Consider the following 56,383-nt stretch of genomic DNA (forward strand, 5'->3'; position numbering starts at 1 on the left):
AACTCGGGGTTTTTACAACCCTAAACCTTTACCTGCAACCCCCTCCCGATACCCTTCAGCAACTCATCTTCGGTAGCCCCTGGCAACTCATCTGCCACTTATCTTGGACAGCAGTGCCCCAAGGCGGGAACCCAGTTTTCCGTATGTACCCATCAGTACAAACGAAAAAAAGGGAAGCCGAAGCTCCCCTTTCTTAACGTTCTACATCACGACTTTACTGACGGCTGGTATCCACCTGGATCAGCGGCTCGTCCACCGGTACGACCACCGGTTTGCGGGCACGGCCGACGCGCTGGGTCGACGCGGCCTGGGCGGCGGCTTCCTGTGCGGCGCGCAGCTTTTCCGGATCGGTCGATGCCAGTTGCAGGCCGGCCTTGGACAGCACGTCGTCCATGTTCACCGGAGCCTGGGCGACGACAGGTGCAGGTGCGACCGGGGCTGGCGCCACGGGCGCTGGCGCGGCTGCAACCGGTGCCGGAGCAGCTTGCACAGGTGCCGGAGCAACTTCCACAGGTGCCGGCGCTGCAGCAACCGGAGCAGGAGCAGGAGCAGGAGCAGGAGCAGGAGCAACTTCGACAGCCGGAGCGGCCGCAGCTTGCGCTGCCGCCACCGACGCAGCGGTCGGGAAGGCCCATGCACCCGCTTCGCCGGCAGCAGTCGCCACCGGTGCAACAGCAGGAGCAGCAGCTGGCGCCGAAGCAGCGGCAACCGGAGCAGCAACAGGCGCCTCGGCTTGCGCCTTGGCAGCGGCAGCAGCAGCCACCGACGCCGAGGTTGGGAATGCCCACGGTGCCGGCTCGGTCGATGCCGCGGCCTGCTTGGCCCTTGGCGGACGACCCTGGGCAGCTACTTTCGCTGCTTCTTCGTCGGCAACTGGCGTAAAGGCCGGTGCGCCTTCAGCACCTTCCATGGCCTCGCTACCCTCGCTACCGTCACGGTCGCGGCGGTTGCGGTTGCGGCCACCGCGGCGGCGGCGGCGGCGTGGCTCGTCGCCGTCGGCGTCGAGTTCCTCGCCGGCAGGACCGGTCGAGGCGACTTTCACCGCGTGCTCGAGCACGTCGCCGTGCGGGGTGCTGGTGGACAGTTCGGTCTCGATCGCCGGCACCGGGGTGGCGTGCAGCTTCAGCTCTTCTGCCTTGGCTTCGACCGGCTGGGCCGCGGCGCGCTCGCCGCGCTCACGCGGCTGGCGCGGTGCGCGTTCCTTGCGCTCGCCCGGTTCCGGACGTTCGCCACGCTCGGCGCGCGGTGCGGCTGGTGCGGCCTCGGCACCTTCACGCGACTCGCGCGGTGGGCGCGGTTCGCGTGGAGGACGCGGTGGACGTGCCGGCTTGCCTTCGAGTTCCGCGGCCTTCACGGTCTCGTCGCTCTTGCCGGTTGCGTCACGCTCGCTGCGGTCACGGCCGCCCTTGGCGCCACGGCCGCTGCCGTTGCGGCCGCGCTGGCCACGTTCGCCGCGATCACCGGTTACCGTTGCGGCCGGCTTCTCGGCCACGGCAGGCGCCGGCGCCGGTGCCGGTGGAACCGGCTCGCCCATGAAGAACTTGCGGATGCGGGCGAAGAAGCCCGTTTCGGCAGGCGCCGGGGCGGCGACTGGCGCTGCAACCGGGGCGGCAGCGACCGGCTTGACCGGCTTGGCAGCTTCGCTGCGGTCCACCATCGGGGCCGGCTGGGCCGGGGTGATGGTCTTGACCACGGCTTCCTGGCGCGGCTTGGCTTCTTCTTTCTGGCGCTTGGCGTAAGCCATGTCGGTGTCGGCCGATTCCGCCATCGTGTAGCTGGCGTGGGAGTCTTCCAGGCGCGGGTCGTCGTGCTTGATGCGCTCGAGCTTGTAGTGCGGCGTGTCGAGGTGCTTGTTCGGGATCAGAATCACGGTGATGCGGTGGCGGCTCTCGATCTTGAGCACTTCGCCGCGCTTCTCGTTGAGCAGGAAGGCGGCGACATCCACCGGCACCTGCACGTGGATCGCGGCCGAGTTTTCCTTCATCGCCTCTTCCTGGATGATGCGCAGGACTTGCAGGGCGGACGATTCGGTATCGCGGATGTGGCCGGTGCCCGAGCAGCGCGGGCAGGTCACATGCGAGCCTTCCGACAGCGACGGACGCAGGCGCTGGCGCGACAGTTCCATCAGGCCGAAGCGCGAGATCTTGCCCATCTGGACGCGTGCACGGTCGTGGTGCAGGGCGTCTTTCAGGCGGGTCTCGACTTCGCGCTGGTTCTTGGCGACTTCCATGTCGATGAAGTCGATCACGATCAGGCCGCCCAGGTCGCGCAGGCGCAGCTGGCGGGCGACTTCGTCGGCCGCTTCGCAGTTGGTGTTGAAGGCGGTGTTCTCGATGTCCGAGCCGCGCGTGGCGCGGGCCGAGTTGACGTCGATGGAGACCAGTGCTTCGGTGTGGTCGATGACGATCGCGCCGCCCGATGGCAGTGGCACGGTGCGCGCGTAGGCGGTTTCGATCTGGTGTTCGATCTGGAAGCGCGAGAACAGCGGCACGTCGTCGCTGTAGCGCTTGACGCGGTGCGCCATGTCCGGCATCACGTGGCTCATGAACTGCTGGGCCTGGTCGAAGATGTCGTCGGTGTCGATCAGGACTTCGCCGATGTCAGGCTGGAAATAGTCGCGGATCGCGCGGATCACGAGCGAGGACTCCTGATAAATCAGGAAGGCGCCGCCGGCCGACTTGCCGGCGCCTTCGATCGCGCGCCAGAGTTGCATCAGGTAGTTCAGGTCCCACTGCAGTTCTTCGACGTTGCGGCCGATGCCTGCGGTGCGGGCGATCACCGACATGCCCTGCGGCAGGTCGAGCTTGTCCATCGTCTCGCGCAGTTCCTGGCGTTCTTCGCCTTCGACGCGGCGCGACACGCCGCCGCCGCGCGGGTTGTTCGGCATCAGGACCAGGTAGCGGCCCGCCAGCGAGATGAACGAGGTCAGGGCTGCGCCCTTGTTGCCGCGTTCTTCCTTCTCGACCTGGACCATGATTTCCTGGCCTTCGCGCAGCGCTTCCTTGATGGTGCAGTTGCGTACGTCGACGCCGTCACGGAAATACGTGCGAGCGACTTCTTTGAAGGGGAGGAAACCGTGGCGGTCTTCGCCGTAGCTGACGAAGCAGGCTTCGAGGGAGGGTTCGATGCGGGTGATGACACCCTTGTAGATATTGGACTTGCGCTGTTCGCGTCCTGCAGTCTCAATGTCGATGTCGATCAGTTTCTGTCCATCGACGATCGCTACGCGCAGCTCTTCTTGCTGCGTAGCGTTAAACAACATACGTTTCATTTTTATAAACTCCGCGGCCCGGGGGCCGTGTCATGCCGCGTTTGTAAGACGCGGCGAAAGTACATGGGGATGTACGCGGAGAAAGAATGTTGGAGGGGGGAATACCCGGGCATGGGACACGGCGACGCGTAGCGTCGCGGCCGCACAGGGCGCAAATGGAGCCGAACGTCATTGTCTACGCACGCCGCAACCTGCAACTGCTTCCGACTGCCACCACGTTGGGGTGGGCACGGCGGGAACAGCGAGGCGGTGTGCAACAACGAGCCAGACCGAGGCAAGCGAACAACCGGGACCTTGATGCCGAGGCGATCAACCAGCCTTTATTCTCAAGCCTTCAGGTGAAGCCACCATCGGGTCGGGCCACAACGACAAGCGTTATCGACACCATCAACCGGCGAGCCGCCAAACGGGGCGGCTTGCTGGTACTTATCCTTATAAATCCAAACAATCCAATCCTGCACTCACGCGCGCAACCCGATTACAACTGCAGGTGCAACCCTGATTCGCGCCTGAATGTGCGTACACGTTTTTTCCATCGATTTGCACTCTGGCGGGGCCGATGGAGCGCGCCCCTGTGTAAAATATCGTTTTAATTCTTACACCAGCAGAGGTTTGACCGCCGCCTGTCGATTATATATTCAAAATGAAGGACTTAGAGAGAATTTCTGGGAAGACAATGCGAATGGCGATACAAAACGATGTTGTTCCCCCTTCATCACAGCAAGCACTACAGGCGCAGTTCCTCACCATCACCGAAGAAGAAGCCGGCCAGCGCATCGACAACTACCTGTTGCGCATCTGCAAAGGCGTCCCGAAGAGCCACGTCTACCGCATCCTGCGCTCGGGCGAAGTGCGGGTGAACAAGGGCCGCATCGACCAGCTCTACCGGCTGGTCGAAGGCGACGTGGTGCGCATCCCGCCGATCCGCATCGCCGAGAAGAGCAGTAGCCAGGTGGCACCAGGCGCCGAATTCGACATCGTGTTCGAAGACACGCACCTGCTCGTCATCGACAAGCCGGCCGGCGTGGCCGTGCATGGCGGCTCGGGCGTATCCTATGGCGTGATCGAGCAACTGCGCGCCTCGCGCCCGCAGGCCAAGTTCCTGGAACTGGTGCACCGGCTGGATCGCGAAACCTCGGGGCTGCTGCTGCTGGCAAAAAAGCGTTCCGCGCTGACCAACCTGCACGAGCAGATGCGCGACGGCCATACCGACAAGCGCTATCTCACGATGGTGCATGGCGACTGGATCAACAAGCGCCAGCATGTAAAGCTTCCTTTGCATAAATACACGACGGCGGACGGCGAGCGCCGCGTCGTGGTACAGGCCGGCGGCATGGAATCGCACACGGTCTTCAATTTGAAGCGCAAGTGGCAGGAGTTCGCCTTGCTGGAAGCCGAGCTGAAAACCGGGCGCACCCACCAGATCCGCGTGCACCTGGCCTCAAGCGGCTTCCCGATCCTGGGCGACGACAAATACGGCGATTTCCCGTTCAACAAGGCCTTGCAGAAGGGGACCGCCACCCGCGGCGCCCTGAAACGCATGTTCCTGCACGCGCACCAGATCACGTTCACGCATCCGGACACCGGCCAGCAAATGACGCTGCGCGCGGCTTTGCCTGCCGAGTGCGACCGATTCTTGGTAAGCTTGGGGCAACCCGTGGCATGAATGCCACATTTGCATAGTGATCAATACATAAGGAGCCGGCAGCAACCCTGTCGACAACAATGCCAAGAAAGCAATTTGACCTGATCGTCTTCGATTGGGACGGCACGCTGATGGACAGCACAGCGACCATCGTCCGCTGCATCCAGTCGGCGGCGCGCGACCTCGGCCTGCCGGTGCCGAGCGACGCCTCGGCCGCGCATGTCATCGGCCTCGGCCTGTCAGAGGCGATGCAGGCGGTGATGCCGGACATCGAGCCGGCCATGTACCCGCGCATGGTCGAGCGCTACCGCTACCATTACCTGACGAAGGACCACGAACTGGTGCTGTTCAAGGGCGTTCGCGAGATGTTGCGCGAACTGAAGCAGGAAGGCTATTTCCTCGCCGTGGCGACCGGCAAGAGCCGCGTCGGCCTGAACCGCGCGCTGAACGCGGCCGGGCTGCTCTCGACCTTTGATGCCACCCGCTGCGCCGACGAGACCTTCTCCAAGCCGCATCCGGCCATGCTGCAGGAACTCACCCGCGAACTGGGCCAGGTCTTGCGCCGCACCGTCATGATCGGCGACACCACCCACGACCTGATGATGGCGACCAATGCCGGCGCCTCCGGCGTCGCGGTCGAGTTCGGCGCCCATCCGGTGCACCAGCTGCAAGCCTGCCGGCCATTGTTCTCGGCCAAGTCAATTCCCGAACTGCATGCCTGGCTGCTGGAGAATGCATGAGGATGGTGGGATAATCGTGGAAGATCGCGGCATCTTCGTCTGTGAAGCCGCCGCGCTGCGCGATGGCGGCAAGGGCGTGCGCTTCCCGGTCATTGCCTATGGGCAGCCAACCACGGGCTTCGTGGTACGTTATGATGGTAAACCATTTGCCTATCTGAACCGTTGTGCCCATGTGCCGATCGAGCTCGACTGGTCACAGGGCGATTTTTTCGAGTCCAGCGGGCTGTACCTGATGTGCTCCACCCACGGCGCCATGTACGAACCGGATACCGGCACGTGCGCCGGCGGCCCGTGCCGGGGAGGGCGGCTGCGGCCGATCGCCGTGCTCGAGCACGATGACGGCATCTGGTGGCAGCCCGATGCGATGGTGCAGGCCCCGACAGCGGGCGAGACAGTTTAAGAATGTGGAACCGATTTTGGAACCTATGAGCGACCAACCGAGTCACGATCATCAAGCCGAGCTGCCAGCCGAAAAACGGCTCGCCGCCAACCCCACCGCGGGCAACTGGGAGCGCGAGACGCTCGAAAAGCTGGTCTTCGCCACCGTGCGCGAACGCCGCGCCGCGCGCCGCTGGGGCATCTTCTTCAAGCTGGGATTTTTGTTGCTGGGCATTATTGCCCTGCTAACCTATTACGATTCCACCTTCGGCCTGGGCGGCGACGAAAATCTCGGACGCCATACCGCTTTAATCGAAATTGATGGTGAGATCGAAGCAGAAGGCGGCGGCGCGGCCGATACCGTGATTCCTTCGCTGAACAAGGCCTTCTCCGATTCCGGCTCGGCGGCCGTAGTGCTGCGCATCGACAGCCCCGGCGGCAGCCCGGTCCAGGCCGGCATTATCGTCGACGAGATCCAGCGTCTCAAGCGCGGCTATCCGGACAAGCCTTTGTACGTGGTGGTCGACGAGATGTGCGCCTCGGGCGGCTATTACATTGCGTCGGCGGCCGACCGCATCTATGTGAACAAGGCCTCGATCGTCGGCTCGGTCGGCGTGCTGATGGACAGTTTCGGCTTTACCGGCACCATGGAAAAGCTCGGCGTCGAGCGGCGCCTGCTGACGGCCGGCGAAAACAAGGGTTTCCTGGATCCGTTCAGCCCGCAGTCGGACAAGCACAAGGCGCACGCCCAGGCCATGCTCAACGACATCCACCAGCAATTCATCTCGGTGGTGCGCGCCGGGCGCGGCAAGCGCCTGAAAGAAACCCCGGACATGTTCTCGGGCCTGTACTGGACCGGGGCGAAAGCCGTGGAGATGGGCCTGGCCGACGGCTTCGGCACGGTCGACACCGTGGCGCGCGACATCGTCAAGGCCGAGGATATTGTCGACTACACCGCCCACGAAGGCTTGCCGGAGCGGGTGCTGAAAAAGTTCGGCGCAGCGGTGGGCAACGGGGCCGTCAATGCCGCTTACCGGGGCGCGGTACCGCAATTACGATGACATTTTGCTTGCATCCTGCGTTACTTGTTCTATATTGTGTGTAGCGACTTACGGGACGGGCAGGCCACACTGCAAGATTGTGTGAAGATCCCCAACTGAAAGACGCGCCCCCATACTGCACTTCGGGTGCGGCTCGAGAGAATTCAATTCCTCACAGTTGTGTTCCTTTCCAGGAAGGAAACGGCGGCTCCGGCCGTCGTTTTCATTTGCAGGCCATCCCTGAGCGCTGTTCTTAGTTGCAGGCATCGACTTGCTGGGTATCGCCATTCGGCACATCCTGAGACTTGAGAGGAAGAAAAGTTTGGCCGCACACGGGCGCGTCGGCAGCCTGGTCGTCGGCCGCGTGGAAGCCGCCGCACTCGAGCCAGGCCTGGAAGTCGTGCCGCGCCGCTGCGTAGAAGGCAGCGCGCAGGGGAGGCACGCCCGGATGCAGGTGGGGTGTCTCGCCGCCATATTGCCAGCGCGCCAGGGCAAGCTGGGCCGGAAATCCGGAAACGTAAAATTGGGCAATCCGGTGCCGTTCCGCAGTGTTATTACGTGGCGGGAATGCTTTGTTGGTCAGTTGCGCGTCGGTATGCACGGTCATGTCCTATTCTTCGATGCGAGGACAGTCTGCTGTAAAGATTGCCTCGGGCCGTTAGGCGGATTCCTAACGCGTTGAAGTGTATCAATAGAAAATTTTCGAAGCTTGACGTTTGTCAAATGAGCGTATGCACGAACCCATGCGGGCTATTCCGGCTGCGGGGGGAGGAATCTTTACGCGGATGGGCTAGGGGACTGCCGGGGAGGTCCGGCTAGTTCGGGCCAGTCCGTTCTGGTAAAGTGGCGCCCCATGAGCAAACTTTCCCTCGACCGCATCCTGCAATCGCAGGGTTTCGGCACCCGCAAATACTGCCGCGCCCTGATCGAGGACGGCGACGTGTCGGTCAACGGCACGCTTGAGGACAATTACAAGGCCACCTTCGATACCGCCGACCTGGTGCTGACGGTCTTCGACGAGGAATGGCGCTACCGCGAGCACCTCTACCTGGCGCTGTACAAGCCGGCCAATTTCGAATGCTCGCGCAAGCCCAGCCACCACCCTGGCGTGTTGACTTTGTTGCCTGAGCAGTTCACCTGGCGCGAAGTGCAGCCTGTCGGCCGGCTCGACCACGACACCACCGGGCTGCTCCTGATGTCCGACGACGGCCCCTTCATCCACGCGCAATCCTCGCCGAAGCGCCACGTGCCCAAGGTCTACCAGGCCACGACCGCCGAGCCGGTGACGCCTGAGCTGGTGGAGCAATTGCTGGCCGGCGTGCAGCTGCACGACGAGCCGGCGCCGCTCAAGGCCCTGTCGTGCGTGCAGCGCGGTGAGCACCTGCTCGAGATCGTGCTGGAGCAGGGCAAGTACCATCAGGTCAAGCGCATGCTGGCTGCGGCGGGAAACCATTGCAGTGCGCTGCACCGGTCGCAGATCGGCGCTCTGACGCTGGAAGCACTGGGGCTGCAGGAGGGGGAGTGGTGCTTCCTCGAGAAGGAACAGCTGGAGTTGTTAGTTCCATCAATGTAGCCACTATCCCGTAAGGTGGCCAAGTTCCTTGCCCACGCGGTGATAGTTAGCGGGTGAAATGCCGGGCGCGATGATCTTGCCGCTGGCTGACCGCGTGGGCAGAATCTGCCCACGCTACGAGCGACGATTGTTGCACTGCAGTAACCCGTGCGACACGCATCCGCCATTTCCACGAAACTGTTGAGAATCCGTAATGTCATTGACATCACGGCCGTTCAGCCGTTTCCGAAGAAAGTCCCATGCATTTGAAATCGATTCCCGCAACACTATTACCGCTCCTGCTAGCCGTACCCGCCACCGCCCAGCAACTCCCCTCCCAGCTAACAAGCTGCGCCCAGGTCGCCGACACCATCCGGCGCCTTGCCTGCTTCGACCGCCTGGCCGCCGCCCATGGCGCAATCAATGCGCCGGCCGTATCCGTGGTCAGTGCAAGCGCCGCAGCCACGCCGGCCATGCAGCCCACCGCCTTCCCGGTCAAGCCCCAGCCCGACGAGGCCGGCTCGATCGACCCCGCCGTCGAAGCCGCTGCCGACTACACCACGGACGTCCACTGGGAACTGAACGAGAAACACCGTCGCGGCACCTTCGTGTTCCGCCCGCATAACCCGAACTACCTGACTGCGAACCGCAGCTACCGGCCGAACGAGTCGCCCTACGAGCCCTTCCGCGCCAAGGATTTCAACGGCAAGCTCTCGCACGCCGAACTGGAATTCCAGCTCGGCTTCAAGATGAAGCTGGTCGAGACCGCGTTCGAACTGCCGGTCGACCTGTGGTTCGGTTATACCCAGAACAGTTTCTGGCAGGCCGCCAACCGCGAATCGTCCAGTCCTTTCCGCGAAACCAATTACCAGCCCGAGCTGATGCTGGTGACGCCGCTGAACTTCAGCGTGCTGGACACCAACGTGAAGTTCCTGAACCTGGGCTTCACCCACCAGTCGAATGGCCAGTCGTCCAGCCTGTCGCGCAGCTGGAACCGCTTCTATGCCCAGGTCGGCCTGGAACGCGGTCCGTTGAGCATGAGTGCGCGCGTCTGGAAGCGGGTCCACGAGTCGATCGAAGAAGACAACAACCCGGACATCCTCGACTACCTCGGCCACGCCGAGTTGAGCGGCACCTACCGCATGGACGGGCACGAGTTCTCGGCCCTGCTGCGCCGAAACCTGCACACGAACAAGGGCGCGACCCAGCTCGGCTGGGCCTTCCCGCTGGCCGGGCCGCTCAAGGGCTATGTCAACTGGTTCTCGGGCTATGGCCAGAGCCTGATCGACTATAACTATTTCCAGCGAAGCATAGGCGCCGGCGTCATGGTCAAGTATTAAGAGCGCCTGAAAATTCCCCTGGGTCTTGTCAGGCGCTCTCTGGCGATTAGAATGGCGGGTTGCCACAGGAGCCTGTCATGAAACTCGCCACACTCAAAGACGGTAGCCGCGACGGCCAATTGCTGGTCGTCTCGCGCGACCTGAAGACCGCCCACGTCGCCGACGGCATCGCGCCCACATTGCAGGCCGCGCTCGACGACTGGGCCTTCATCGCGCCCCAGTTGCACGACCTCTACCTGCTGCTCAACGAGGGCAGGGCCGAGGGCCATGCCCGCCGTCCTTTCGATTTCGATCCGGCCAACTGCATGGCCCCGCTGCCGCGCGCCTACCAGTGGGCCGACGGTTCGGCCTATGTGAACCACGTGGAACTGGTGCGGCGCGCACGCAAGGCCGAGATGCCGGCGTCGTTCTGGGAAGACCCGTTGATGTACCAGGGCGGCAGTGACGATTTCCTGGGGGCGATGGACGATATCGTGCTGGCGCACGAGGAATGGGGCATCGATTTCGAGGCCGAAGTGGCGGTGGTGACCGGCGACGTGCCGATGGGTGCCACGCCCGACGAAGCCCACGGCCAGATCCGCCTGCTCATGCTGGCCAACGACGTCTCGCTGCGCAACCTCATCCCCGACGAGCTGGCCAAGGGCTTCGGCTTTTTGCAGTCAAAGCCCGCCACCAGCTTTTCGCCAGTCGCCATTACGCCGGATGAGCTGGGCGACGCCTGGCGCGGCGGCAAGGTCCACCTGCCGCTGCGCTCGACCTGGAACGGCCACCTGGTCGGGCAGCCGCATGCCGGCACCGACATGGTGTTCAACTTCCCGCAACTGGTGGCCCACCTGGCCAAGAGCCGCAACGTGCGCGCCGGCAGCATCGTCGGCTCGGGCACGGTGTCGAACAAGGATGCAAAGAAGGGTTATTCGTGCATCGCGGAGCAGCGCTGCCTGGAAATGATCGCCGACGGCGAGGCCAGCACGCCTTTCATGCGCTTCGGCGACACGATCCGCATCGAGATGCTGGATGAGAAGGGCAAGTCGGTATTCGGCGCGATCGACCAGGCGGTGAAGAAGGCCGGGGGTTAACGGCCCGACCAGAAGCTGTCCGGCGCGCCCGAGCCGCGCAGGTCGATCTCGACCGGCCGGGTGATCCGCCGCAGCGCCTCGGCCTGCAGCAGCCGCCCGTCCGGCTCGTGCAGCCGGTACCAGAGGAAGGCCACGCCGGACAGGCGCAGGTGCTGGCCGGTGAACAGGTTTTCCTTCACGATGCTCAAGCCTTCCAGCCGCAGGTCGGCGTCCAGCACCAGGCTGCCCGCGGTGCGTTCGCTGTAGCCGAGGTAGCGGGCGGCATTGAACAGCGGGCTCTTGTCGCTGGCCTCGCCGGCCTTGAGCGAGTCGACGAAGGTATCGACGAGCTTGAGCTGCGCCAGCGCCGCCTGGGCCACGGCGGCGAATTCCTTCTTCTGCTCGCCCTTGGCGGCATCCAGCAGGCCCTGCAGCTCGGCGATGCGCCCGGCGTAGGCCGCGCGGTGCCCGGCAAGCGCGCCGACCCGGCCGAGCAGCTTTTCGTAGCGCGCCCAGTCGAGCTCGCCAAGATAGCCCGCGCCCAGCCCGCTGATGCTGCCCGGGCAAGCCTGCGCCAGTGCGCTGGCAAACAGGCTGCGCGCGCCTTCGCCATAGCCGATGCCGCTTGCTGCGACGTCGCTGCGCAGCAGGGCGGCGACATCGGCACCGGCGCGCACGACCGCCGGCACCACGGCCAGCACCGCCAGCGGCAGCGCGGCCGCACCCGAGCCGGGCGGGCGGTTGGTGTCGAGATAGAGCTGGAGCTCCTTGTTCTTGGTCGCCATGTCGCTGGACAGGCGGGCGAGGGCGCTGTCAACGGTGCGCGCCGCCACCATGCCCTGGGCCGTGACCGGATCGTAGAGGGCGGCCGGGCGGCCGGCGGGCAGACGCGTGCACAGATCAAGCGCGAGCTCGCGCGCCAGGTCGAAGGCGCGCACCAGCCCGGCGGCGCCGAACTGGCGCGTATCCACGCTGCCGGCCAGGACCTTGGACTGGCTTGGGGGCAGCCGCGCCAGCAGCTCGGCGCGCTCGGCTTCCGCGGTCGCCTGGCGCGCTTCCGCTTCGAGCTGGCGGGTGCGCAGTTCGGCCAGTCCGGTCGCCGGCTGGGCCTGCGCCGCTGCAGTGAGCGTCAGAAAAAATAGTAGAAAAAAGCGCAAGGTGGCAGGGCGCCGGAGACAGGAAGCCATGGACCATCTTTCATGAGTTGCTGCGCTACTCAGCAATAAAGTTTCTGCAAGAAAAGTGTAACAAATTGTGGAGAAATATTATGAGAAGTTTCAGGAAGCTTGATTGTGGATAATCAAACTTCTTAGAATCGTTTAATTGTTCTTTCACAATCAAAGACTTGCATTCACTGCTTGTGAAACAGCTTGTAACACGATTGGGCCTTGGTGAATTTGAAATGCGATAGAATTGACGAGTTAACAAAGTGGTTCTATGAGTATTTTTAATCTCCCCTACGCCGGCCTCGAGCTCGGCTTCGCCATCACGCTGGCCTGTTCGCTGCTGCTCGTCCTGACGACGCGCTGGCACGGCCGCTATTCGCTCGACGCGACGCAAGGCGTACAAAAATTCCATATCACCCCGACGCCGCGCGTCGGCGGCGCCGCCATCATGCTCGGCCTGTGGCTGACGCTGGGCGCGCTGCCGGGCGGCCAGCAGGAGCTGCTGCTGCCGGTGCTGGTGGCCGCCATGCCCGCCTTCGTGTTCGGCCTGGCCGAAGACCTGACCGGCAATGTTTCGGTGCGGGCGCGCCTGCTCGCCACCATGGCCAGCGGCGTCTGCTGCTGGGGCCTCACGGGCATCAGCCTGGTATCCAGCGGCGTGGAGCCGCTCGACGCGCTGCTGGCCTGGCTGCCGTTCTCGGTGCTGTTCACGGCCTTTGCGGTGGGCGGCGTGGCCAATGCGGTCAATATCATCGATGGCTTCAACGGCCTGGCCAGCGGCACCGTCCTGATCGGCATGGCGGCGGTCGGCCTGATTGCCCAGAACGCGGGCGACGCAGAACTGGCCCAACTGTGCTTCATCGTCTGCGCGGTCACCGCCGGCTTTTTCGTGGTGAATTTTCCCTTCGGCAAGCTGTTCCTGGGCGACGGCGGGGCCTACCTGCTCGGCTTCCTCTTGTCCTGGCTGTCGGTCATGCTGGTCTACCGCAACCCGGGCGTCTCGCCCTGGGCGCCGCTGCTGGCCTGCGCTTACCCGATCTTCGAAACCCTGTTCACCATCGGGCGCCGCCTGTGGTGCCGCCGCCATCCGGGCCATCCGGACAGCTGGCATTTGCACAGCCTGGTGAAAACCGCGATCGCGGCGCGCTATTTCCGTGCGCTGCCGGCGCCGCTGCGCAATGCCTGCGTGTCGCCGTTCTCGTGGGCCGTCGCGGTCGTGCCGGCCATGCTGGCGGTGCGCTTCGCCGACATGCCCGAAGCCCTGCTGCAGGGCGTGCTGGCCAGCTTCATGCTGTACCTGTCGGTGTATGCCTTCGTGGTCTCGGCCTGGTGGGCGCGCCGCCGCCGCGCGAAGCGTCCGGAGCCGATTCAGAACATCGTGCTCGAGCAGCCGAACTCCTCCTTCATCCAGCGCGGGCTCTGAGCCTCCCACAAGTGGCGTAAAAGCGCCATAATCCGGGTTGGCGGGCGCATGCCCGGATTCAACGAACGCGGGTAGCGTATGACCATCCTTGTGACCGGGGGCGCAGGCTTCATCGGTTCGAATTTCGTGCTCGACTGGCTGGCGCAGGACAGCGAGCCGGTCGTCAACCTCGACAAGCTGACCTATGCCGGCAACCTGGCCAACCTGGCCGGCGTCAAAAGCGACGCGCGCCACCAGTTCGTGCGCGGGGACATCGGCGATGGTGAACTGGTCAGGCGCCTGCTGCGCGAACACCGGGTGCGTGCGGTGCTCAACTTCGCCGCCGAAAGCCATGTCGACCGCTCGATCGCCGGTCCCGCCGCCTTCATCGACACCAATGTGACGGGCAGCTTCCAGCTGCTGGAAGCGGTGCGCGGCTACTGGGCCGAACTGCCGGAAAACGAGCGCGCGCCTTTTCGCTTCCTGCACGTCTCCACCGACGAAGTCTACGGCTCGCTCGCACCTGATGCGCCAGCCTTCACCGAAGACCACCCCTACGCGCCGAACAGCCCCTATTCGGCCAGCAAGGCCGCATCGGACCACCTGGTGCGCGCCTGGCACCATACCTATGGCTTGCCGGTGCTGACCACGAATTGTTCCAACAACTACGGCCCTTTCCACTTCCCGGAAAAACTGATCCCGCTCGTGATCCACAACGCCCTCGCCGGGAAACCGCTGCCGGTGTACGGCGACGGGCGCCAGGTGCGTGACTGGCTGTATGTGCTGGACCACTGCAGCGCGATCCGCCGCGTGCTGGACGCCGGCCGGGTAGGGGAGACCTATAACATCGGCGGCTGCAACGAGATGGCAAACATCGACGTCGTCCATATCATTTGCGCGATCCTCGACGAGCTGCGCCCGCGCGCGGACGGCGCGCCTTACGCGGCCCAGGTGAGCTTCGTGAAGGACCGCCCGGGCCACGACCGCCGCTACGCGATCGACGCGAGCAAAGTCGGGCGTGAACTCGGCTGGCGCCCGGCGGAGACGTTTGACTCCGGGATTCGCAAAACCGTCGCCTGGTACCTGGCGCACCCGGACTGGGTGGCGAACGTCACCAGCGGCGCCTACCGCGAGTGGATTTCCGGGCACTACCAGGCATGAACATCCTCTTGTTCGGCAAGGATGGCCAGGTGGGCTGGGAGCTGGGAAGGGCGCTGGCGCCCCTCGGCGAACTGCGCGCGCTCGGCCACCTTGACGCCGACCTGCTTGACCTTGATGCGCTGCGCGCCTGCGTGCGCGCCTGGCAGCCGGACATCATCGTCAACGCCGCCGCCTACACCGCGGTCGACCGCGCCGAAACCGACGCAGCGCTGGCCCATCGCGTGAATGCGCTGGCGCCAGGCGTGCTGGCCGAGGAAGCGCAGGCCTGCGGCGCCTGGCTGGTGCAGTACTCGACCGACTACGTGTTCGACGGCCGCAAGGAGGGCGCTTACCTGGAAACCGACGCGGCCAACCCGCTGTCGGTCTATGGCCGCACCAAGTTCGAAGGCGAAGAACGCATCCGCGCCAGCGGCGCGCGCCACCTGATCCTGCGCACCGGCTGGGTGTTCGGGCGGCACGGCGATAACTTCGCCAAGATAATCCTGCGCCTGGCCAGGGAGCGCCGGCCTTTCGATGTCGTCGCCGACCAGACGGGGGCGCCGACCAGCGCGGAACTGCTGGCCGATGCCACCGCGCTGGCGCTGCACCGCATCGCCAGCATGGGCAGCGCCGCGCTGCCGCTATCGGGAACCTATCATCTGACTGCGTCGGGCCAGGCCAGCTGGCATGCCTACGCCTGCCACGTCGTGACGCAAGCGCTGGCCCACGGGGCCCGCTTGAAAGCCACGCCGGAACAGGTCACGCCGGTGGCCGCACGCGACTGGGGCGCGGCAGCCGCGCGTCCCGCCAATTCGCTACTCGATACCGCCAAGTTCCGCAGCGCCTTCGGCCTGGCGCTGCCCGACTGGCGCCACCACGTCAACCGTTTGATCGCCGAACTGGCAGAACAAGGAAAACCATGAAGCGCAAAGGCATCATCCTGGCCGGCGGCAGCGGCACGCGCCTGTACCCGGCCACGCTGGCGGTGTCGAAGCAGCTGATGCCGGTGTTCGACAAGCCGATGATTTATTACCCGCTCAGTACCCTGATGCTGGCCGGGATCCAGGAAATCCTCGTCATCTCGACCCCGCAGGACACGCCGCGCTTCGAGCAGCTGCTCGGCGACGGCTCGCGCTTCGGCCTCGACATCTCGTATGCGGTGCAGGCGTCCCCGGACGGCATCGCCCAGGCCTATTTGATCGGCGCGGACTTCCTGGCCGGCAGCCCCTCGGCGCTGGTCTTGGGCGACAACATCTTTTATGGCCATGACCTGTACCACATGCTGCACCGCGCGTCCGATCGCGAGGACGCCAGCGTATTCGCCTACCACGTGCAGGACCCGGAGCGTTATGGCGTGGTGGAGTTCGGGCTTGACGGCCGCGCCATCAGCCTGGAAGAAAAGCCGCGCGCCCCGCGCTCGAACTATGCGGTGACGGGCCTGTACTTCTACGACGGCGAGGCGGTCGAGATCGCGCGTACGCTTGCTCCTTCCGCGCGCGGCGAACTGGAAATCACCGACATGAACCGCACCTACATGGAACTGGGCCGGCTGCAGGTCGAGATCCTGCGCCGCGGCTACGCCTGGCTCGATACGGGCACCCACGAGTCGCTGCTCGACGCCAGTCATTTCATCGCCACCATCGAGCGGCGCCAGGGCCTGAAGGTCGCCTGCCCGGAAGAGATCGCTTACCGCATGGGCTGGATCAGCGCCGCCCAGCTCGCCGAACTGGCCGCGCCGATGCAGAACAACGGCTACGGCCAGTACCTGATGCGCGTGCTGAGTGAGCCGAACGTCATCCCATGATTGCCACGCCCCAGCCTATTGCTGATGTCTTGCTGCTCGAGCCGCGCGTGTTCGGCGACGAGCGCGGTTTCTTTTTCGAGAGCTTCAACGCGCGCCGCTTCGAAGAGATCCTCGGGCGGCCGGTGGAGTTCGTGCAGGACAGCCATTCGAAGTCGGCGGCCAATGTGTTGCGTGGCCTGCATTATCAGATCCGGCACCCGCAGGGCAAGCTGGTGCGCGTGATCGCCGGCAGCGTGTTCGATGTGGCGGTGGATCTGCGGCGCAGTTCGCCAACCTTCGGGCAATGGGTCGGCAACATCCTGAGCGCGGAGAACAAGCGGCAGATGTGGATTCCGCCAGGCTTTGCGCATGGTTTCCTGGCGCTGGAGGAGGGGGCGGAGTTCGTCTACAAATCGACCGATTATTATTTCCCGGAGCATGAGCGCTGCATTGCCTGGGACGACTCACAGCTGGCGATTCGCTGGCCGCTGGCGAGTGCGCCATCCTTGTCGAACCGCGACAGGCATGGGATGCCGTTTGCGGTGGCCGAACTGGCCGGCTGACCCGTGAAGTCCGCGGCATCTGGGATATCCCAACGAGCATCTCGCTTTTTTGTGCGCCCGGCACCGTACGTTTGCGGTGGCGCAAAGCGTCTACATGTTTCAGGCCTAGTGTAACGTGATAATTCACGCGTTTCACCCTGCTGTTAGCGAACTCAGGTAGAGCGGCGCTCACGACAAGGCGGAGGGGCGACATGGCGGCGGATGTGTCGGACATCGTTGTCAGGGTAAGCCTTGATCTCAGGCGCAGCGATGACGTCTCATGACAGCAGCGATGAAGCTTCCAGACCCGGCAACGAAAGCGGTGCGCCCCCTGGCGCGCAGGGCAGGGTCTTCTTCAGTTACGCACGCAGCGATGCCGAGTTCGTCCTCAAAATCGCCAGTTCACTGCGCGTGGACGGTGTCGAGCTGTGGGTCGACCAGCTCGACATTCCGAAAGGCGCGCGCTGGGACCAATCGGTCGAAGGTGCGCTCAAGGGCTGTTCCTGCCTGGTGGTGGTGCTGTCGCCTGCCTCGGTAAATTCGTTCAACGTCCTCGATGAGGTGTATTACACCCTCGGCGAGGAGAAACGGGTCGTCCCGATCCTGCTGCATCCGTGCGAAATACCATTTCGCCTGAAGCGGATCCAGTACATCGACTTTACTGCCGGATACCAGCAGGGCTATGAGGAACTCCTTGCCACGCTGACCAGGCGGTCGGCGCCCCGCACGCCGCCGCAGGCGCCGCCGCAGCCACCACCACCGGCTGTACCTGAACCGGTGATCTACCCGAACGGCGCCGGAGGTGCGCCGAGGGGCTGGAATGAAGCTCCTCCCGGCCAGCGCTGGGGCAAGTGGCGCCACGTGGCGCTGGGTGGGGCGCTGATGTTTTTCTTCCTGTTGGTCGTCGGCCTGGTGTCCGAATCGGGCAAGGTCGAACCGGAACAGAAAACCAGCCAGCAGGATCCCGCGCCGGTGGTGGAGCCGCCCACGGCCGGGCCGGTGCAGGCCAATTCCGGCGGCGAGGCTGCTGCCGGCACCCCGCCTGCCCCCGCGCCGCCTCGCGTCGGTGCAGCTTCCGACACCGGCCCGGCGAACACCAGCGGGCCGTCCACCACGCAGGCACAGGCCGATCCCGTCCCGCCCGCTGTTCCGGATGCGCCGGCGGCGCCTGCACCGCAGCCGATCAACATCGATGATCTCCAGCTGTTTCCTATCAAGTTCGTCATCGCCCATAACCGCCGCAACATCGGGCAGATCCTCGCGCTCTACGACGATGGTGTGGACTACCTCGGCGTCGGACGGGGCGCACAGTTCGTGCTCAGGGACAAGCAGGACCTGTACAGTGCGTGGCCGAACATCCGCTTCCAGATAAGCAGTGAAATCGAACACGAATTCGCCGAGAACGGACAGGTTGCCTATCTTGCTTTTACGGTGGATATCACCGCCAGCAATGCTGAAACAGAACGCCAAGGGCGGGTGCGCGAAGTCCTGCAGTTGCGCATGGTCGGCGGCGTGATGAAAATCACTGCGGAACGGCATACGGTTCCCCCATGAGCACGGGTACAGGGATGGATGAGAAGCCAACACCGCCGTTCAGGCGGCAAGCCCGCAATGTCTGGGTGATGGCAGCGCGCGATACCGGGCTACCCGACGATGCGGACCGCAAGAAGCGCGTCCTTGGCGTGCTTGACCAGGTCATCCGCAAGTTTCAGCACGTGGCCTTGCAGCAAGGTGCGCAGTTGCGGCTCATCACCGGCGCCGCCGCCGACATCGATGCCAGCTCGGCGGAGATTGCAAAAAAATACGGGTGCGAACGGCATGTCCTGGCCCCGTCCTGGGCCGAGAGCGGCTTGCCTCCGGACCGTGTCGCACTGCTCATGGAAAAAGCCTGTGCCTCCCCGGATACCGCCGCGGAGGCCGCCGACGAAGCCAAGCTTGGCTACGCCGATGCGATGGTGGTGCTCTGCCATGGCGCTCCGCTGAGTGATTACTCGGCGGAGCGCGACGGCATCCTGGTCGAAGCCATTTGCCGGCACACGCCGATCATATGGATCGACATGAGCGCCGCGGACGCCGGCGGGACCCACATCCTCAGGCCCCGGGGACTCGACGAGTGGGCCGTTACCACTCTGGGCAAGGACGAGGAGCAGGTGCGGCGGATCGCCAACGACTTTGTTGACCAGGTCGAACCGGCCGCACTGGAAGCAAGGATGGAGGAACGGCTCGCTGTCTACTGGAATCTCGAGAAGACGGTGGCGATCGATGCGATGCTGCTGCTTCGCTACGGCGATCCGGGCCGGCGCGCAACCTGGCACGGCATGTTCTATACCCTGTTCCTCACGCTGTTCGGCAATTGGAAGGTCAAGTTTTTCAGCCCGGTACAAGAGCAGCGCGGGCCGGCGAAACTGGTGGAGCAGAGCCGGTTGCGCGCCGCGACCTGGGAATGGTTCGACCGGATCGACCGGGCGGCGACCTATGCGGCGTACAGCCATCGCGATCAGGTCGTGGTGGTCAACCTGGCGGCTAGCCTGGCGGTATTCGCCGCGGTGGCGGGACAGGTATGGCTGTCCTGGAATGCCTGGCCGCTGATCGAGTTGCTGCTGGTGGCGCTGATCGGCTTGACGGTCTACGGTAATCGTCACCGGCAAATGACCAATCACGACCGATGGGTGCATTTCCGCCAGTCGGCCGAAGCCCTGCGCTTGAGCGCGCTATTGCATCCACTGCTCGCCAGCCTGCCGCTGCTGCATCGCGGAGTCTGGAAATACGACGCCACCCACAGGCCGCAGCCGGTGCTCGACAAGCCCTTCCACTGGCTGGTGATTCAGCTGCTGCGCGATGCGGGCATACCGGGCGAGGAGGGCCGGCATTGTGTCAAGACGCGGTTTGCCGATCTCGTGGACAGCCTGGATGCCTTGATCGAGGACCAGAAAACCTATCACCAGCGCAGCAGGGGCCGCTACGAGCAGACCCACCACCGTCTGCGCGACGCGATCGCATGCGTGTTCTGCGTGGTGGTGCTGTGGGTGGGCTTTCACATGATCGTGGAATACTGCCATGCGCCGCCCGGCATCCTGCGTGCCAACTGCGCCTTGCTGCCGACGGATGTGCTCCATGGCGCGCGCTGGCCGCTCTTCCTGACCGCATTCCTTCCGGCGCTTGCCGCCGCCATGCACGGGATTGCGTCCAAGGCGGAATTGCAGCGCCTTGCCAAGAATTCGGGACGCATGTGCCAGCGGCTGGACATGCTGCAGCGCCTGATCCAAGGCGTGCGCGGCAGTGGCGATCCGTTGGCCCTGCGCGCCCTTGCCGTACAAGCCGCCGCGACCATGTATGCCGAGCACGATGCATGGGCCGAGCTGATGGCCGACCAGCCGCTCGAGCTGGTATGAGCGCGTTCGACATCGCCGGCCAGCCGGGAGCCTTCCTGGCCGTGAAGCGCCCGCTGCCGGTTACCGTCGAGTTCGCCGAGCGGGACGGCAGCGTCACGACCCGCGAGGGCGAGGTGCGCTACCAGGCCGGGGATGCCATTTTGTCAGGCATTGAGAAAGAGCGCTGGCCGGTCCCGCGGGCACGCTTTTTCGCCTCCTACGATCCGGTCGCGCCACTGCAGGCGGGTGATAACGGGTCGTATGTCAAACGCCACAAGGCCGTGTGGGCCTGGCGCAGCAGCGCGACCATCGAGATTGCATTGTCCGGCGGGCGCGGCACCCTGCGCGCGAACGCCGGCGACGTCATCGTCGATTATGGCGATTGCGACCTGGCCGTGGTGGCGGCGTCGATTTTCGACAGCAGCTACCAGCGCGCGCAGGAGCGGGCAGGGCCGCCGGGCTGGGGCAGCCAGGTCGGGAACGAGCCCGGGTGAGGGAATTGTTTGCCGGCTCGTCAATTGTCCGTCCTCGCCCAGCTTGCTGCTGAGTGGCTTCCACGCACATAACAGCAAATAGAGGGTCTTTCACACCCTGTTTCGCTTCTAGCCGTACGGCAACACCTGCGATAATCCTGTTCTTGGTGGTAATTAACAGGAGCAGGGATGTCGGAAGACAGCGATGCAGAGAAGACAGAACCAGCGTCACCCAGGAGGCTTGAAAAAGCCCGTGAGGATGGCGACGTTCCCCGCTCGCGCGAAATCGCCACCTTCACCGTCCTGATGACCGCCGGCGCCGGCCTCTACATGACCGGCGGCACCCTCGCGGGCAAGCTCGGCCAGACCCTGCATTCCGGCCTGTCCCTGAGCCGTGAGCAAATCTACAACCCCGACGTCCTGATCCAGCGCATCACGAATGACCTGATCGACGTCCTGATCGCCTGCCTGCCGCTGGCCGGCCTGATCATGCTGGTCGCGCTGGCCTCGCCGCTCTTGATCGGCGGCTGGCTGTTCTCGTCCAAGGCTTTCATGCCGAACTTCATGAAGCTGAACCCGATCAAGGGCATCGGCAACATGTTTTCCACCAATGCCCTGATCGAGCTGCTCAAGGCCATCGCCAAGACCCTGGTGGTCGGCGCCGTGGCCTGGGTCGTCATCAATGGCCAGAAGGAAGCCTTCCTCGGCCTGGCGGTCGAGCCGCTGAACGCCGGCAGCGCCCACGTGGGCGAGCTGATGGCCAAGGCCTTCCTGTTCATTACCGGCGCACTGGGCCTGATCGCGGCCATCGACGGACCGTGGCAGCTGTGGCACTACAACGACAAGCTGAAGATGACGCGCCAGGAAGTGATCCAGGAATCCAAGGAATCGGACGGCAATCCGCAGATGAAGGGCAGGATTCGCCAGCTCCAGCGCGAAATGGCGCGCGGCCGGATGATGCAGAATGTGCCTACTGCTGATGTGATCGTCACCAACCCGACCCACTATGCGGTGGCGCTGAAGTATGCCGACGGCCAGAAGGGTGCGCCGCGCGTGGTGGCCAAGGGTATCGACGACGTCGCGGCCAAGATCCGCGAGCTCGGCGCCGAACACAAGGTGACGCTGCTGGAAGCCCCGGCCCTGGCCCGTGCGCTGTACAAGCACACCGACATCGACGAAGAGATCCCGGAAAAGCTGTTCTCGGCCGTGGCCGAAGTGCTCGCTTATGTCTACCAGCTGCGCGCCTACAAGACCGGCGACGGCAATTACCCGGATCGCCCGACCAAACTGGCGGTGCCGGCAGAGATGGACCCGAACGATCCGGCCTACAAAGGTCCGGGCAGCCTGAATAACGGAGCAACCCAATAATGAACAGCATCAGACTGCCGGCATGGATGAACGGCCTCGGCGCCAGGGGCGGCAACGCGCTGGCCGCGCCGCTGCTCATCATCGTCCTGCTGGCGATGATGATCCTGCCGCTGCCGGCCTTCATCCTCGATGTGTTCTTCTCCTTTAACATCGCGCTGTCCGTCATCGTCCTGCTGACCGCGCTGTACACGGTCAAGCCGCTCGACTTCATGGCCTTCCCGGCCATCCTGCTGGTCTCCACGATGTTGCGCCTGTCGCTCAATGTGGCTTCGACCCGTATCGTCCTGACCGAAGGCCATACCGGCGGCGCCGCGGCCGGCAAGGTCATCGAGGCCTTCGGCCACTTCCTGATCGGCGGTAACTACACGGTCGGTATCGTCGTGTTCATCATCCTGACCATCATTAACTTCTCGGTCGTGACCAAGGGTGCGGGACGCATCGCCGAAGTCGGCGCGCGCTTCGCCCTGGACGCGATGCCGGGCAAGCAGATGGCGATCGACGCCGACCTGAACGCCGGCCTGATCGGCGAAGCCGATGCCCGCAGGCGCCGCAACGAAGTCGCGCAAGAGGCCGAGTTCTACGGCGCGATGGACGGTGCGTCCAAATACGTCAAGGGCGACGCCGTGGCCGGCATCATGATCACCCTGATCAACGTCATCGGCGGCCTGATCATCGGTATCGTCCAGCACGACATGGAATTCGCCAAAGCGGCCGAGGTCTACACGCTGCTGGCCATCGGTGACGGCCTGGTGGCCCAGCTGCCTTCGCTGATCATCTCGATCGCGGCCGGTATGGTGGTCTCGCGCGTGGCCAGCGACGAAGACATCAGCACCCAGTTGACCACCCAGCTGTTCGCCCGACCGGAAGCGCTCTACATCACCGGCGGCATCATCCTCGCGCTGGGCCTGATCCCGGGCATGCCGAACCTGGTGTTCCTGCTGCTGGGCGGCGCCCTGATTGGTGGCGGCTATATGATCGCCAAGCGCCGCAGGGAGGCGCCGGCCCAGGAAGCGGCTGCGGCGCTTGAGGCTGCGGCAGCCGGCACCGGTGGCGCGGCTGCCCCGGCCGAATCCGAAGAAGCGACCTGGCAGGACGTCATGGCGGTCGACACCCTCGGCCTGGAAGTGGGCTACCGCCTGATTCCGCTGGTGGACAAGACACAGGGCGGCGAGCTGCTCAAGCGTATCAAGGGCATCCGCAAGAAATTCGCCCAGGAAGTCGGCTTCCTGGCGCCGCCCGTGCACATCCGCGACAACCTGGAACTCAAGCCTTCTGCCTACCGCATCACGCTCAAGGGCGTGGAAGTGGGCACTGGCGAAGCGATGAACGGCCAATTCCTGGCGATCAACCCGGGCATGGCCAGCGGCGCGCTGCCGGGCCTGGTGACGGTCGATCCGGCTTTTGGCTTGCCGGCCACCTGGATCGACGCCAGCCTGCGCGACGAAGCGCAGAGCATGGGCTATACCGTGGTCGACGCCGGCACCGTGGTGGCGACCCACCTGAACCACCTGATCACGACCCACGCCTCGGAACTGCTGGGCCGCATGGAAATCCAGGACCTGCTCGATCACCTGGGCAAGGCGAGTCCGAAGCTGGTGGAAGACCTGGTGCCGAAGATCGTCTCGCTGTCGACCCTGCAGAAAGTGCTGCAGAACCTGCTGCAGGAAGGCGTGCACATCCGCGATATGCGCACCATCATCGAAGCCTTGTCGGAATATGCGACCCAGACGCAAGACCCGAACGAGCTGACCGCCATGGTGCGGGTGGCGCTGGGCCGCGCCATCGTGCAGCAGCTGTTCCCGGGCATGAACGAATTGTCGGTGATGACCCTCGACAACCGCCTCGAGCGCTTGCTGATGCAGGCCATGGGCACGGGCGGCGACGGCGCCGGCATCGAGCCGGGCCTGGCCGACACCATCGCCCAGCAGGCGGCCAATGCGGCCCAGCAGCAGGAAGAGTTGGGCTTGAGCCCCGTGCTCTTGGTGCCGGCCCCGCTGCGCGTCCTGCTGTCGCGTTTCCTGCGCCGCGCGGTGCCGCAGCTGAAGGTGCTGTCGCATAACGAGATTCCGGAGACCAAGACGATCCGGGTGACCAGTCTGGTCGGGGTGCCTATGTAAGGGGAGGGAGCGCCGTGTGGGTTGTTCTCCCTGGGTTCGCTTGCTACATGCGTCGTTTCATTCATCGATCTGCGAAACCGTCGTCCCCGCCTGCGGGGGGGAGGTGACGTTGGCTGGTGGCGCGAACAAGGCCTCTCCAGCGCCTTCGGCAAAACCCGTCGACCGCCACCCGCAGCATTCGTCTCCCGACGAAGCATCCGCTGTACACCCCCGCCATTTGAAATAGGCCCTTTTCCCCTCGTTACTCCCCCGATGGTTTCTCCACGGCATCGCCAATAATACGAACCATGGACGGGCGGTTTCGCCTGCAGAAGACATAGAACAGTACAGTGAAGTGCGGAGAACAACGATGAACGTGAAGAAATTTACAGCGGCTACCTCCCGTGACGCCTTGCGCAAGGTGCGCGAGGCGCTCGGTCCTGACGCGGTCATCCTGTCCAACCGTCCGGTCGACGGCGTGGTCGAGATCCTGGCGCTGGACAACGACGACGTCGCCTCGCTGTCCTCCCCGAGCATCGAAGAAGCGCAGCCGCAGTTCGGCGCCTTCGACAACGACTTCGACCCGGAACCGGTCTTCGCCCGCGCCCCGGCCGCCTTCGCTCCCGCCTTCACCGCTCCCGAACCACGCCAGGCCGCAGCGCGCGCCGCCGCCCAGCCGCAGATGGACCCGTTCGCGGGCCAGCCCTATGTGGAACGCCGCGCAGCCCCTGTCGCCGAAGACATCCCGCCGACCTACGAAAACCGCCGCGCCCCGGCCCAGGCCTCCACCATCGACATGGCCGCCATGAGCTCGATGATGAGCGCCGCCATCGCCCAGGCCAAGGAATCGGCCACGCTCGAAATGAGCGGCATGATGAATGAAATCCGCGCCATGCGCGGCATGATGGAAACCCAGTTGGCCGAGCTGTCGTGGAATGCCAGCTCGCAGCGCGAGCCGCAAAAGAACGCCGTGCTGCGCGAAATGCTGGCCGCCGGTTTCTCGGCGACGCTGGCGCGCTACCTGATCGACAAGATGCCGGCCACGAAAGACGCGGCCGAAGCCCTCCGCTGGATCAAGACGGTGCTGGCCCGTAACCTGACCACCATCGCCAACGAAGACGATTTGCTGTCGCGCGGCGGCGTGTTCGCCCTGGTCGGCCCGACCGGCGTCGGCAAGACCACCACCACCGCAAAACTGGCGGCGCGTTGCGTGATGCGCCACGGCGCCGACAAGCTGGCGCTGATCACCACCGATGCCTACCGTATCGGCGGCCACGAGCAGCTGCGCATCTACGGCAAGATCCTGGGCGTGATGGTGCACTCGGTGAAGGACGAAGCCGACCTGCGGATTGCTTTGAAAGAACTCAAGAACAAGCACACCGTGCTGATCGACACCATCGGCATGTCGCAGCGCGACCAGATGGTGACGGAACAAGTAGCCATGCTGAGCGAATCCGGCGCCGACGTGAAGCGCCTGCTGTGCCTGAACGCGACCTCGACCAACGAGACCCTGAACGAAGTGGTGCGCGCCTACCAGGGCGGCGGCCTGGCCGGCTGCATCATGACCAAGCTGGATGAAGCCGCTTCGATCGGCAACGTGCTCGACGTCGTGATCCGCCAGAAGCTGAACCTGCACTACATCTCGAACGGCCAGCGCGTGCCGGAAGACCTGCACTTGGCCGACCGCGCCATGCTGGTCGACCGCGCCTTCCGTTCGCGCGCCGCCGGCAACGGCTTTAGCGATGCCGACCTGCCGCTGATGATGGCCGCCGCCGGCGCAAATGCTGGCAACCTGCACAACGACCGCAGCCTGCGCGAGGTGTCCCTTGGCTAGTTTCGATTTCGACCAGGCCGAAGGCCTGCGCCGGATGCTGCAGGGCCCGCGCCCGCGCATCGTCACTTTTCTTTCCGCCACCCCTGAAGACGACAAGGGCGCCATGCTCGTCAACCTGGGCGCCTCGCTGGCCCAGACCGGCAACGACGTCTTGATCGTGGACGCCTGCGAGCGCGAGTACGGCGTCGCCCGCCGCCTGGGCATCAGCCGCGCCGCCGCGCTGGCCAACGTGGCGCGCCAGGAGTGCGGCCTGAACCAGGTCCTGCACGCCGTGCCGCAGGGCTTTTCGGTGGCCTCGCTGGGCACCCCGCAGCGCGCGGACGATGCGCGCCGCCTGGCCAAGACCTTCGACGTGCTGGTCAAGCAGGCCGGCATCGTGATGGTGGACGCCGAACTCGGCCCGGACGGCGAATTGCCGCTGCCGCTGATGGCCAGTTCCGAGATCGTGGTGCAGGTCGGGACCTCGGCCGCCTCGATCACGAATGCCTACGCCTTGATCAAGCATTTGTCGCACCAACTGGGCCGCCGTCCTTTCGGCATCCTCGTTACCGGCGCGACAGAGGCGGAAGCCAAGGTTGTATACGATAATATGTCTACCGCGGCAACACGCTACCTGGCGGTGACCCTCAATTCGATGGGCTCGGTACCGGCCGACGAATACCTGCACCGCGCCGCGCGCCTGGGGCGCGCCGTGGTTGATGCCTTCCCGCTGGCGGGTGCATCGGTTGCTTTCCGCCAGCTGGCAGGCAAGTTCGCGCTGCACGCGATGCCGCAGCTGGGGCGGGGAGGCGGCGCACATTTCGGGTCCTGACCTGCTAGAGAAGAAAAGAAGACAAGCAACGCATGTACACGGTCAAAGGAATATCGGACAAGAACCATTTGCTGACGGAGCACATGCCGTTGGTGAAGCGTCTTGCCCACCACATGAAGGCCAAGCTGCCGCCTTCCGTGGAAGTCGATGACCTGGTGCAGGCGGGCATGATCGGCCTGCTCGATGCGATCAACCGCTACGAAGACAACCACGGCGCCCAGTTCGAGACCTATGCGGTGCTGCGCATCCGCGGCGCCATGCTCGACGAACTGCGCTCAAGCGACTGGATGCCGCGCAGCACGCGCCAGAATATGCGCAAGGTCGAAGCGGCGATGGAAGCGCTGCAGCAGCGCCTGGGGCGCCCGGCCAGCGAATCCGAAATCGCCAAGTCCCTGAAAATCCCGCTGTCCGAATACCAGGACATGCTGGGCGACGGCGGCGGCCACCAGCTGCTGTACTACGAAGACTTCCACGACGACGAAGGCGACGGCGGCAGCGCCGGCTTCCTCGACCGCTATGCGGTCGACGATGCCGATCCGCTGCGCTCGCTGCTCGACACCGACTTCCGCCAGGCCGTCATCGACGCCATCGACAAGCTGCCGCCGCGCGAGAAGATGCTGATGGGCCTGTACTACGAGGAAGAACTCAATCTGAAGGAAATCGGCGCGGTGATGGGCGTGAGTGAATCGCGCGTGTCGCAGCTGCACACCCAGGCGGTGTCGCGGCTGCGTGCCTCGCTCAAGGAGCAATTATGGACTGGGCCAGCGTAGCCGGGCTGGTGCTCGCGCTGGCGGGCATCCTGGTGGGCCACACGCTCGACGGCGGCAAGTTCGCGTCGCTGGTGCAGCCGGCCGCCTTCGCCATCGTGGTGGTCGGCACCTTCGGGGCCGTGCTGCTGCAAAGCGAGACCCGCAGCTTCCTGCACGGCATGCGCATGCTGCGCTGGGTGTTCTTCCCGCCGAAGTCAAGCCGCGACAAGCTCTCGCGCGAGATCGCGCTGTGGAGCCTCACCGCACGGCGCGACGGCCTGCTGTCGCTCGAGCAGTACATGGGAACGCAGGATAAATTCATCCAGAAGGGCCTGCGCCTGGTGGTGGACGGCATCAATCCGGACAAGATCCGCAGCCTGCTCGAGAGCGAAATCAGCGCCTACGAATTCGCCCAGCGCCAGGCCGCGCGCATCTGGGAATCGGCCGCCGGCTATTCGCCGACCATCGGCATCCTGGGCGCGGTGCTGGGCCTGATCCACGTAATGGAAAACCTGTCCGACCCGTCGCGCCTGGGTTCCGGCATCGCGGTGGCCTTTGTCTCGACTGTGTATGGCGTCGGGCTGGCCAACCTGTTCTTCTTCCCGGTCGGGAATAAACTGAAAGCCATCGTCAGCGACAAGGTGGCGCAGTACGAAATCCTCGCCGAAGTCTTCCACGACCTCGCCAGCGGCGACCACACCCGCGTGGTCGACGAACGGGTGGCGTCGCTGCTGGCGCGCCACTAAGCGGCATGGCGCGCAAACGCTACGACGATTCGAACGGCTCGGCCGAGCACCACGAGCGCTGGCTGATTTCCTACGCCGATTTCATCACGCTGCTGTTCGCTTTTTTTGTCGTGATGTATGCGATTTCCATCGTCAACGAAGGCAAGTACGCGGTGCTGTCCGAAGCGCTGGGCGACGCCTTCGGCGGACGCAGCCTCGCGCCCCAAGCCGCTACCCGGGTCGAACCGGCGCTGCCGCTGTCGCACATCGTCAACCGCAAGCGGATCGAAGCCGCGCGGCGCGAGCGCCAGCGCATGGAGACCCTGGCGAAAGACCTGTCGGCGACCCTGCTGCCGCTGGTGAAATCGGGCCAGGTGCGGGTGACCCAGAATGCACGCGGCATCAGCGTCGAGATCAATGCCAGTGCGCTGTTCGACCAGGGCGAAGCGGTGCTGCAGCCGGACGCGCGCGACGTGCTGCGCGAAGTGGCCGGCCTGCTCAAGAATCACCCGCACATGATCGAAGTCGAAGGCCATACCGACGACCTGCCGATCGCCACGCCCCAATACGCATCGAACTGGGAACTGTCGGCGGTGCGCGCGGCCAGCGTGGTGCGGCTGTTCATCGAGGGCGGGGTCTCGGCGCCGCGGCTGTCGGCGATCGGGCATGGCTCGACGCGGCCGGTGGCGCGCAACGACAGCCCGGTCAACCAGGCGCGCAACCGGCGCGTTGCCGTGATGATCCTGGCAACGACACCAGAACCATTGCCGTCAGCTTTGAAATAAAATGTCATTTTTGCCGTCTGTTTGAAATATTCTTTCAAGGAGCACGAATGCATGTCAAACGAATCCTCCCGCTGCTCTTCCTCGCCCTGGGCGGCCTGGTGAGCGCCGTGGGCGCCGTGGAGAAAGACGCGACCGTGCGCCACCAGCTCGAGGTCGAGACCGCCGGCGGCAAGGTGAAGCTGCGCCTGACGGTCGAGAACCATGGCGAGACCACCATCTACGTGCCGCGCGAAGTAGCCGCCGAAGACGAACTCACCGGCCGCCGCTTCGAGGTGCTCGAAATGAGCGGCGCCAGGCCCGGCAAGCCGCTCGACTACACCGGCATGATGGTCAAGCGCGGCGCACTGACGGCCCGGGATTACCATCCGGTCGCGCCGCACACCATACACATGAACACCATCGACATCACGCCGACCTATGCCTTCAGGAAGGGCAAGGGCAGCTACGAGATCCGATACGACGGCCCCTGGCTGGCCGACCTGAAGCAGCTCGATGCGGTGAACAACAGCCCGGCGGCGCCGGTGCGTTTCAGCTTCAGCCGGTGACGGGAGCGCCGCCGCGAAACGTAAAATGGGCGGCAAAGCCGCCCATTCCGAAGATCCGCGACGGACCGGACTACAACGCTTAGTTCAGCGCCGGGGTGTTCTCGCCGAAGTACTCGTGCGAGTCGGCGTTCTGCACCGCGAGGTCAGGATTGGTGATCGCCAGGTTGGCGGCGCCAGCCTGGCCGTACACGTTGTCGTCGGTGCCGGCGACCACGTCGAAGTGGCTCATTTCATGCACCAGGGTGCCGCCCTTCGAATCGGTGCCGGTCATTGGCGCGGTCCAGAAGGCCTTGCAGACATAGATCTTGTACGGCTGGGTCGGGTACACATAGGCGTAATATGTCTTGTTGCAGCCGCAGTCGACCGTCACCGGCTTGTTCGCAAACGCGTCCTTGATCGCGGCGTAGTTCGACTTCACGGTGGCCACGCGGGTGCTGTTGTCGGCGCCGAACCACTTGGTGTAGCGCGAGCCGATCACGCCGCGCGTCATGTAGGCGTCGCCGTCGGTGGCCATGTTCAGGCCGGCGGACATGGCCGAGATCACGGTGCTTTGCTGCGAGGTCGTGCAGCGACTAAACGAGAGGCTGCCGGCGGATGGCGTCGGCGACGGCGCCTTCATGGCTTCGAGGTCGAGTTCCACTTTTGATTTCTCGCCGCGCGCGACGCGCCCGTCGATCCACACCGAGGCCGGCGCCGAGGCGATCGACGCGGTGTCGCCGCCGGCGGCCGCGGTGCCCAGGAACAGCTGTGGCGAATTGGTCTTGTAGCTGATCTGGTAGTCGCCGCTCACGCTCATGTCGTACAGGCTCGAGAGCTCGACCTTGACGGTGTGCGAGGCGCCCGGCTTGAGCACGAAGTAGTCGGACCGGGTCGGCGCGGCGCGCTTGACCAGGGTGCCCAGGTAAGGGACCGTCTGGCCGTCGCGCTTGATGTCGAACAGCGGATGGTCCACGCCCTCGAACGGGGTACGCGACTTGAGCACATATTGCGGCGCGCCCGAGTTGTTGGTGATGGTGACACTGACCATCACGTCTTCGTCCTGCCCCAGCGCGTTCTTCTCGGGCGTAACGCTGACCGAGACGCCCTTCGGCGCCGCAACCGCGCCACATGCCACCATCAGCGCCGCAGCGCCCACTGCCGACTTCACGATGCCATTCCAGCTCATATTCATTCTCCGTATGAAAAATAGTTATGTGGCCTTGCCTTGGCCTTATCGAGTTACTTCGGTGCTAAGGAATAACTCTAACTAATAATCACGGAATGATGAGTATGTGTAAAGTCGATTCGTGCCAAACGTGACAGTATTTGTGGAAAGTCAACAAGATCCGAAAATGTTCAATCGTGCGCTGGAAATTGGTATGTACAAGTGCTAGCAATTACCCTTCGTCATTGTTGTTGAGGCGTATTCTCCCCGAAGTATTCGTGCGAATCGGCGTTGTTGACTGCTCGTCCCGGATCGGTTCGCGCCAGGTCGGAAGCGCCCGACTGCCCGTACACGTGATCGTCGGTGGCGGCCACGACGTCGAAGTGGCTCAGCTCGTGGAGCAGGGTGCCGCCACGCGAATCGGTGCCGGTCAGCGCCGCCGTCCAGAAGGCCTTGCAGACATAGATCGTGTAGGGCTGGGCCGGGTAGACGTAGGCGAAATACGAGGCGTTGCAGCCGCAATCGATCTTCAGGGGCTTGGTCTCGAACGCATCGCGGATCGCCGTGAAATTCCTGGTCACCGCCGCGCCGCGCACGGGATCGACGGCGCCGAACCAGGTGCCGTAGCGCGCGCCATAGGCCGTGCGGGCTGTCAGGTAGGCATGGCCCTCGACCGTCATCGAGCGGCCGGCGTCGACCGCTGCCGCCAACTGCTCTTGCTGGGCGTTCGAGCATTTGCTGAATTCCAGCCCGCTGCCGGGGGCGGCCTGCTTGGCCGGCGGCCGTGCGCCGCGCGGCAGGCGGCCCTCGATCCAGATACCGGCCGTGTTCGAGGCCAGCGCCCCCGTCATCCGGCGCACGCTGGCGCTGCCGAACAGGCCGGCCGCGGCGGTGCGGTAGCGGAGCAGGTAGGAGCCGGTCACGTGCATCTCGTACAGCGCCGACAGCTCCACCACGGTCGAAATCGACGCTCCCGGCTCCAGCCGTACGTAATCGTTGGGGCCCGGCGCCGGTCGCTTGGCCTCGATGCCGAGATAACGCACCGGCTGGCCGTCGCGCTGCACCTCGAACAGCGGCCCTTCCACGCCCTCGACCGGGGTATGCCATTTCAGGATGGCTTGCGGGCTCAAGCCGGTGTTGGCCAGCGTGACCTCTACCCGTACGTCGTCGCTGCGGGCAAAATTCTGGCGCACGGGCCTGAGCGTCACGGTCACGTCCTGGGCCATGGCAGGGGTGGCGGCAAGGGAAAGCAGGAAGGACAGGGATAGGGGCAGACGGCGTGGCATAGCGGACTCCTCTAGAGGATGGGATTCGTCCTACTGTGCTGCTGCCGCCATCGTCCAGCCTTGCGCCATCCCAAGATTTCATTGGCTTTCGGCAACAAATCCGTACGTGCGATATGGTGTATTCACAACAGGTGTGATTATTCGTGATTATCTGCTCGATTCAAGCTACGTGGATTGCTATCATGCAATGACCCTATCCCACAATAAATATTGCCTTCGGGCTGCAGGTCCGTCATGAAATGCCACTACCGATGAACGCCCTGCCGGATTTTGCCGACACCCACTTGCAGAACCAGAACTACCTGGAACAGGTGATCGACGCCATGCCCGCCGGCCTGGTCATGGTCGATGCGGCCTTGCGCGCCTGCTCGATGAATCGCATGATGGCCGAGCTGCTTGGCGTGCCGGACGACCTGCTGTTCGAGCAGAAACTGGCGCTCGGCGACCTGATCGCCTGTCCGGAACTGGCCCGCCATGCAGCCGAGGCGCTGGATTCCGGCGCGCCCCACGACAATGTGCTGGTCACGCTCGACGGCCGCGCCGACGGCGTGCGCTATGTCGACTTCAACATCCGCCGCACCCGCAAGGACGGCGGCTACATGCTGCTGCTGATCGGCCAGGACATCACCTTCCGCCGCAAGGCGCGCCTGCGCCTGCAGGAAAGCGAGGAATTCTTCCGGCTCACCTTCAACCAGGCCGCGGTGGGCATCGTGCTGCTGGGCGCGGACGGGCGCGTGCTGCGTACCAACAGCAAGATGTCGCAGATCCTGGGCTATACCGAAATGGAACTGCTGCAGCGCTTTTTCCAGCAGCTCACCTGCGCGGAAGACATGGCGGAAGAGCAGGCGCTCATGACACGCCTGAAGCTGGGCCAGGTCAGCGACTACCAGTTAGAGAAACGCCTGTTGCGGCGCGATGGCGCGCGCGCGTGGGTGAGCGTGAACGTCTCGGCGATGCGCGACGTCAACGGCAACCAGCGCTTCATCTGCGTCATCAACGACATCCAGGGCCAGAAGCAAGCCGAGGAAGCGCTGCTGCGCATGGCCAACCACGACGCGCTCACCGGCCTGCCGAACCGCGTCCTGATGCAGGACCGGCTTGGCCAGGCCATCATGCATGCGCACCGGGCCGGGCGCCAGGTGGCGGTGATGTTCATCGACCTGGACCGCTTCAAGCACGTCAACGACAGCCTCGGCCACGATGCCGGCGACGGCCTGATCGTCGAGATCGCGCGCCGCTTGTCGAACAGCCTGCGCGAGAGCGACACCGTGGCGCGCCAGGGCGGCGACGAATTCGTGGTGGTGCTGCCCGACCTGGCAGGCCAGGAAGACGCGGCCCGGGTCGCGCGCAAGCTGCTGGAGAACCTGTTCCAGCCCTTGACGCTGTGCGGCCAGGAAGTCTTCCCATCGGGCAGCATCGGCATCGCCATGTACCCGCGCGACGGCGAAAACAGCGCTACCTTGCTCAAGTGCGCCGACAGCGCCATGTACGGCTCAAAGGCGCAGGGCGGCAACCACTACTCGTTTTATACGGCCGAGATGGGCGCCCAGGCGGTCGAGCACCTGCGCATGGAAGGCGCCCTGCAACGCGCCCTGCAGCGCCAGGAATTCCTGTTGCATTACCAGCCGGTGGTCGACATCGGCAGCGGCGTGGTCACCGGCGTCGAGGCGCTGCTGCGCTGGCAGCCGCAGAACCGCGCCATGGTCTCGCCTGCCGACTTCATTCCGCTGGCCGAGGAAACCGGCCTGATCGTGCCGATCGGCGAATGGGTGCTGGCCACTGCCATGGCCCAGCAGGTGGCCTGGCGCCAGGCCGGCTTGCCACCGGTGCGCATGAGCGTGAATTTGTCGGCGCGCCAGTTCCTGGGACAGGACGTGGCCCAGTGCGTGGCCGCGCTGCTCGAGCGCACCGGCTGCGACCCGGGCTACCTGACCCTGGAAATCACCGAAAGCGTGCTGATGGAAAACCCGGTGGCCGCCACCGAAACCATGGGGCGCCTGGCCGCCATGGGCGTGCAGCTGGCGATCGACGATTTCGGCACCGGCTACTCGAGCCTGGCCAGCCTCAAGCGTTTCCCGATCCACAGCCTCAAGATCGACCGCTCCTTCGTCATGGACCTGACCCAGGACGCCGACGACGCCGCCATCGTCAACGCGGTGATCGCGCTGGCGCATTCGATGAAGCTGAACGTGATTGCGGAAGGCGTCGAGACGGGCGAGCAGCTGGCCTACCTGCTTGAACATGGCTGCGACCAGATGCAGGGTTTCCACTTCAGCCGTCCGGTGGAGCCGGGGAGGATCGAGGCGATGCTGCGGGCGGCGCAGGGCTGAGCACCCGCACAAGCGTCGCGACGCTCCGTGCGCCGGCGTGGTCACGTATATTCGCCCACGGCCCCTATCCGGGCATTTCCATGAACCATCCTGGTGTCCTGCCTGCGCCTGCTGCCATGTCGTTTCTCGATAACACAGGCGACGTCGTCGGGCCCCGTCGAGTCCTGGCCGCAAAGCGTGAAGAGCACGGTCTCGCTGATCCTGCATTGCGCTGAAGCTGCCCTCAAGGCAACGCATGCAATTCACGGTTGCGAACCTGGCAGGGCAGGTTCGCAACCCCATGCTCAGGCGGACAAGCCTTTTTGCAGCAGCTCCGCCACCAGGGCGTTCATATCGACGCCGCGTTCCTTGCTCAGCGTTTGCAGCTGTTGCACCAGGTCGCCGTTGAGCTTGACGGCAAACGGCACCAGTCCCAGCGCGCGCTCACGCTCGCGCTGCTCGCGCCGGTCGACGGCAGGTGCGGCGGACGTGCCGAATGCGCCACCCTTCGCGCCCATCTGGTTCATCAGTTTCTTGGCATCGCTCTTTGCCAGGTCGGTCTTTTTCATTGTCAGCCCTTATTTTATCGAGAGCGAATTCTACCTGCGAAAGCGCTGTCTCGGCGGCACGCTGCATGCAGTGCGGGGAATAACGCGCGCTTGCTGCGAGCAGGCAGTTCTGCCGCTTCCCGACCTGATCGATGCAGCAATTAACGCCGCCAGTTCGCATGATGTATTCGCCGCTGCGGAAGAGCTTCTTGACCAGCACATGCCGCCCGATGTTGTGATCCGCGTGTTGACGAGGCCGACAAGGCGGCGTCGCTACGGTGAAGCGAATTGACTGGACTCGTCAACGGATTGATCACGAGGGCTGGGCAGTCGGATGACACGCAATACTGTCCAGCCTAAAAAAACATGTACGAAGCGTCCGTACGTTCTCCAGTGTGAGCTGGCGCAGGCGCTCGCGCAGTAGATTCGCCTTCATTTTGCATGCAAGGTGCCTGTGCCCTATCCTTCGCGCGTGGACGATATAGAAATATGGCGGCAAATTGGCATGGTTTATGTCGTATAGTGAACCTGCGGAGGCTTGTATGGACAACAAAATCGATAGCCGTAGAGACACTTATCAGCAGGCGCTTGTTGATATTGGAGTGGCGCTGCGGCGGGACTGTGGCCCGGCGTATGCACGCGGGTTTTTAGAGGATGTGAAGACTTCCGAAGCCGTGATTGCACGGATAATGTTGCCAGGCGCCGTAAGACCCTGTTCCGAATTTTAGTGCAACGGACCTGCAAAACTCGGGCGGTAGTCGTCGACTACCTGAAATCAGGCAAGACGTGCCGAGGGTGGCTCAGACGTATGAACGATTCGAACAGCAAATGCCATATGGAACGCCGAGTCAATGCCCATCAACAAATGTTGGTTGATGTCGGCGTCGTACTGCGCCGCTCCCGTGGCTCTGAATACACCAGAGAGTTCCTGGAAAGTGTCAGGATTCCTGAAGGCGTGATCGAACGCGTCCTGGCAAGAGACCATGTACGCCCCGGGACACACATCAAGTCTTCATTAGTCTAACCAACCACGAAGCGCTTCGACGGCCCGCCTGCCACGGTCTGCCCGCTGGAGCCGTACACGCCGCCGGCCTCGGCGCCGGCCGGCATGCGCAAGGCGTTGAGCACGCCCTGGTTGTGTGCCAGCTGCTTGTTGATCAGCATGCCGTTGACGCGGTTGAGTTCCTTGGCCTGGCGGGCCAGCTCCAGCAAGCCTTCCCACTGGGCTTGTGCTTCGGGCGTGCCGCCGACTGCCAGCCACGGTTCCATGCCTGCTTCCGATCCTTCGCAGCCGGCAGCGGCCAGCGCCGCATGGCGTTCGGCCGACAGTTCGGCCAGCGCCTGAAGCAGCGCGTTCTTGCGGGGAGTGAGTTGCGCCAGCCCGTCGGCGTCCGCTGCGACCAGCAGCGTTTGTTCCTGCTTCATCAACTCCAGCAGGGAGATGACGTGTTGCTGTTCAGTGGGGAGGGTCGTGATCGGGCTGGTGGGCATGAAAAATTATCGCTTGCGTGAATGGAGCAAGTCGCGCACGGTGTCGAGCAGGCCGTCGGCGACTTTCTCGGAATTGACCTGGAACTGGCCATCGGCGATGGCCATCTTGATGCGTTCAACTTTCTTGGTGTCGAACACCTGGTTGTTCGCGCCCACGGCAGCGGCCATGGCCTGGCCCTGCGAGGACAGGCGCACGCTGTCGGTTGCCGCAGGCGTGGCTGCGGTGGTCGCCGCCTTGTCGGTGCGGGTATTGTTGGCCGGCGTCGTCGCCGGCTGAAGGCCTGGGTTGCCCTTGATGGTATCGTTGATTTTCACAGCATCATCCTTCTCTGTTCGGAGCGGAAACTCCGGTATCTGCAACCGGTAACGGCGCGGATTTCACAAACTTTAGTGCAGAAAAGGCCATTGAATGAAATTATGCTGCGCTGCCAGGTGACAGTTTTCAGATCGCGATTTCGATGACGCCGCCGCTGCGTGCGGTGCCGCTCACCACGGTGCCCGACTGGGTGCGCGCCTGCGCTACCTGGCCTTCGCCGGCATTGCCGAGCGCTCGTGCTTCCGCTGACACCGAGAAGTTCGCGCCTTTCGAGACCAGCCGCACTGCCTGGCCCTGTTGCACGACCGGTTTGGCCTTGAGCGTATCGAGCCGCAGCGGTGTTCCCGCCTGCAGCGACGCGGTCGGCGTGCGCCCGATTGCCTGGGCCATATCGGTGATGATGCCGTTTGGCATCGCGGCGATATCGCCCTGCATCATGACGAGCTGGCCGGCGTCGACCGGCTGGCCCTGGGCCAGCGGCACGGCGGCGGCAACATACTCGGCCACCACGCTCACCGTCGCCTGAATATACACCGTCCATGGCGCCGGCGCGGTGCAACGCACGCCCACCGTTGTTTTCCCCCACGCCCGCGCGCCCGGCTGCTGGAAGGCTTCCGGCGCCGGGCAGGCGGCCAGGCTGGTGCGCGGGTCGACATTGCCGACTTTCACGCTCACCTGGCCCGGCAGGCCGGCGGTTTGGGTCTGCAAATACTGCTCCACGACCGCGCGCAGGGCAGGGAGGTTCTGGCGCGCGGGGACCTGCTGGGCGGAGGCGAAGGGCGCGAGCAGGAGGAGCAGGGCAGCGATGTGGCATTTCATTAAAGGCTAACTCCGGTAAGAGGACGACCGTAGGGCGGGCAGGGCAGGTCGGTCCAGTGGACTGACCTGCGCCCGCGCGTTCAAATCAGGTTTGCGTTAACGCTCCGCGGCAAATCATGCCGACGTTGAACGCGCGGGCGGCGAAGCCGCCCACCCTACGCATCGCAAGCTATCTCGAATGCTGCCATTTTAGGCAGCATGATTCCATAGTGAAACTTTGAATAGCCGGGGTTTGCGGTCCTTTCTCCATCGATTGGTGTTTGTTGCCCATCCGTATGATCGGTGCTGTCCCAATAAGTCCCAGCCCGGAGGCGGCATGATCGGCAAAATCGACCAGTACCTGAACTTCAATGAAAAGGCCCTGTCCCTGCGCGCCCAGCGCCAGGAGCTGCTGGCGTCGAACATCGCCAACGCCGACACGCCCAACTACAAGGCGCGGGACATCGATTTCAGCTCCGCGCTGCGGGGTGCGCTGGCCGCCAAGGGCGCCAATGGTCCGATGGCGACCACCGCCCAGAACCACATCGGCCAGGGCAAGCCCACCGGCGACATGCTCTCGAACGGCACCCCGGTCATGTACCGCGGCGTGGTGCAGGGCGCGGTCGACGGCAACACGGTCGACATGGACGTGGAGCGCAACCAGTTCGCCGACAACGCGCTGCGCTACGAAGCCGGCATCACGATGATCAACCACCAGATCAAGGGCCTGCTCGCGGCCATCCAGGGTCAGTAAGGAGTATCAGCATGTCGCTATTCAATATCTTCAATGTGTCGGGTTCGGCGATGAGCGCCCAGGCGCAGCGCCTGAACACCGTGGCCAGCAACCTGGCCAATGCCGACAGCGCCACCAGCGCCAACGGCGAAGCCTACCGCGCCAAGGCGGTCGTGTTCGAGGCGGTGCCCCAGCAGTCCGGCGCCACGGGCGTGCGCGTGCGCGAAGTGGTCGAGGACCCGTCGCCGCTCAAGCAGGTCTACGACCCCAAGCACCCGATGGCCGACGAGAAGGGCTATGTGGCGATGCCGAACGTGAACGTGGTCGACGAGATGGTCAACATGCTGTCGGCCTCGCGCTCCTACCAGACCAATGTCGAGACCATGAACGCGGCTAAGACCATGCTGCAACGGACCCTGACCCTGGGTCAGTAACGCCAGATACCCAATAACTTATGACCACCATCGCCAACAACACCCCGGCCGCCAACATCGCCGACCTGATGTCGACCATGAACGCCAAGAAGAAGGTCGAGACCGACAGCGTACAGGCCGACACCGACAAGTTCATGACCCTCCTGGTCACCCAGCTGAAGAACCAGGACCCGCTGAACCCGCTCGACAATGCGCAGATCACCAGCCAGCTGGCCCAGCTCTCTACCGTCACCGGCGTCAACAAACTGAATACCACCCTGGAATCGCTCAAGACCAGCTATCAGTCGGCCGAAGCGATGCAGGCAACCAACCTGATCGGCCACGGCGTGCTGGTCGAGGGCAACAAGGTGCAACTGCGGGATGGCAAGGCCATCCTCGGCGTCGAGCTCGGCAGCGCGGCCGACAAGGTGCAGGTCGTGATCACCGATCCGGTTACCGGCAAGGATGTCCAGACCATCGACCTCGGCCCGAATGCCGCCGGCGTGCTGCCGCTGGCCTGGGACGGCGTGGTCGATCCGAAGAACGTCGATGCCGCCGGCAAGCCGGTGACTCTGGCCAATGGCAACTACAGCTTCCGTGTCGTCGCCCTGCGCGGCGGCGAGCCGCTGACCGATGCGAAAGGGCTGTCCTTCGACAGCGTCGCGAGCGTGACCACCAGCGGCAAGGACGGCATCAAGCTGAACCTGCCGGTCAAGGGGTCCGTCAGCATGGCCGATATCAAACAAGTCTTGTAAGCCAGCCGCTTACCAACCTATTAGGAGTACACCATGTCTTTCCAACAAGGCCTGAGCGGCTTGAACGGCGCTGCCAAATCCCTCGACGTCATCGGTAACAACATCGCCAACGCGAGCACGGTCGGCTTCAAGGGCTCGACCACCCAGTTCGCCGACGTCTACGCCAGCTCGCTCAACGGTTCGGGCGGCGTCACTGCCGGTATCGGCGTGAAGGTCGCCGGCATTGCGCAGCAGTTCACCCAGGGTAACGTCGAAGCCTCGAACAATCCGCTCGACATCGCCATCAACGGCGGCGGCTTCTTCCGCACCGAAACCTCGGGCCTGGTCCAGTACAGCCGCAACGGCCAGTTCGAGCTCGACAAGAACGGCTTCATGGTCAACGCGCAAGGCGCCAAGCTGACCGGCTACGGCCTGAACGCCAACGGCCAGCTCTCGGCAGGCGCCCCGGCGCCGCTGCAGATCAATACCGCCGACCTGCAGCCGGTCAAGACCTCGGAAGTCCGGATGGAACTGAACCTGGATTCGCGCAGCAAGGCCCCGGCCAATTCGCCCTTCAACGCGGACGACCCGACCACCTACAACAAGCAGACCCCAATGAGCGTGTACGACACGCTGGGCAATCCGCACGTGCTGTCGACCTATTACGCACGCAATGCCACCGGCGGCTGGGACGTGTACGCGGCCAACGACGGCACCGAAGTGACCAACCTGGCAGTGGCCGGCGCGGCCCAGGGCACCGGCGGCGCCTTTACCGCGGTGAACACCGCCCGCGCCAACTGGGAGGCCGCCACCAAGGCCGTGCCGCCAGTGCCGGCCACCATCGCCGCCGCCCTGAACAGCTACGCCACCGCGGCCTCGGCCATGGTGTCGGCCGCTGCCGGCACCGCCGGCGGCACCGCCGCCAACCAGACCGCGATCACCACCGCCGCGACCAATGCCGCACTGGTGCCGGGCACCACGCCGGCCGAAGTCGACGAAGCCATGGCCAAGGCCGTCGACGTGCCGCCGAAGAGCATCGGCACCCTGGTGTTCGACACCAATGGCGGCCTGAACAAGGTCACCTCGACGGCCGCCGGCAAGATGACCGCGAACCTGCCGGTGTTCCCGGCAACCGGCGCCGAAGCGATCATGACGATGACGATCGACTATGACGGCACCACCCAGTACGGCACCGCCACCAGCGAAAAGAAAATCGTGCAGGACGGTTATGCCGCCGGCAACCTGCAGCGCTTCTCCACCGGCCAGGACGGCATCATCCTGGGCCAGTACAGCAACGGCCAGACCAAGCCGCTGGGCCAGGTGGTGTTGGCCAACTTCACCAATCCGAATGGCCTCGAGCCGCTGGGCAACAATGCCTGGGCCGAGTCGGCCGACTCGGGCGTGCCGCTGATGGGCACCCCGAACTCGGGCAGCATGGGCGTGCTGCAGTCGTCGGCCGTCGAGAGTTCGAACGTCGACCTGACCGCCGAGCTGGTCAACATGATCACCGCGCAGCGCGTGTACCAGGCGAATGCGCAGACGATCAAGACGCAGGATTCGGTGTTGCAGACGCTGGTGAACCTGCGTTAATCGAAGTGATACGCGGTGATTCGACGCCGCATTGATGCAAGCGTGATTTGAACCCGCCCGCGCGTTCAACCAACCGTCGAGTAGCCGTAACAAGGAGAGAAGAACATGGATCGCCTGATCTACACCGCCGCCAGCGGCGCCAAGCACATCCTGGAAAAGCAGGCGACGACCTCGAACAACCTGGCCAACGTGAACACCACGGGCTTCCGGGCCCAGATGGACGTGTTCCGCGCGGTGCCGGTGCAGGGCGAGGGCTTGCCGACGCGCGCCTTCGTGGTCAATTCGACCCCCGGCGCCGATTTCTCCTCGGGCGCGCTGCAGGTCACCGGGCGCGACCTCGACGTGGCCGTCAAGGGCGAAGGCTGGCTGGCGGTGCAGATGGCCGACGGCACCGAAGCCTATACCCGCAACGGGTCGCTGCAAACCAGCGCCAACGGTTTGCTGACCACAGCCAACGGCGCCACCATCGCCGGCGAGGGCGGCCCGATCACGATTCCGCCCGACGCCACCGTGACGGTGGGCGGCGACGGCACCATCTCGACCATTTCCACCACCGACCAGCCCTCGGCCAGCAATATCCTCGGCCGCCTGAAGCTGGTCAATCCGCCGGCGGGCGAGCTGGTGCGCGACGACGACGGACTGTTCCGCCTGAAGAACGGCAGCGCCGCCCAGGCTGACCCGGCGGTGCGCGTGGCCGGTGGCGCGCTCGAGGGCAGCAATGTCAGCGCGGTCGATTCGATGGTCGACATGATCGCTTTGGCACGTTCTTTCGACACCCAAATGAGCCTGTTGAAGAACGCCGAGAATAACGCCGCGAAAGCCACCCAGATCCTCGCTTTGAATTGATAGTTGCTGCAGCATAATTCTCCTGTACGTGGCGGACCGTGTCCGCTGCACTTAGGAGAATTCCATGATCCGATCGCTGTTTATTGCCAAGACCGGCCTCGAAGCGCAGCAGACCAACCTCGACGTCATCACCAACAACCTCGCCAACGTCAGCACCAACGGCTTCAAGCGTTCGCGTGCGGTGTTCGAGGACCTGCTGTACCAGAACGTGCGCCAGCCAGGCGCGCAGTCGTCGCAGCAGACCAATCTGCCTTCGGGCCTGCAGATCGGTACCGGTGTGCGCACCGTCGCTACCGAGCGCATCTTCACCCAGGGTAATCCCCAGCTGACCGGCAACTCGAAAGACGTCATGGTCAACGGTTCCGGTTTCTTCCCGGTGCTGCTGCCGGACGGCACCCAGGCCTATACCCGTGACGGCTCCTTCCAGACCGATGCCAACGGCCAGCTGGTCACTTCCAGCGGCTTCGTGGTGCAGCCGGCCATCACCATCCCGGCCAATGCCGAATCGATCACGGTCGGCCGCGACGGCACCGTGTCGGTGAAACTGCCGGGCACGGCGGCCCCGACCCAGGTCGGCTCGCTGCAACTGGCGACCTTCATCAATCCGGCCGGCCTGGAATCGCGCGGCGAAAACCTGTACGTCGAGACCGGCGCTTCGGGCAATCCGAACCTGAACGTCCCGGGCACCAACGGCTCCGGCGTGCTGATGCAGGGCTATGTCGAATCCTCCAACGTGAACGTGGTCGAGGAAATGGTCAACATGATCCAGACCCAGCGCGCCTACGAGATCAACAGCAAGGCGATCACCACGTCCGACCAGATGCTGCAGAAACTGTCTCAGTTATGAAATCTTCGTTCTTGATCGTTGCTGGTTTGCTGGCCTTGGCCGGCTGCTCGACCACCCCGAGCAGCATCGTGCAGGGCCCGACCTCGAGCCGCCCGATGCTGGTGCAGACGGCGCCCGCCAACGACGGCGCCATCTACAACGCCAACAGCTACCGCCCGATGTTCGAAGACCGCCGCGCGCGCCATATCGGCGACCTGCTGACGGTGAACATCAGCGAGCGCACCTCGGCCGGCAAGTCGGGCGCCAGCACCGGCACCAAGTCGGGCAGCGCCAGCTTCAAGACGCCTGGCATCCTGCAGGCCAAGTTCGGTGCCGGCGTGGGACTGGAAGGCGCGAACAAATTCGCCGATGCCGACACCCAGAGCGCCTCGAACAACTTTACCGGCACGATCGGCGTGACCGTCACCGAAGTGCTCACCAACGGCAACCTGATCGTCGCCGGCGAGAAGCAGGTCGCGATGAACAAGGGCGTCGAGTACATCCGCTTCTCGGGCATGGTCGCACCGGACACCATCCAGCCGGGCAACATGGTCTCGTCGACCGTGGTGGCTGACGCGCGCGTCGAATACCGCACCAACAGCCGCGTCGACCGCGCCGAGATGAGCAACATGTTCTCGCGCTTCTTCCAGTCGATGCTGCCGTTCTGAGGACTGCCATGCCTTCCAAATCTACCGTGATCGCCATGTTCTGCACAGCGCTGCTGGGCGCGGCGCCCCTGGCCCAGGCCGAGCGCCTGAAAGAGCTCGCCAGCATCGCCGGCGTGCGCCAGAACCAGTTGTCGGGCTACGGCATCGTCGTGGGCCTGGACGGCACCGGCGACCAGACCAGCCAGACCCCGTTCACCGTGCAGTCGATCCAGGCGATGCTGCAGCAAAAGGGCGTGAACCTGCCGCCCGGCACCCAGCTGCAACTCAAGAACGTCGCGGCAGTGATGGTCACTACCTCGCTGCCGGCCTTTGCCCAGCCGGGCCAGACGATCGACATTACCGTGTCGTCGATCGGTAACGCGAAAAGCCTGCGTGGTGGCACGCTGCTGATGACCCCGCTGCACGGCGCCGATGGCCAGGTGTATGCCATGGGCCAGGGTAATGTGCTGGTGGGAGGCGTCGGCGCCCAGTCGGGCGGGGCGCAAGTGCAGGTCAACCACCTGTCGGTGGGCAAGGTGTCGGGCGGCGCAACCGTCGAGCGCGCCGTGGCCTCGAGCCTGGGTGCGGACAACCAGATCCGCCTGGAATTGAAGGAAACCGATTTCTCGACCGTGGCGCGGGTGACCGAAGCCATCAACGACCAGTTCGGCGCGGGCATCGCCACGGCGCTGGACGGCCGCGTGATCCGCGTGCGCACGCCGTCCTCGAGCGACCAGCGCGTTGCCTTCATCGGCCAGCTGGAAAGCATCGACGTCAACCCGGCCAGGAGCTCGGCCAAGGTGATCATGAATGCGCGCACCGGTTCGGTGGTGATGAACCAGTCCGTGATGCTGGAAAACTGCGCGATCTCGCACGGCAACCTGACCGTGACCGTCGGCGCCGACACCACCGTGAGCCAGCCGGCCCCGGGTTCGCGCGGCCGCACCGTCGTCACCCAGACCAACTCGGTCGACGTCAGGAAAGACCCGGGCCGCGTGTTGATGGTCAAGGGCGGCGCTTCGCTGGCCGAAGTGGTGAAGGCCATGAATTCGATCGGCACCACTCCGCAAGACCTGCTGGCCATCCTGCAGGCCCTGAAGGCCGCCGGCTCGCTGCGCGCCGAACTCGAGATCATTTAAGAAAGCACCCATGATCGGCTCTCCATCCACTGACCTGACCAGCAAGTTCGCCCTCGACACCAAGGGCCTCGGCGAACTCAAGCAATCGGCCAAGGCCGGCTCGCCCGCCGCGCTGAAGGAGGCGTCGACCCAGTTCGAAGCCATGTTCATCAACATGATGATGAAGAGCATGCGCGACGCCACCCCGCAGGAGGGGATGCTGGACAACCAGCAGTCCAAGATGTTCACCGGCATGCTGGATCAGCAGATGAGCCAGAACCTGGCCAAGCGCGGCGTCGGCCTGGCCGACATGCTCACCCGCCAGCTGACCTCGAACCAGATGGGCGCCCAGGCGCTGGCGATCGGCGCCGACGGTATGGCTGCCGGCAAGGCCGCCGCCGCCGCCACGGCCGTCGCGCCGCTGCAGGGCATGCCGCCGGGGAAGGATGCCGCCACCATCATGAAGACCGGCGTCACCACGCCGGGCGTGGCGCCGCTGGCCCTGACCACTGCCACCGGCCGCGTGCAGACGCCGCACGTGCGCGCCTTCCAGGAAAAGCTGCACGCCCACGCGGCCGAAGCCGAGCGCGCCACCGGCGTGCCGGCCAAGTTCATGCTCGGCCAGGCGGCGCTGGAAAGCGGCTGGGGCAAGCGCATGATCCGCAACGCCGACGGGACCAACAGCAACAACCTGTTCGGCATCAAGGCCGGCCCGGGCTGGAAGGGCAAGGTCGCCACCGCCGTCACCACCGAATACGTGAATGGACGCGCGCACCAGAAGGTCGAGAAATTCCGCGCCTACGACACCCCGGCCGACTCGTTCAAGGATTACGCCAACATGCTGGTCAAGAACCCGCGCTACGAGAAAGTGCTGGCCAGCGGCGGCGATGCCTCGGCCTTCGCCCACGGCCTGCAGCGCGCGGGGTATGCGACTGATCCGAATTACGCCGCCAAGCTGACCCGCGTTATCAAGAATTCATTGGCTTAATTGGATTAACGACCCGCCGCCGAACGCGATGAACATGTTGCAAAAACGACCAGTCAAGTTTTTCGATTTGCTGCCGTAAATAAGATACATAAAGAAAGAAAGCTGACATGTCCGGTAACCTCCTCAGCATTGGCAAGAGCGGCCTGTTCGCCGCGCAGGCGGGCCTGTCCACGACCGGCCACAACATCGCGAACGCCAACGTGGCCGGCTACAACCGCCAGACCGTGGTGCAGTCGACCGCCCCGATGATGGATACCGGCGTCGGCTTCATTGGCACCGGCACCCAGATCGACCAGATCAAGCGCTACAGCGACGAATTCCTCAACGCTCAGGTGCGCACGGCCCAGGCCAGCAAGAGCGGGCTGGATTCGTACTACAGCCAGATCAGCCAGATCGACAACATGCTGGCCGACCAGACCGCCGGCCTGTCGCCCTCGCTGCAAAGCTTCTTCAAGGGCGTGCAGGACATGGCCGCCAACCGCGCCTCGATCCCGTCGCGCCAGTCGATGCTCTCGAGCGCCGACACCCTGGCCACGCGCTTCCAGGCCCTGGATGCCCGCCTCGGCGAGATCCGCGAAGGCGTGAACAGCACCGTCGAGAGCAGCATTACCACGATCAATTCCTACGCCAGCCAGATCGCCGACCTGAACGAGAAGATCGGCACCTTCGCCTCGGCCATGCAGCGCGCGCCGAACGACCTGCTCGACAAGCGCGACCAGCTGGTGATGGAACTGAACACCCAGGTCAAGGCCACCGTGCGCCCGGGCGACAACGGCAGCCTGACGGTCTCGATCGGCAGCGGCCAGCCGCTGGTCGTGGGCCAGCGCGCCTTCGAGCTGGCGGCCATCAAGTCGCCAACCGACCTGACCCGCCTCGAAGTGGGCTACGTGACCGGAAACAAGGTATCGGTGCTGGGCGAAAATGCCCTGTCCGGCGGCACCCTGGGCGGCGCCCTGGAATTCCGCAGCAAGACGCTGGACGCGGCGCAAAGCGCGCTGGGCAAGGTCGCGATCGGCCTGGCTTTTGAATTCAACCAGCAGCACAAGCTGGGCCTGGACCAGAACGGCCAGCCGGGCGGCGACTTCTTCAGCGTGGCGCCGGCCTATGTCGGCAAGAACATCAACAATGCCTCGACCAGCACCACCAAGGTCGAAGCCATTGTCAGCGACCCGGCGGCGCTGACGGACAGCGATTTCAAGGTCGAATTCGACGGCACTGGTTACCAGGTGATCCGCCTGTCGGATAACCAGAAAACCGCCTACACCGGCGCGGGTGCGGCCCAGACCATCTACGGCGTCGATTTCAAGATCACCGGCACGGCGGCGAAGGAAGACAACTTCCTGGTGCGCCCCACCATCGGCGGCGCCGCCAATTTCAACGTGCTGGTCAAGGACGTCTCGGGCATTGCCGCGGCCGCGCCGATCAGTACCAGCGCGCCGCTGAACAATACCGGCACCGCCAAGATCAGCGAAGGCAAGGTCGACGCGAGCTTCCTGGGCGGCGCCACGGCGCTGCCGGTGACGCTGAGCTTCGACAAAACCAGCGGCAACCTGGGCGGCTTCCCGGCGGGCACCGTGCGCATGGTCGACAGCAACGGCGCCGCCAGCACCGTCCCGTCAGGCAGCGTGCCCTTCAAGGCCGGCGCCACCTATACGTTCGGCGGCATCAGCGTGACCATGACCGGCGCGCCGGGCAATGGCGACAGCTTCACCATCGCCGGCAACAGCAGCGGCGTCGGCGACACCCGCAACATCGGCCTGCTGGGCGACCTGCAAACCAAGAACATCTTCAACAAGGGCACCGCTACCTTGCAATCGTCCTACGCCCAGCTGGTCAGCACGGTCGGCAACAAGACGCGCGAAGTGCAGGTGAACGGCCAGGCCGGCGAAGCACTGCTGGTCCAGGCCCAGGGCGCGGCCCAGGACGTCTCGGGCGTGAACCTGGACGAGGAAGCGACCAACCTGATCAAGTACCAGCAGGCCTACCAGGCTGCCGGCAAGGTCATGCAGATCGCGGGCAGCATCTTCGACACGCTGCTGTCGATCGGCCGTTAATCGGCACCAGTAACAGTCAAACCACGAGGCACCCATGCGCATCAGTTCATTGTCGATCTACAGCAACGCGACCAGCCAGCTCAATTCGCTGCAGAGCGCGCTCGCGCGCACCCAGATGCAGCTCTCGACCGAACGCCGCATCCTGACTCCGGCCGACGATCCGGTGGCCTCCGCGCGCGTGCTCGAAGTGAGCCAGACGAAGGAGATGAACACCCAGTTCGCCACCAACCGCGCCAGTGCGCGCTCGTCGCTCACGACGGTCGAAGGCGCGCTGCAAAACGCCGGCAACCTGCTGCAGGACATCCAGGAGCTGGCGGTCACCGCCGGTAACGGCAGCATGCTGCCGATCGACCGCAATGTGCTGGCCACCGAACTGGAAGGACGCCTGGCCGACCTGCTGGGCGTGGCCAACAGCACCGACGGCGCCGGCGGCTACCTGTTCTCCGGCTACATGGCCACCACCCAGCCGTTCACCCCGACGCCCGGCGGCGCCCAGTACGAAGGCGACCAGGGCCAGCGCCAGCTGCAGGTGGCGGCCTCGCGCCGCATGCCGCTGTCGGCCTCGGGCAGCGCGGTGTTCGAGAACAACCCGACCGGCAACGGCAGCTTCCAGACCCAGGCGGCCCCCGGCAACAAGGGCGCCGGCGTCATCTCGTCCGGCTCGGTAGTCGACCGCACCCAGGCCAACGCCGGCCGCGACTACAAGCTCACCTTCGCGGTCAGCGGCTCCCCGGCCGTGACCACCTACAGCGTGGTCGACACCACCACCGGCACCGATGTGGCGGTACCGGGCATGACCGCCCAGGCCTACGAGGCCGGCAAGGCGATCAACTTCGGCGGCCTGAGTTTCGATATCAAGGGCGCGCCGGCCGACGGCGACAACTTCACCGCCAAGCCGAGCGAAAAGCAGTCGGTGTTCACCACCGTGACCAACCTGATCGCGGCGCTGCGCGCCCCGGCCGACGGCTCCCCCGGCAAGGCCGCGCTGGCCAACAACATCAGTACGGCGCTGGACAACCTGAAGTCCTCGCACGACAACGTGCTGACCGTGCAGGCCTCGGTGGGCGCCCACATGAAGGAACTCGACTACCTCGACAGCGCCGGCGACGACCTCGACATCCAGTACGCGGCCACGCTGTCGGACCTGCAAGACCTGGACATGGTCAAGGCGATTTCCGATTTCTCGGCTCAGCAAATGACGCTGCAGGCGGCGCAGATGTCGTTCAAGACGATGTCGGGACTGTCGCTGTTCAACTACCTGTAAGCGGCGGGGCAGGGCCCGCAACGACAAAGAGCCGGCATGCGCCGGCTCTTTGCTTTTCATGGGCGCCCGGGAATTTGTAGCGCGGGCGGGTTTCCCCGCCCATGCGGTGATGGTTTGAGCCCGAGCAGCCGAACGGGCAGCAGCACCCGTGATGTGAACGCGTGACGAGCGACGCTTAAGTGACCGGAATTATTTCGGCCGCGTGGCCAGCGCGACGATCGCAATACCCGCGGCGACGATCAGTGCGTCTTCGATCAGGCCGCTGCGGGTCTGGCCGATACGCGCCATCGCCTGCTTGCGCACGGCCAGCGTGCCGTAGGCGAGCGGCACGGCGGTGGCGACGGCGACCGCTGCGCCGGCACGCTCGCTGCCCCGTGGCGCCAGGGCCGCGCCGGCGATTCCCGCGCTCATGACGCGCGCCAGCAGTCCCAGGAAGACGGTGCGGTCGGGCGCGGACTTCATCTTGTCGCCGTACAGTTCTCCGGCGCCCATGGCCAGCGCGCCGTATTTGAACAGGGGACGATCCAGGATGAAGAGTTCGCCCGGGGTACGACGGCCGACGAGACGCGCCGCCGCGAGGGTGGCCATGGGCGTCATCGAGCGCGCGCTTGCAACGGCGCCAATCAGGGCGGAAGAGAGCAGGCTGCGGAAGTTCATTGTTATTGGTTCCTGTGCGGTGGAGGTTTCGTGAGCCTTCAGGTAGAGACTGGCTCGACGATTCTAACCACGCTGCCCGCCCTGGTGTCGCCACCCATGCCTTGGGAGCGCCTGGCAGCCGCATTCAGCATGTTGCCTTTACTGCATCTGCTATAGTTTGCGTCACCTATTACAGCGAAGGAGCAGCGCATGGACAAGTCGATGTTGCTGCTGGCATGTGCCAGCGCCTTCGTGGGGTCGCATTTCCTCCTCTCGCATCCCTTGCGCCGTCCCCTGGTTGCCGCCCTGGGCGAAAAAGGCTTCCTGGCACTGTATTCCGTCGTGGCCTTCGCCACCCTTTGGGGAATCTCCTGGGCCTATCCTAAAGCACCGGCCAGCGCGCCGCTATGGGCGGTCGGCGATGGACTCTGGACGCTGGGCACCGTCCTGATGCTGGCCGCTTCCATCCTGCTGCTCGGTTCGTTCATCCGCAATCCGGCCTTGCCAGGCGCGTCGAACGCCGCCAGCGCGCAGGCGAAAGGCGTGTACGGCATCACCCGGCATCCGATGCTGTGGGCCTTCGCCATCTGGGGAGTCGTGCACATCCTGGTGTACCCGGTGACCAAAAATATCATCGTCGCCGTGGCCATCATCGTGCTGTCCCTGGTGGGCGCCGCGCTCCAGGACCGCAAGAAGGCCGCGCTCGATCCGCAGGACTGGAGCGCCTGGCAGGGGCGCACCAGCTACTGGCCATTCCAGGCGATCGTGCAGGGCAGGGCGCGCTTCGGCGGCTTTGGCGCCCATGCGCTTGGCGGCGGGCTGGCCGTGTGGCTGCTGGCGACCTGGGCGCACATTCCGCTGGCCGGCCGGGCGGCTGGCGTCTGGCGCTGGCTGGTGTGAGGCGGCGGACCTAAGGCCGCTTCAACTGGCCAATGACGCTTGCCACCTTGGTGGTGATCACATCGACCGCCGGGCCGTTGGCGCCGTGGGGCAAGATGACATCGGCGTGGCGCTTGGTCGGCTCGATGAACTGCTTGTGCATCGGGCGTACCGTTTCCAGGTACTGGCCGACGATGCTTTCCACCGAACGGCCGCGTTCGGTGATATCCCTTTGCATGCGGCGGATGAAGCGTACGTCGGGGGCGGTGTCGACGAAGATCTTCAGCGACATCATGTTGCGCAAGTCCGCGTCATACAAGGCAAACAGGCCTTCGATCACGATGACCGGCGCCGGCTTGACCGGAATGGTGTTGTTGGAGCGGTTGTCGATCGTGAAGTCGTATTCCGGCATCGCGATCGCGTCGCCATCGCACAAGGCCTGGACGTGCTCGACCAGCAGCGGCCAGTCGAAGGCCTGCGGATGGTCGTAGTTCTGCTTGCGGCGCACTTCAGGGGTGAGGTCGGACTGGTCGCGGTAGTAGTCGTCCTGCATCACGACCGAGACCACATCGGCGCCGAAGGACGCGAGTACTTGCTGGGAGACCGTTGATTTGCCACTGCCGCTGCCGCCAGCGACACCAATGACAAAGGGACGGAAAGGAATGTCGTTCATCCCCGAATGATACCGGAGCGGCGAGCGGAGCGACAGGGTGGGGTTGTAGTGGTCAAGTAATTTCGGACACGACTATAGGTTCTTTCTCTGCCATTGTGCGTGCATCGACGCTGGGCGGCAGATTGCCCAATACCGAATGCAGGCGCTCGCAGTTGTTGAAGCCGGCGATGTAATCGGCCACGCCAAACTTGGCTTGTGCATGGTTCGCGTAACTGCGCTGCCAGACGCGCTCCATCTTCAGGTTCAGGAAGCAGCGTTCAGCAACGGCGTTAATCCAGCAGTTGCCTTTGCGGCTCATGTTGCAGACGAAGCCATGTTCGGCCAGCAGGGCTTGGTACTGGTCGCTCCCATACTGGCTGCCACGGTCGGAATGGACGATGAGTCCGGCGTCTGGGCGGCGCGCCTGCAGACTGGGTAGAACCCGACCCATAGCGGACCGTAGCGTAGACCCCCAACCCTTGATGCCTTAAGGCGCGGCGATAAAGATGCTACGGTCACCGGGCGCCCAGTGATGGACTGGATGTAAAAGCCAACATTCATGCAGGATATCGGAGGCAGCCCATACAGGTCGTCACGAGGGAAGGTGCGTCCGATGCAATGTCAGCCACCATAAATTCCGTAATGTCTGCCGATCAGGTGAAGAATGTTCCAACGTGTCTAGCATTTTCGTTACCGTCGTGCTGTCGGGGTAGCCAGACCTTGAACTGACTTCCCTTCCCTGAACCTTCACTTGAGCAAGCAACCTTCCCACCATGTAGCTCGACCAAGTTTTTCACCAGTGCCAAGCCCAGGCCCAGGCCGCCTGTAGACCGGTCAGGTGTTTGTTCTACCTGCGCAAACAATTCAAAGGCATGTGGAATAAACTCAAGTGGCATGCCTACGCCGTTGTCTACTACTGATATGACAATTTGATCTTCATGCGATTCGATCTTTAGCTGCAGGTGGCCCCCTTCGGGCGTGTACTTGGCCGCATTAGTCAGTAGGTTGGTAATCACTTGAACCAATCGCTTTTTGTCAGCCTGTACTACAGTCGGAAGGGATGGACCCGTCACGTCCAGCTGATGACGCCGTGCTTGAATCTGTGGCATCACCTGCTCTACGGCATCATCTATGACTTCCCGCAGTTCGACATCGTTTAGCTTCACTTCGATCTGGCCCCGCGTGACGCGTGAAACGTCGAGCAAATCGTCAACCAGACTCGCCATGTGCGCCACCTGTCGGGCGATCACATTGCTGGCATTATCGATAATCTTCTCGTTACCATTAGCCTTCTTCAGCAGGGCAGAAGCCATCGTGATAGGTGACAGCGGATTGCGCAACTCGTGGCCGAGCATAGCCAGAAACTGGCTTCTGCGCTGTCGTTCTGTTTCCTCAGCCTTCTGCTTAGCCTGTGCGAAGCTGAATACAGAAGCGGCAAGAAGCTGGTCAATTGCCTCGTCAAATCGAATGATGTCTTCGATATCTGTCGCGCTTGTGAGTGGAAGCGATTTGGCCCAGAGCCGCAGGACGCTAGACCGTAAGGCCCGGTACTCAGAGACGAGTTGCTCTACTGTGAACTTTGATTCCTGACGAGCAGCGCCGTGACCGGCGTCATCCTTCTCCCCAGGCTCTTCACCGTGGGATTTCTCAACCTGCTGCTCGGCCGTCTGTCCACAGCGAAGGTCTTTCGCAATGATTTTGAGCATCAGTGCAGCATGGTTGCGCAACTCTTTGTCCGTCATGCTGAGTGCGGCAGGCTTCAGTGTGCTCGCAAAGCTCTCCCACTCTTGAAGAATCGGCTCCATTTCCGAAATGATGAAGCCTGCAAGGCGCAAGGGCGCTCCATAAAAGTAATCTGTGGAGTATTGTAACTTGTTGATTGCACAGTCGCCGCATGCTTTCAAGCGTAGCGTACTGTTCAACAACTAACGTCCAACGCAGGTAAATACGGTGCAAATATCTTACAAGCTCTGCAAAACTTGAGCCTGCGAGGTCTGCTCATGGCCGAACCCGGGCGTTGAACTCAGCAGAGCAGGTCTCCATCGACGAAAAATCGCAGACTGTCACGAAGGACCGGATCCGATCCGAAGCGGTCCTTGACATCAGGGGTACCAGACGAGCGAGCTTCCTTCGGTGAATGCACCTTCGTAGTGCTGTCGAAAAGCTGCCATGTTTGGATCATTCAAGCTCTCGACATCGATTTTCCGCCCTTCGCCCAAGGCAATTTCGGCGAAACCAAAGGATTCGACTTCACGTTTAGCGGCGGCGTGATCTGGGACGCTGTCTTTATGGCCGAGAAATAGAATGAAACGATGAGTGCTACCTACTGCTGGGCTGGCCCAGTCGAAGTTCGCGGCGCCTGCAAAACGAGCTGACCCGGGGTACAAAATGACTGTCTTCAAACTTCACTCCTTCTTCAGTTGCTAGACTAAGTTCAACAAGCAAGTGGGGGCTTCACTCTCGACTCCTTGCCGGTTCGGGACCTATTGTAGCGCCCGGTTTCGACCAAAGCGGGCATCGGCATATCGCCGATCGCAGCCGCTTCAGGTATGCTCACGCATGTAACTATTGATTTCCTTGCCGTTCAGCTCAGTTTTCATCTCGTATGTCATTCCCAAGCGCTCGGCAACACGACGCGATGATTCATTGCCAGAATCGATCAGTGCCCGAACCTTCGGCTCACGCCGAACTTCGAACGCATAATTCAAGACTGCCGCCGCTGCTTCGTTCGCAATTCCTTTTCCCCAGAATGCTCGATAGGTATTCCATCCCATCTCCATCACAGTTGATTCGTAGCGGAAGAAAGCTCCCACGCTGCCAACCAGCTGACCTGTCTGTCGGTCCTCTATTGACCACCAACCAGCCCGGTTCAGGAGCCATAATCCAGCATGTGAGTTGAAGATGCGCCAAGCGGTCTGACGGTCTGCTGAGCCCAAATGAGCTGAGCTTTCAGCATTCGACAAATGATCTGCAAATAATTCGAAGTCTTCAACACGATATTCCCGAAGCGTAAGCCGATCTGTGTGAAGTCGAGGCACGGAAATCGTAAGGGCATGATTCATGAGAGGTGCATCCTTAAATGTTTAGATGGTGTTCACCGTCCGCTTTCGGCCGATCCCGGCCGCTGGACTCAGCATAGCAGCCCGTCAGGGCGGAAAAATCGCTGAATGTCACGAAAGGCAGGAGCCTACCCAGAGCAGACGTTGATGCGATTAGAAAAACCTCGATAGGAATAACACTGCGAATGGGCTGATCAGTGTTGCTACTGTCATCAGCCGCAGTACGAGAGCTACTCGCGACCGGTCTTGAGGGTTTGCCCGTACCAAATCCCATGACCAAGCTGCACTTGCGCCTGCCACCGCGGCCGTATGATGAAGCCCGTAATGAACGGGCCAATCATGCCAATCGGATCCATTATCGGGATGATTGCTCCGTGCTTGGGTGTCCAGGTCGGGATGCCGATGAGCCATACAACAAAGAACACCAAGGGAATTATCCCGATGGTCATCAGCACGTTGGCGATTACCAGCTTCGTGTGTGTCGACAAATGCGTTGCTTGGCCGAGACTTACAATAGCGCCTGCTTCTGGCCGGTTACAGACAACTCGACTATCTGAATCGCTCGCAAACAACTTCTAATCACGTCTTCGCGTCCTCAAGCGGCTTTCCGGAAGCGACCCACGCCTTGACCCATGCCGGCTGGCGTCCTCGACCACTCCATTGCTGGTTTGGATCTTCTGGATTACGGTACTTGACCTGCGCGGTGCCTTGTTTCGGCATTTTAGGAACTTTAATGGCGCGGAGCTGCATTTCAGACAGTCCAGCGTTCCGAGCGATATGAAGAATTTGCTCACGCGCCTTGCTGATACTTAGGAAATGTTGAGTTTTCAACTCATCGATCACTTGTACTTCAAGGGCGCGAAGCTGAGCCAGGGAATATTTGGATAGGTCGTGCATTTTTGCGTAGTGTCTTCTATGGATGAAGTCGCACCCTACCATGAACGGAGGACCAATGGCAGCCACTAGGCAAGTGCAACCGCCGGTATTTGCAGCTACATGCAGGCAGAACATCAGGGTACTATGCCCTCATGGCCAGCGACATGACCTTTTTTTGAGAAAGTAGGCTTCTACAGCTGCAATCGACCCGAAGCGAAGGTGAACTAAAGAGCGACTCGCTCTAACAGTCTCCCCTTGCTAACCAGTCGAGGGCTAAGCGATGGAACGACACACCCTCGCAGGATAGATTCATGCACGAGTTTAACTTCCCTGGTTCGTAAGCACTCGCCAGTTTAGCTGCTGCATCACGGTCCCATCGTTGATCAAACTGGTCACAAGCGTCACGGCATACGCTCCACGCTGACGGTGATTGCGATGCTCTGCTAACAATGTTGAAAGTCAGTTCCGAACAAAACTTTTTGGATGAGCTTCTCACTGCTGTCGGCAATCGTCCTCATTGCCATCGCCGCGTCGCTTACCGTAACGTAGGTGCTGTCCAACATTTCTTCATAGATAGGTAATCCGGGACATATAAAAGCGCCGGTAGAGCGAAACGAAAGTGGTCCACTTGCTTTTCAGAAAGCCCAAGAATGTCCCATAAGATCGGATCCAATGTCATCGGCTTGATCTGTTGCGTGACACAAATCTTTTAATCGTTAAGGAATACCGATATCCGGATTTCGTGAAAAAAGCCGCCCAACTCTCTGAAGATCGAGTGACCGCTTTTCTTCCAACCCGTTCCTTTTAGCGCTGGGCCGACAGCGGCTAGGAAATCCTTTTCAAACGCCTTCCGCCGCTTAACGACACTTTGCATCGATTCTCCTGCTAACAAACGCTACTGTCCTGTACACGTCGACCTCCCGTGGACGGTTTCTGCCGTACAGTGTTCGGCAGCTGTCGACCCGAAGCGGATGAGTTACAGGTCTTCAGATGCTCATCTCTGCTACGACAGGAAGCGGCCAAGCTTCTTGGACATCAAGACTCAAAATTTGAACGGCCCGTACCAATCTTCCCGATCAGTGAGACCTCCGCGCGCTTGGACATAACCTTCTTTTTTTTGACAGTTTATGAAGGCTGATGCCAGTCGATTAGTTAATGTCCACTCGCTCAGCACAATACGGTGGCTTCCGACCGGAGCCAGAAGCGCTGAACCGCTTTTCGATGTCTCAGCATTTCCCCTAACTATGCTTGTCTTCGCCGGCTCTAAGAGGTACGCAACCCATTTCTCCCTGAAGGCTCTCACTGCAAGTTTCTCCTGCTCAGTGCAAGTCTTAGGAACCTGTTCAAATGGGTTCCGAAGTTCTA

At 63.4% G+C, this 56,383-nt stretch carries 53 protein-coding genes and 1 pseudogene (1 of these 54 cut by a window edge); 36 read left to right on the plus strand and 18 right to left on the minus strand.

Annotation, left to right across the window (positions count from 1 at the left end):
• Positions 1-214: 214 nt before the first annotated feature.
• Positions 215-3,271, minus strand: coding sequence for an Rne/Rng family ribonuclease (locus AC56K1_RS18065; RefSeq protein ID WP_497159183.1), 3,057 nt, complete (start codon positions 3,269-3,271; stop codon positions 215-217).
• Positions 3,272-3,953: 682 nt separating this feature from the next.
• On the opposite strand from AC56K1_RS18065, the gene AC56K1_RS18070 reads away from it, so the two are divergent.
• The 4 genes from AC56K1_RS18070 to AC56K1_RS18085 are packed head-to-tail and all read left to right on the plus strand — an operon-like array spanning position 3,954 to position 7,095.
• Positions 3,954-4,937 carry an RluA family pseudouridine synthase gene (locus tag AC56K1_RS18070; protein ID WP_497159184.1) on the plus strand — a complete coding sequence of 328 codons (984 nt, stop codon included), beginning with the start codon at positions 3,954-3,956 and terminating at the stop codon, positions 4,935-4,937.
• A gap of 59 nt (positions 4,938-4,996) precedes the next feature.
• Complete coding sequence (locus AC56K1_RS18075; RefSeq protein ID WP_497159185.1) at positions 4,997-5,656, plus strand: HAD-IA family hydrolase; 660 nt, start codon at positions 4,997-4,999, stop codon at positions 5,654-5,656.
• A 16-nt stretch (positions 5,657-5,672) separates the two neighbouring features.
• Positions 5,673-6,056: a Rieske (2Fe-2S) protein gene (locus tag AC56K1_RS18080; protein ID WP_497159186.1), complete on the plus strand. Its 384-nt coding sequence runs from the start codon at positions 5,673-5,675 to the stop codon at positions 6,054-6,056.
• 25 nt (positions 6,057-6,081) lie between these two features.
• Positions 6,082-7,095: a S49 family peptidase gene (locus AC56K1_RS18085; protein ID WP_497159187.1), complete on the plus strand. Its 1,014-nt coding sequence runs from the start codon at positions 6,082-6,084 to the stop codon at positions 7,093-7,095.
• 232 nt (positions 7,096-7,327) lie between these two features.
• Here the strand turns inward: AC56K1_RS18085 and AC56K1_RS18090 are convergent, their stop codons facing one another.
• Positions 7,328-7,681, minus strand: coding sequence for a hypothetical protein (locus AC56K1_RS18090; protein WP_497159188.1), 354 nt, complete (start codon positions 7,679-7,681; stop codon positions 7,328-7,330).
• Between the two features lie 246 nt (positions 7,682-7,927).
• Here AC56K1_RS18090 and AC56K1_RS18095 point away from each other — a divergent pair, with 246 nt between their 5' ends.
• From AC56K1_RS18095 to AC56K1_RS18105, 3 genes are all read left to right on the plus strand, one after another.
• Complete coding sequence (locus tag AC56K1_RS18095) at positions 7,928-8,647, plus strand: pseudouridine synthase (protein ID WP_497159189.1); 720 nt, start codon at positions 7,928-7,930, stop codon at positions 8,645-8,647.
• Positions 8,648-8,886: 239 nt separating this feature from the next.
• Positions 8,887-9,966 (plus strand): phospholipase A, encoded by a 1,080-nt coding sequence (locus tag AC56K1_RS18100; protein WP_497159190.1) that lies wholly within the window; start codon positions 8,887-8,889, stop codon positions 9,964-9,966.
• A 77-nt stretch (positions 9,967-10,043) separates the two neighbouring features.
• Entirely contained in the window at positions 10,044-11,042 is a 999-nt protein-coding gene (locus AC56K1_RS18105) for a fumarylacetoacetate hydrolase family protein (RefSeq protein ID WP_497159191.1), read from the plus strand.
• Here the strand turns inward: AC56K1_RS18105 and AC56K1_RS18110 are convergent.
• Positions 11,039-12,208 carry a hypothetical protein gene (locus AC56K1_RS18110; RefSeq protein ID WP_497159192.1) on the minus strand — a complete coding sequence of 390 codons (1,170 nt, stop codon included), beginning with the start codon at positions 12,206-12,208 and terminating at the stop codon, positions 11,039-11,041. The two genes, AC56K1_RS18105 and AC56K1_RS18110, sit on opposite strands and share 4 nt — an antisense overlap.
• A gap of 250 nt (positions 12,209-12,458) precedes the next feature.
• Between AC56K1_RS18110 and AC56K1_RS18115 the strand changes: the two genes are divergently transcribed.
• The 16 genes from AC56K1_RS18115 (at position 12,459) to AC56K1_RS18190 (ending at position 29,811) form a co-directional block, all read left to right on the plus strand.
• Positions 12,459-13,610 (plus strand): MraY family glycosyltransferase, encoded by a 1,152-nt coding sequence (locus tag AC56K1_RS18115; RefSeq protein WP_497159193.1) that lies wholly within the window; start codon positions 12,459-12,461, stop codon positions 13,608-13,610.
• A 78-nt stretch (positions 13,611-13,688) separates the two neighbouring features.
• A complete protein-coding gene (gene rfbB / locus AC56K1_RS18120; RefSeq protein ID WP_497159194.1) occupies positions 13,689-14,750 on the plus strand; it encodes a dTDP-glucose 4,6-dehydratase in 1,062 nt (353 codons plus the stop codon).
• Positions 14,747-15,652 (plus strand): dTDP-4-dehydrorhamnose reductase, encoded by a 906-nt coding sequence (gene rfbD / locus AC56K1_RS18125; protein WP_497159195.1) that lies wholly within the window; start codon positions 14,747-14,749, stop codon positions 15,650-15,652. Before rfbB ends, rfbD begins: the two co-directional genes overlap by 4 nt.
• Positions 15,649-16,533 carry a glucose-1-phosphate thymidylyltransferase RfbA gene (gene rfbA / locus AC56K1_RS18130; protein WP_497159196.1) on the plus strand — a complete coding sequence of 295 codons (885 nt, stop codon included), beginning with the start codon at positions 15,649-15,651 and terminating at the stop codon, positions 16,531-16,533. Before rfbD ends, rfbA begins: the two co-directional genes overlap by 4 nt.
• Positions 16,530-17,075 carry a dTDP-4-dehydrorhamnose 3,5-epimerase gene (gene rfbC, locus AC56K1_RS18135; RefSeq protein WP_497159197.1) on the plus strand — a complete coding sequence of 182 codons (546 nt, stop codon included), beginning with the start codon at positions 16,530-16,532 and terminating at the stop codon, positions 17,073-17,075. The genes rfbA and rfbC overlap by 4 nt, the downstream gene beginning before the upstream one ends.
• Positions 17,076-17,324: 249 nt before the next feature.
• Entirely contained in the window at positions 17,325-18,608 is a 1,284-nt protein-coding gene (locus AC56K1_RS18140; protein ID WP_497159198.1) for a TIR domain-containing protein, read from the plus strand.
• 14 nt (positions 18,609-18,622) lie between these two features.
• Positions 18,623-20,446: a hypothetical protein gene (locus tag AC56K1_RS18145; RefSeq protein WP_497159199.1), complete on the plus strand. Its 1,824-nt coding sequence runs from the start codon at positions 18,623-18,625 to the stop codon at positions 20,444-20,446.
• Positions 20,443-20,919 carry a PGDYG domain-containing protein gene (locus AC56K1_RS18150; RefSeq protein WP_497159200.1) on the plus strand — a complete coding sequence of 159 codons (477 nt, stop codon included), beginning with the start codon at positions 20,443-20,445 and terminating at the stop codon, positions 20,917-20,919. Before AC56K1_RS18145 ends, AC56K1_RS18150 begins: the two co-directional genes overlap by 4 nt.
• A gap of 168 nt (positions 20,920-21,087) precedes the next feature.
• Positions 21,088-22,266 (plus strand): flagellar biosynthesis protein FlhB, encoded by a 1,179-nt coding sequence (gene flhB / locus AC56K1_RS18155; protein ID WP_497159201.1) that lies wholly within the window; start codon positions 21,088-21,090, stop codon positions 22,264-22,266.
• Positions 22,266-24,383, plus strand: coding sequence for a flagellar biosynthesis protein FlhA (flhA, locus tag AC56K1_RS18160; RefSeq protein ID WP_497159202.1), 2,118 nt, complete (start codon positions 22,266-22,268; stop codon positions 24,381-24,383). The genes flhB and flhA overlap by 1 nt, the downstream gene beginning before the upstream one ends.
• Before the next feature lie 349 nt (positions 24,384-24,732).
• Complete coding sequence (gene flhF / locus AC56K1_RS18165; protein ID WP_497159203.1) at positions 24,733-26,196, plus strand: flagellar biosynthesis GTPase FlhF; 1,464 nt, start codon at positions 24,733-24,735, stop codon at positions 26,194-26,196.
• Positions 26,189-27,007: a MinD/ParA family ATP-binding protein gene (locus tag AC56K1_RS18170; protein ID WP_497159204.1), complete on the plus strand. Its 819-nt coding sequence runs from the start codon at positions 26,189-26,191 to the stop codon at positions 27,005-27,007. Before flhF ends, AC56K1_RS18170 begins: the two co-directional genes overlap by 8 nt.
• A 32-nt stretch (positions 27,008-27,039) precedes the next feature.
• Positions 27,040-27,777: an RNA polymerase sigma factor FliA gene (locus AC56K1_RS18175; protein WP_497159205.1), complete on the plus strand. Its 738-nt coding sequence runs from the start codon at positions 27,040-27,042 to the stop codon at positions 27,775-27,777.
• Entirely contained in the window at positions 27,759-28,502 is a 744-nt protein-coding gene (locus AC56K1_RS18180) for a flagellar motor protein (RefSeq protein WP_497159206.1), read from the plus strand. The genes AC56K1_RS18175 and AC56K1_RS18180 overlap by 19 nt, the downstream gene beginning before the upstream one ends.
• A gap of 5 nt (positions 28,503-28,507) precedes the next feature.
• Complete coding sequence (gene motD, locus AC56K1_RS18185) at positions 28,508-29,266, plus strand: flagellar motor protein MotD (protein WP_497159207.1); 759 nt, start codon at positions 28,508-28,510, stop codon at positions 29,264-29,266.
• Between the two features lie 47 nt (positions 29,267-29,313).
• The gene (locus AC56K1_RS18190) at positions 29,314-29,811 is read left to right on the plus strand and encodes a hypothetical protein (RefSeq protein ID WP_497159208.1); all 498 of its coding nucleotides are present in this window, start codon (positions 29,314-29,316) and stop codon (positions 29,809-29,811) included.
• Between the two features lie 79 nt (positions 29,812-29,890).
• Here AC56K1_RS18190 and AC56K1_RS18195 read toward each other — a convergent pair whose 3' ends face one another.
• Together AC56K1_RS18195 and AC56K1_RS18200 are read right to left on the minus strand one after the other, a co-directional pair.
• Positions 29,891-30,976, minus strand: coding sequence for a M35 family metalloendopeptidase (locus AC56K1_RS18195; RefSeq protein WP_497159209.1), 1,086 nt, complete (start codon positions 30,974-30,976; stop codon positions 29,891-29,893).
• A 221-nt stretch (positions 30,977-31,197) separates the two neighbouring features.
• On the minus strand, positions 31,198-32,241 hold the full coding sequence (locus AC56K1_RS18200; protein ID WP_497159210.1) for a M35 family metalloendopeptidase: 1,044 nt from the start codon (positions 32,239-32,241) through the stop codon (positions 31,198-31,200).
• Between the two features lie 251 nt (positions 32,242-32,492).
• Between AC56K1_RS18200 and AC56K1_RS18205 the strand changes: the two genes are divergently transcribed.
• Positions 32,493-34,571 carry a putative bifunctional diguanylate cyclase/phosphodiesterase gene (locus tag AC56K1_RS18205; protein ID WP_497159211.1) on the plus strand — a complete coding sequence of 693 codons (2,079 nt, stop codon included), beginning with the start codon at positions 32,493-32,495 and terminating at the stop codon, positions 34,569-34,571.
• A 284-nt stretch (positions 34,572-34,855) separates the two neighbouring features.
• Here the strand turns inward: AC56K1_RS18205 and AC56K1_RS18210 are convergent, their stop codons facing one another.
• From AC56K1_RS18210 to flgA, 4 genes are all read right to left on the minus strand, one after another.
• Complete coding sequence (locus tag AC56K1_RS18210; protein WP_497159212.1) at positions 34,856-35,119, minus strand: hypothetical protein; 264 nt, start codon at positions 35,117-35,119, stop codon at positions 34,856-34,858.
• Between the two features lie 999 nt (positions 35,120-36,118).
• Positions 36,119-36,589 carry a flagella synthesis protein FlgN gene (locus AC56K1_RS18215; RefSeq protein WP_497159213.1) on the minus strand — a complete coding sequence of 157 codons (471 nt, stop codon included), beginning with the start codon at positions 36,587-36,589 and terminating at the stop codon, positions 36,119-36,121.
• 6 nt (positions 36,590-36,595) lie between these two features.
• On the minus strand, positions 36,596-36,904 hold the full coding sequence (gene flgM, locus AC56K1_RS18220; RefSeq protein ID WP_497133502.1) for a flagellar biosynthesis anti-sigma factor FlgM: 309 nt from the start codon (positions 36,902-36,904) through the stop codon (positions 36,596-36,598).
• A gap of 127 nt (positions 36,905-37,031) precedes the next feature.
• Positions 37,032-37,724 (minus strand): flagellar basal body P-ring formation chaperone FlgA, encoded by a 693-nt coding sequence (gene flgA / locus AC56K1_RS18225; RefSeq protein ID WP_497159214.1) that lies wholly within the window; start codon positions 37,722-37,724, stop codon positions 37,032-37,034.
• Positions 37,725-38,040: 316 nt separating this feature from the next.
• On the opposite strand from flgA, the gene flgB reads away from it, so the two are divergent.
• From flgB to flgL, 11 genes are all read left to right on the plus strand, one after another.
• Positions 38,041-38,457: a flagellar basal body rod protein FlgB gene (gene flgB / locus AC56K1_RS18230; RefSeq protein WP_497159215.1), complete on the plus strand. Its 417-nt coding sequence runs from the start codon at positions 38,041-38,043 to the stop codon at positions 38,455-38,457.
• Positions 38,458-38,468: 11 nt separating this feature from the next.
• A complete protein-coding gene (flgC, locus tag AC56K1_RS18235; RefSeq protein WP_497159216.1) occupies positions 38,469-38,870 on the plus strand; it encodes a flagellar basal body rod protein FlgC in 402 nt (133 codons plus the stop codon).
• A gap of 20 nt (positions 38,871-38,890) precedes the next feature.
• Positions 38,891-39,604 (plus strand): flagellar hook assembly protein FlgD, encoded by a 714-nt coding sequence (locus AC56K1_RS18240; RefSeq protein WP_497159217.1) that lies wholly within the window; start codon positions 38,891-38,893, stop codon positions 39,602-39,604.
• Positions 39,605-39,637: 33 nt separating this feature from the next.
• Entirely contained in the window at positions 39,638-41,173 is a 1,536-nt protein-coding gene (locus AC56K1_RS18245) for a flagellar hook protein FlgE (protein WP_497159218.1), read from the plus strand.
• 105 nt (positions 41,174-41,278) lie between these two features.
• A complete protein-coding gene (gene flgF / locus AC56K1_RS18250) occupies positions 41,279-42,019 on the plus strand; it encodes a flagellar basal-body rod protein FlgF (protein ID WP_497159219.1) in 741 nt (246 codons plus the stop codon).
• 64 nt (positions 42,020-42,083) lie between these two features.
• Positions 42,084-42,866, plus strand: a complete 783-nt coding sequence (flgG, locus tag AC56K1_RS18255) for a flagellar basal-body rod protein FlgG (RefSeq protein ID WP_171082384.1) — start codon at positions 42,084-42,086, stop codon at positions 42,864-42,866.
• On the plus strand, positions 42,863-43,513 hold the full coding sequence (locus AC56K1_RS18260) for a flagellar basal body L-ring protein FlgH (protein ID WP_497159220.1): 651 nt from the start codon (positions 42,863-42,865) through the stop codon (positions 43,511-43,513). Before flgG ends, AC56K1_RS18260 begins: the two co-directional genes overlap by 4 nt.
• Positions 43,514-43,521: 8 nt before the next feature.
• Positions 43,522-44,631, plus strand: coding sequence for a flagellar basal body P-ring protein FlgI (locus AC56K1_RS18265; protein ID WP_497159221.1), 1,110 nt, complete (start codon positions 43,522-43,524; stop codon positions 44,629-44,631).
• Positions 44,632-44,641: 10 nt separating this feature from the next.
• Complete coding sequence (gene flgJ / locus AC56K1_RS18270; RefSeq protein WP_497159222.1) at positions 44,642-45,598, plus strand: flagellar assembly peptidoglycan hydrolase FlgJ; 957 nt, start codon at positions 44,642-44,644, stop codon at positions 45,596-45,598.
• A gap of 107 nt (positions 45,599-45,705) precedes the next feature.
• Positions 45,706-47,652 (plus strand): flagellar hook-associated protein FlgK, encoded by a 1,947-nt coding sequence (gene flgK, locus AC56K1_RS18275; RefSeq protein ID WP_497159223.1) that lies wholly within the window; start codon positions 45,706-45,708, stop codon positions 47,650-47,652.
• A 34-nt stretch (positions 47,653-47,686) separates the two neighbouring features.
• The gene (flgL, locus tag AC56K1_RS18280; RefSeq protein ID WP_497159224.1) at positions 47,687-48,916 is read left to right on the plus strand and encodes a flagellar hook-associated protein FlgL; all 1,230 of its coding nucleotides are present in this window, start codon (positions 47,687-47,689) and stop codon (positions 48,914-48,916) included.
• A gap of 189 nt (positions 48,917-49,105) precedes the next feature.
• On the opposite strand, the gene AC56K1_RS18285 is transcribed toward flgL, so the two are convergent.
• On the minus strand, positions 49,106-49,573 hold the full coding sequence (locus AC56K1_RS18285) for a hypothetical protein (RefSeq protein WP_497159225.1): 468 nt from the start codon (positions 49,571-49,573) through the stop codon (positions 49,106-49,108).
• Between the two features lie 189 nt (positions 49,574-49,762).
• On the opposite strand from AC56K1_RS18285, the gene AC56K1_RS18290 reads away from it, so the two are divergent.
• Entirely contained in the window at positions 49,763-50,452 is a 690-nt protein-coding gene (locus AC56K1_RS18290; protein WP_497159226.1) for an NnrU family protein, read from the plus strand.
• 10 nt (positions 50,453-50,462) lie between these two features.
• Here AC56K1_RS18290 and udk read toward each other — a convergent pair whose 3' ends face one another.
• The 8 genes and pseudogenes from udk to AC56K1_RS18330 form a co-directional block, all read right to left on the minus strand.
• Positions 50,463-51,104 (minus strand): uridine kinase, encoded by a 642-nt coding sequence (gene udk / locus AC56K1_RS18295; protein WP_497159227.1) that lies wholly within the window; start codon positions 51,102-51,104, stop codon positions 50,463-50,465.
• A 52-nt stretch (positions 51,105-51,156) separates the two neighbouring features.
• Positions 51,157-51,516, minus strand: a pseudogene (locus AC56K1_RS18300) (integrase core domain-containing protein); the annotation flags it as partial.
• 220 nt (positions 51,517-51,736) lie between these two features.
• A complete protein-coding gene (locus AC56K1_RS18305) occupies positions 51,737-52,918 on the minus strand; it encodes a sensor histidine kinase (RefSeq protein ID WP_497159228.1) in 1,182 nt (393 codons plus the stop codon).
• A 267-nt stretch (positions 52,919-53,185) separates the two neighbouring features.
• Positions 53,186-53,485 carry a hypothetical protein gene (locus tag AC56K1_RS18310; RefSeq protein ID WP_497159229.1) on the minus strand — a complete coding sequence of 100 codons (300 nt, stop codon included), beginning with the start codon at positions 53,483-53,485 and terminating at the stop codon, positions 53,186-53,188.
• Between the two features lie 141 nt (positions 53,486-53,626).
• Entirely contained in the window at positions 53,627-54,145 is a 519-nt protein-coding gene (locus AC56K1_RS18315) for a GNAT family N-acetyltransferase (RefSeq protein WP_497159230.1), read from the minus strand.
• Between the two features lie 227 nt (positions 54,146-54,372).
• Positions 54,373-54,597, minus strand: coding sequence for a hypothetical protein (locus AC56K1_RS18320; RefSeq protein WP_497159231.1), 225 nt, complete (start codon positions 54,595-54,597; stop codon positions 54,373-54,375).
• Between the two features lie 124 nt (positions 54,598-54,721).
• On the minus strand, positions 54,722-55,039 hold the full coding sequence (locus AC56K1_RS18325) for an H-NS histone family protein (RefSeq protein WP_171084906.1): 318 nt from the start codon (positions 55,037-55,039) through the stop codon (positions 54,722-54,724).
• A gap of 1,021 nt (positions 55,040-56,060) precedes the next feature.
• A protein-coding gene (locus AC56K1_RS18330; protein WP_497159232.1) for a hypothetical protein crosses the window boundary here: on the minus strand, positions 56,061-56,383 show its 3' portion. The gene runs 79 nt beyond the window's last position; the window shows 323 of its 402 coding nt (coding positions 80-402); its start codon lies off the right edge, out of view — the gene reads right to left on this strand; it ends in the stop codon at positions 56,061-56,063.

The organism is Telluria sp. ZB4P37, from assembly GCF_059685855.1.

Excerpts from the sequence above, each read along its gene's own strand:
- AC56K1_RS18065 (WP_497159183.1), bottom strand. The coding sequence starts at position 3,271 with ATGAAACGTATGTTGTTTAACGCTACGCAGCAAGAAGAGCTGCGCGTA.
- AC56K1_RS18070 (WP_497159184.1), top strand. The coding sequence starts at position 3,954 with ATGGCGATACAAAACGATGTTGTTCCCCCTTCATCACAGCAAGCACTA.
- AC56K1_RS18075 (WP_497159185.1), top strand. The coding sequence starts at position 4,997 with ATGCCAAGAAAGCAATTTGACCTGATCGTCTTCGATTGGGACGGCACG.
- AC56K1_RS18085 (WP_497159187.1), top strand. The coding sequence starts at position 6,082 with ATGAGCGACCAACCGAGTCACGATCATCAAGCCGAGCTGCCAGCCGAA.
- AC56K1_RS18090 (WP_497159188.1), bottom strand. The coding sequence starts at position 7,681 with ATGACCGTGCATACCGACGCGCAACTGACCAACAAAGCATTCCCGCCA.
- AC56K1_RS18095 (WP_497159189.1), top strand. The coding sequence starts at position 7,928 with ATGAGCAAACTTTCCCTCGACCGCATCCTGCAATCGCAGGGTTTCGGC.
- AC56K1_RS18100 (WP_497159190.1), top strand. The coding sequence starts at position 8,887 with ATGCATTTGAAATCGATTCCCGCAACACTATTACCGCTCCTGCTAGCC.
- AC56K1_RS18105 (WP_497159191.1), top strand. The coding sequence starts at position 10,044 with ATGAAACTCGCCACACTCAAAGACGGTAGCCGCGACGGCCAATTGCTG.
- AC56K1_RS18110 (WP_497159192.1), bottom strand. The coding sequence starts at position 12,208 with ATGGCTTCCTGTCTCCGGCGCCCTGCCACCTTGCGCTTTTTTCTACTA.
- AC56K1_RS18115 (WP_497159193.1), top strand. The coding sequence starts at position 12,459 with ATGAGTATTTTTAATCTCCCCTACGCCGGCCTCGAGCTCGGCTTCGCC.
- rfbB (WP_497159194.1), top strand. The coding sequence starts at position 13,689 with ATGACCATCCTTGTGACCGGGGGCGCAGGCTTCATCGGTTCGAATTTC.
- rfbD (WP_497159195.1), top strand. The coding sequence starts at position 14,747 with ATGAACATCCTCTTGTTCGGCAAGGATGGCCAGGTGGGCTGGGAGCTG.
- rfbA (WP_497159196.1), top strand. The coding sequence starts at position 15,649 with ATGAAGCGCAAAGGCATCATCCTGGCCGGCGGCAGCGGCACGCGCCTG.
- rfbC (WP_497159197.1), top strand. The coding sequence starts at position 16,530 with ATGATTGCCACGCCCCAGCCTATTGCTGATGTCTTGCTGCTCGAGCCG.
- AC56K1_RS18140 (WP_497159198.1), top strand. The coding sequence starts at position 17,325 with ATGACGTCTCATGACAGCAGCGATGAAGCTTCCAGACCCGGCAACGAA.
- AC56K1_RS18145 (WP_497159199.1), top strand. The coding sequence starts at position 18,623 with ATGGATGAGAAGCCAACACCGCCGTTCAGGCGGCAAGCCCGCAATGTC.
- AC56K1_RS18150 (WP_497159200.1), top strand. The coding sequence starts at position 20,443 with ATGAGCGCGTTCGACATCGCCGGCCAGCCGGGAGCCTTCCTGGCCGTG.
- flhB (WP_497159201.1), top strand. The coding sequence starts at position 21,088 with ATGTCGGAAGACAGCGATGCAGAGAAGACAGAACCAGCGTCACCCAGG.
- flhA (WP_497159202.1), top strand. The coding sequence starts at position 22,266 with ATGAACAGCATCAGACTGCCGGCATGGATGAACGGCCTCGGCGCCAGG.
- flhF (WP_497159203.1), top strand. The coding sequence starts at position 24,733 with ATGAACGTGAAGAAATTTACAGCGGCTACCTCCCGTGACGCCTTGCGC.
- AC56K1_RS18175 (WP_497159205.1), top strand. The coding sequence starts at position 27,040 with ATGTACACGGTCAAAGGAATATCGGACAAGAACCATTTGCTGACGGAG.
- AC56K1_RS18180 (WP_497159206.1), top strand. The coding sequence starts at position 27,759 with ATGGACTGGGCCAGCGTAGCCGGGCTGGTGCTCGCGCTGGCGGGCATC.
- motD (WP_497159207.1), top strand. The coding sequence starts at position 28,508 with ATGGCGCGCAAACGCTACGACGATTCGAACGGCTCGGCCGAGCACCAC.
- AC56K1_RS18190 (WP_497159208.1), top strand. The coding sequence starts at position 29,314 with ATGCATGTCAAACGAATCCTCCCGCTGCTCTTCCTCGCCCTGGGCGGC.
- AC56K1_RS18195 (WP_497159209.1), bottom strand. The coding sequence starts at position 30,976 with ATGAGCTGGAATGGCATCGTGAAGTCGGCAGTGGGCGCTGCGGCGCTG.
- AC56K1_RS18200 (WP_497159210.1), bottom strand. The coding sequence starts at position 32,241 with ATGCCACGCCGTCTGCCCCTATCCCTGTCCTTCCTGCTTTCCCTTGCC.
- AC56K1_RS18205 (WP_497159211.1), top strand. The coding sequence starts at position 32,493 with ATGAACGCCCTGCCGGATTTTGCCGACACCCACTTGCAGAACCAGAAC.
- AC56K1_RS18210 (WP_497159212.1), bottom strand. The coding sequence starts at position 35,119 with ATGAAAAAGACCGACCTGGCAAAGAGCGATGCCAAGAAACTGATGAAC.
- AC56K1_RS18215 (WP_497159213.1), bottom strand. The coding sequence starts at position 36,589 with ATGCCCACCAGCCCGATCACGACCCTCCCCACTGAACAGCAACACGTC.
- flgA (WP_497159214.1), bottom strand. The coding sequence starts at position 37,724 with ATGAAATGCCACATCGCTGCCCTGCTCCTCCTGCTCGCGCCCTTCGCC.
- flgB (WP_497159215.1), top strand. The coding sequence starts at position 38,041 with ATGATCGGCAAAATCGACCAGTACCTGAACTTCAATGAAAAGGCCCTG.
- flgC (WP_497159216.1), top strand. The coding sequence starts at position 38,469 with ATGTCGCTATTCAATATCTTCAATGTGTCGGGTTCGGCGATGAGCGCC.
- AC56K1_RS18240 (WP_497159217.1), top strand. The coding sequence starts at position 38,891 with ATGACCACCATCGCCAACAACACCCCGGCCGCCAACATCGCCGACCTG.
- AC56K1_RS18245 (WP_497159218.1), top strand. The coding sequence starts at position 39,638 with ATGTCTTTCCAACAAGGCCTGAGCGGCTTGAACGGCGCTGCCAAATCC.
- flgF (WP_497159219.1), top strand. The coding sequence starts at position 41,279 with ATGGATCGCCTGATCTACACCGCCGCCAGCGGCGCCAAGCACATCCTG.
- flgG (WP_171082384.1), top strand. The coding sequence starts at position 42,084 with ATGATCCGATCGCTGTTTATTGCCAAGACCGGCCTCGAAGCGCAGCAG.
- AC56K1_RS18260 (WP_497159220.1), top strand. The coding sequence starts at position 42,863 with ATGAAATCTTCGTTCTTGATCGTTGCTGGTTTGCTGGCCTTGGCCGGC.
- AC56K1_RS18265 (WP_497159221.1), top strand. The coding sequence starts at position 43,522 with ATGCCTTCCAAATCTACCGTGATCGCCATGTTCTGCACAGCGCTGCTG.
- flgJ (WP_497159222.1), top strand. The coding sequence starts at position 44,642 with ATGATCGGCTCTCCATCCACTGACCTGACCAGCAAGTTCGCCCTCGAC.
- flgK (WP_497159223.1), top strand. The coding sequence starts at position 45,706 with ATGTCCGGTAACCTCCTCAGCATTGGCAAGAGCGGCCTGTTCGCCGCG.
- flgL (WP_497159224.1), top strand. The coding sequence starts at position 47,687 with ATGCGCATCAGTTCATTGTCGATCTACAGCAACGCGACCAGCCAGCTC.
- AC56K1_RS18285 (WP_497159225.1), bottom strand. The coding sequence starts at position 49,573 with ATGAACTTCCGCAGCCTGCTCTCTTCCGCCCTGATTGGCGCCGTTGCA.
- AC56K1_RS18290 (WP_497159226.1), top strand. The coding sequence starts at position 49,763 with ATGGACAAGTCGATGTTGCTGCTGGCATGTGCCAGCGCCTTCGTGGGG.
- udk (WP_497159227.1), bottom strand. The coding sequence starts at position 51,104 with ATGAACGACATTCCTTTCCGTCCCTTTGTCATTGGTGTCGCTGGCGGC.
- AC56K1_RS18315 (WP_497159230.1), bottom strand. The coding sequence starts at position 54,145 with ATGAATCATGCCCTTACGATTTCCGTGCCTCGACTTCACACAGATCGG.
- AC56K1_RS18325 (WP_171084906.1), bottom strand. The coding sequence starts at position 55,039 with ATGCACGACCTATCCAAATATTCCCTGGCTCAGCTTCGCGCCCTTGAA.